The organism is Streptomyces tateyamensis, from assembly GCF_003205575.1.
GTDB classification, from domain to species: domain Bacteria; phylum Actinomycetota; class Actinomycetes; order Streptomycetales; family Streptomycetaceae; genus Kitasatospora; species Kitasatospora tateyamensis.
On record NZ_PYBW01000032.1, the window covers coordinates 1 to 55,071 of the forward strand.

Below are 55,071 nucleotides of genomic sequence, written 5' to 3' on the forward strand. Positions count from 1 at the left end.
ACCAGCAACACACCGACACAGGGTGGGTTCCCCCGGTTCTTCCGGGTGGGGGACCCACCCTGCGGCCGTTAGAGTGCGGGCGTGGACTTGTTGACGGCACTTCAGGGCGGCTTCGGCGACGCCCCCGACGCTCTGGTGATCGACGGTCGGCAGCTCAGCCGGGAGCAACTGCTGGGCGCGGCCGGTGCGGTGGCGGCCAGAATCGGCGGGGCGCAGGCGCTGGCGGTCCTGGCCCGGCCGACCGCCGAGACGGTGGTCGCCGTGGTCGGCGGCCTGCTCGCGGGCGTGCCCGTGGTGCCGGTGCCGCCGGATGCCGGGCCGGTGGAGCGCGGCCACATCCTGCGCGACAGCGGCGCGCAGCTGCTGGCCTGCGCCGACGGGCCGGTGGCGGGCGGTGCGGGTGCCAGGGCCGGGGCCGGGGTCGGTGGGGTCGGCGGTACAGGTCATGACGCGCTGCCGGCGGTCGAGGCGCTGCCGGTGGACCTGGCCGAGCGGTACGACGCCCGGCTGCCGGAACCGGCGCCGGAGCGGCCCGCGTTCGTGCTCTACACCTCCGGGACCACCGGGCCCCCCAAGGGCGCCGTGCTGTCCCGGCGCGCGGTGGCGGCCGACCTGGACGCCTTGGCCGCCGCCTGGGCCTGGACCGCCGAGGACACCCTGGTGCACGGCCTGCCGCTGTTCCACGTGCACGGGCTGGTGCTCGGAGTGCTGGGCGCGCTGCGGACCGGGAGCCGGCTGGTGCACACCGGTCGGCCGACCCCCGAGGCCTACGCCAAGGCGCAGGGCTCGCTCTACTTCGGCGTGCCGACCGTCTGGTCCCGGGTGGCCGCCGACGAGTCGGCCGCGCAGGCGCTGGCCGGGGCCCGGCTGCTGGTCTCGGGGAGCGCGCCGCTGCCGGTGCCGGTCTTCGAGCGGCTGGCGGAGCTGACCGGGCACCAGCCGATCGAGCGGTACGGCATGACCGAGACCCTGATCACCGTGAGCACCCGGGCGGACGGCGAGCGTCGGCCCGGCAGCGTCGGCCTGCCGCTGGCGGGGATCGCCACCCGGCTGGTCGGTGAGGACGGCGAGCCGGTGCCCAGCGACGGGGAGTCGGTGGGCGAGCTCCAGGTGAGCGGGGCGACCCTGTTCGACGGCTACCTCAACCGCCCGGCCGCCGACGCCGAGGTGCGTACGGCGGACGGCTGGTTCCGCACCGGGGACGTGGCCACCATCGGCCCCGACGGCTTCCACCGGATCGTCGGCCGTGCCTCGGTGGACCTGATCAAGAGCGGTGGCTTCAAGATCGGCGCCGGCGAGGTCGAGGCCGCGCTCCGGGACCACCCCGCCGTGGCCGACGCCGCGGTGGTGGGCGCACCGGACGCGGACCTGGGGCAGCGGGTGGTGGCGTTCGTGGTGGCGGACGGAGAGGTGACGGGGGACCAGCTCAGCAGCTTCGTTGCCGACCGCCTGTCCGTCCACAAGCGGCCCCGGGAGGTCGTGCTGGTGGCGGAGCTGCCCCGGAACGCGATGGGGAAGGTGCTGAAGAAGCGCTTGCTGGAGGGCTAGGGGGCGGCGCGACCGCGTTCGGGCAGCGGGTTGGCCACGCCGGGGGCCGGCGGAGCCAACGGAGCTGACCCCCCGTCAGCCCGCCGCGAGGCGGAAGGCGAGGTTGCCGAAGGTGACCCGGTCGCCGGGGCGGACCGGGACGGCGCCGGTGACGCGGTGGCCGTTGACGTGGGTGCCGTTGGTGGAGCCGAGGTCGCGCAGGGTCCAGCCGTGCGGGTAGCGGCGCAGTTCGGCGTGGTTGCGGGAGACCGAGGCGTCGCTCAGCCGCAGGTCGCTGCCCGGGGCGCGGCCGATCCGCAGGGCGGGCGGGCCCAGCTGGGGCAGGGTCAGCCCGGGTAGCCGCTCGGTGTGCCAGGCGTCGCGCAGCCGGACGGTGAACGCGGACAGCCGCCCCACGGTGCGCAGCGCGAGCCGGGCCAGCAGGCCGTCGGCGGGCAGGTCGGCCAGTACGGAGTCCAACTCGCCGCGGCTGCGCGCGGTGAGCACCAGCTCCATCCGGCGCATGAAGGTGTCGTGCGAGAGCCGGCCGTCGCCCGCGCCCTGCCGCAGCATCCCGAGCGCCCGCTCCCGGTCGGCCTCCGAGGGGCGGTCGAGCAGTCCGGAGACGGCCGCGTCGGTCCGGAACTCAGGGGCACTCATGCACCAGATTGTCGGTCCGGCCGGCCGCCCCTGTCCAGGAGCTTCGCAGTACCGGGGGCGACGATCGGTGCAGGTGGTGCCCGCGGAGCTGACGATGTGTCGAGCGGGTAGGGTCTGCGGCGGGTTCGGACCGTGCGGGGCCGGACCGGGACGAGAGCGGGGCGTGTTTCGATGCTGGGTGGGCAGTCGGTGGACGGTCAGGCCCTGGTGCTGGCGGTCGACATCGGTGGGACGAAGATCGCCGGTGCGCTGGTGGGTGCCGAGGACGGGGTGCTGCACTGCCGCACCGAGCGGCCGACCCGGGCCGCCGAGGGCGGTCAGGCGGTGCTCGACTCGCTGGCCGAGGTGGTCGGCCGGCTGCGCGGGCTGCCCGAGTGGCCCCGGGTGCGGCTGGTCGGCGTGGGCAGCGCGGGGCCGGTGGACACGCTGCGCGGCACGGTCAGCCCGGTGAACATCCCCGGCTGGCGCGACTTCCCGCTGCTGCGCGAGCTGGACCGGCTGACCGACGGGCTGCCCGGCGTGCTGACCGGCGACGGGGTGGCGATGGCGGCCGCCGAGCACTGGCGCGGTGCGGCCCGCGGCTTCGACAACGCGCTGTGCATGGTGGTCTCCACCGGGGTCGGCGGCGGCCTGGTGCTGGGCGGTGCGCTGTACCCCGGGCCGACCGGGAACGCCGGGCACATCGGCCACATCACCGTGGACCTGGAGGGCGAGCCGTGCCCGTGCGGCAGCCGCGGCTGCCTGGAGCTGCTGGCCAGCGGTACCGCGATCGCCCGGCACGCGGTGGCGGCGGGGTGGCGGCCGCGCTCCGGTGCGGCCGGTGCCGCGGCCGTCGCTGAGTCGGCCCGGGACGGCGACCCCCGGGCGCTGGCCGCCTTCGCAAGGGCCGGCCAGGCGCTGGCGGCCGGGATCGCGGCCACCGCGACCCTGGTCGAACTGGACGTGGTGGTGATCGGCGGCGGCGTGGCGCAGTCCGGCGACCTGCTGCTGGGCCCGCTGCGGGCCCGGCTGGCGGAGTACGCGACGCTGCCCTACGTGCGCGGCCTGCGGATCGAGTCGGCGGCGCTGGCCACCGATGCCGGCCTGGTGGGAGCCGCGGCCGCGGCGCTGTGGGCCGTCGAGAAGTGACCGGCGTACGGAGCGCACGCCCGGCGCGCAGCCGCGTGCGCACTACGGCGGGAGGTGCGCCCGACCAGCGGGTGCGCCGGGCGGCGGTCCGTCGGGTGACGGTGCGTCAGACAACCAGGAGTGCGGGGTCGGGGCCGACGGGTACCACCCGAGAGGAAGCCGCGGCGCGCGGGACCCACCGCGCCCAGGCCGCCCGAGGTCAGGGGGACGCGTGATCGTCTGGGTCAACGGGACGTTCGGGGCGGGCAAGACCAGTGCCTGCCGGGAGCTGGTCGAGCTGCTGCCGGACAGCACGCTCTACGATCCGGAGGTGGTCGGCGCCACGCTGCGCCGGCTGCTGCCGGCCCGGCGGCTGGCCGGGGTCACCGATGTCCAGGACCTGCCGGCCTGGCGGAAACTGGTCCCGCAGGTGGCGGCCGCCCTGCTGGCCGAGGTGCCGGGCACCCTGGTGGTGCCGATGACGGTGCTGCGCGAGGAGTACCGGGACGAGATCTTCGGCGCGCTTGCGGCCCGCGGGCTGACCGTGCACCATTTCGTGCTGCACGCTGAGGAAACGATCCTGCGGGACCGGATCGCGAGCAGCGGAGAGGTCCCGGGCGACCCGGCGGCCGGCGAGCGGGTGCGGCAGTGGCGGTACGAGCAGTTGTCGCGGTACCAGGCGGCCCGGGAGTGGCTGCACCGGGACGCACACGTGCTGGACACCGGGGCGCTGACCCCGCGCCAGGTGGCGCAGACGCTGGCCGCGCTGGTCAAGGAGGGCAGCGCGCGCTGTCCGATCGTGCGCAGCGCCGATTCGACGGGCGACACCACGGCCTCCGCGGTGCTCTTCTTCGACGAGCGGGACCGGGTGCTGCTGGTCGACCCGGTGTACAAGCCCGGCTGGGAGTTCCCCGGCGGGGTGGTGGAGCGCGGCGAGGCCCCCACCCAGGCGGCGGTGCGCGAGGCGGCCGAGGAGCTGGGCGTCACGCTGGCCCCCGAGCGGCTGCGGCTGCTCGCGGTCGACTGGGAGCCCAGGCGCGGCGAGCACCGGGGCGGGATGCGGCTGGTCTACGACGGCGGGCAGCTGAGCGCGGGTCAGCAGGAAGGCCTGCGGCTGCCGCCGGACGAGCTGCGCGCCTGGCGGTTCGTCACCCTGCCGGAGGCGGCCGAGCTGCTCTCGCCCGGGCGGCTGGCCCGGCTGCGGGGTGCGCTGGCGGCGCGGCGGGCGGGCCGGCCCAGCTACCTCGAGGCCGGCCGGCCGACGGGGTAGCGGTGACCGGTGGGGTGGCGGTGGCCGGCGTGACGGGGCGGGGTGCACGGGGCAGGATGGGCGCATGCCGTTCACCTTCAGTCACCCGGCCGCCGTGCTCCCCCTGTTGCGCGGGCTGCGGGGGCGCGGGCCGCTGGTCGCCGCCGGGCTGGTGGCCGGGTCGATGGCACCCGATCTGCCGTTCTTCGCGGCCTCCTGCCGGGGCGGCCTGTACCGGCACGGGGCGCTGACCCACCGGTGGTGGGCGGTGCCGACGGTGGACGTGGCGCTGGCCGGGGCACTGGTCGCCGGCTGGGAGTCGGTGCTGCGCCGGCCGCTGCTCGGGCTGCTGCCGCCGCGGTGGGCCGGGCCCGCGCTGGCGGCCACCGCACCGGGGCCGCGGCCCGCCACGGCGGCCGGGTTCGCGCTCTCCGCCGCGATCGGGGCCGCCACCCACGTGGGATGGGACGCGTTCACCCATCCCGGGCGGGCCGGGACCAGGCTGCTGCCGGTGCTGCAGCGCGAGGCGGCCGGGGTGCCGCTGGCCACGGTCGCGCAGTACGCGAGCTCGGCGGTGGCGCTGGGCGTGCTGGCCCGTCACCTCGGACGCGAGCTGGGCGGCCCGGAGCCGGCGGCGCACCCGGCGCCCGACCCGCACCCGGCGCCGGAGGCGGCCGTGCCGCCGCCCGGCCGGGCGGCGCGGCGGGCCGTCGTGCTGCTGGCCACCGCCGCGGGGGCGGCGCACCGGGTGGCCCGGGCCCGCCAGGTCCGGGGCGGGCGGCCGAGCCTGATCGCCGACCTCTGTTTCGGCGGCGGGGCCGGCGCGGTGGCGGGCACCGCGCTGCTCGCGCTCGCCGACCGGGCGGCGCAGCGGCGGTACCGGCCGGCGGAGTTCGGGTAGCGGGCGCCGGTGCACCCGTCCGCGGGTGTTGCCAGAGCTCCGGCCCAGGGGCCCGCCGGTCGCCGGGTCAGTTGCCCCAGGTCGCGGCGTACTCGCGCAGGAAGAGGGCCTCGGTGAGCGCCATCCGCTGCAGCTCGGCCGGGTCCACGCTCTCGTCCAGGGCGTGGATCTGGCAGCCCGGCTCCTCGACCCCGATCAGCACGATCTCCGCGCTCGGGTACAGGGTGCGCAGCGTGTTGCAGAGCGGGATCGAGCCGCCCTCGCCGGCCACCACCATCTCCTGCCCGAACGCCTCCCGCATCGCGGTCCGCAGCGCCTCGTAGGCCGGCCCGGAGGTCTCGGCCAGGAACGGCGAGCCGCCCGGCAGCGGGGTCAGCCGCAGCGACACGTGCCAGGGCGCCACCGACTCCAGGTGCGCGATCAGCTTGGCCTGCGCCCCGTCCACGTCCATGCCCGGCGGCACCCGCAGGCTCACCTTGGCCCGGGCGCCGGCCTGCACCGAGGAGGTGGAGTGCAGCACCGAGGGCACGTCGATGCCCAGCACGGTGACCGCCGGGCGGGCCCAGAGCCGGTCGGCGATCTCGCCGCCGCCGATCAGCCCGACCCCCTCCAGTACCCGGGCGTCGGCCCGGAACCGGTCCTCGGGGTAGCTGACGCCGGGCCAGGTCTGGTCGGCCGGCAGGTCCTTGATGGTGGTGGCGCCCTGCTCGTCGTAGAGGGTGCCGAGCATCTTGATCAGCGCGGCCAGCGCGTCCGGGGCCGCACCGCCGAACTGGCCCGAGTGCAGGTTGCCCGCCAGTGTGCGGACCTCGACCTCGACCTCGGTGATGCCGCGCAGCGAGGCGGTCGCGGTGGGCAGCCCGTTGGCGAAGTTGCCCACGTCGCCGATCACGATGGCGTCCGCCAGCAGCAGCTCCGGCGCGCCGAGGGCGTACTTCTCCATGCCGCCGGTGCCCTGCTCCTCGGAGCCCTCGACGATCACCTTCAGGTTGACCGGGAGCGTCCCGTCGACCTGGCGCAGCGCCCGCAGGGCCGTCAGGTGCATCAGGATGTTGCCCTTGCAGTCGGCGGCGCCGCGCCCGTACCAGCGGCCGTCCCGCTCGGTGAGCTCGAACGGCGGGGAGGTCCAGCCGCCGGCGTCCAGCTCGGGCTGCACGTCGTAGTGGGCGTAGAGCAGCACGGTCGGCGCGTCGTCACGGGTGATCAGCTCGCCGTAGACGGACTGGGTGCCGTCCGGCGTGTCGAGCAGCCGGACCTCCGTCAGGCCCTCGGCGCGCAGGGCGTCGGCGACCCACTGGGCGGCGGCGCGGCACTCCTGCTCCAGGCCGAGCTCGGGGTCGGCGACGGACGGGAAGGCGACCAGCTCGGCCAGTTCGTGGCGGGCACGGGGCATCAGGTCGCGGACTGCGGTGGCGAGATCGGGTGCGATCATGAGGGCCTCCGGGGAGTGGGTGATCACCTGGCCCGTCGAGCATAGGCGCCGCCGCCAGGGGTGTTGTCGGGACGTACCGCAGCTCGACCGTGTCGCGGCGCATAGGATGACTCGCCGTGAGAGACTCCGGTAACGCCCCTGACGCCAGCCTGCCCTTCGACGCCCTCGAGGCCGTCGATGACCTGGATGACCCGGTGGCGGACGATCCGCTGGAGGACGTCCCGCCGGCGGACGAGCTGCCGGCGGAGGCCGGCGAGGACGGCAGCAGCGAGCAGCTCGACGGGATCTGGGACGTCGTGGTGGTCGGCGCCGGCCCGGCCGGTTCCTCGGCCGCGTACGCGGCCGCGGTGCAGGGCCGCCGGGTGCTGCTGCTGGACAAGGCCGAGCACCCCCGCTACAAGACCTGCGGCGGCGGCATCATCGGGCCGTCCCGGGACAGCCTGCCGCCGGACTTCAAGATCCCGTTCCAGGACCGGGTCAGCGCCGTCACCTTCGCGCTGAACGGCCGCTTCACCCGGACCCGGCGCTCCAAGCGGATGCTGTTCGGGCTGGTCAACCGGAACGAGTTCGACCTGCGCCTGGTCGAGGCCGCGCAGCAGGCGGGCGCCGTGCTGGTCACCGGGGTGACCGCGACCGGCGTCGAGCAGGGCGGCGCGGACCGGCGCACGGTCGCGGTGACGCTGGCCGACGGACGCTCGGTGCGGGCCCGCGCGGTGGTCGGGGCGGACGGCAGCGCGAGCCGGATCGGCCGGCACGTCGGGGTCACCTTCGACCAGATCGACCTGGGCCTGGAGGCCGAGATCCCGGTGCCCGAGCGGGTGGCCCGGGACTGGGCCGGCCGGATCCACCTGGACTGGGGTCCGCTGCCCGGCAGTTACGGCTGGGTCTTCCCCAAGACCGACTCGGGCACGCTGACCGTCGGAGTCATCTCGGCGCGCGGCGACGGCGAGCGGACCAAGGCGTACCTGGCGGACTACATCCGCCGGCTCGGGCTGTCCGGGTTCACCCCTGCCGTGGAGTCCGGGCACCTGACCCGCTGCCGGGCCGAGGACTCGCCGCTCTCCCGCGGCCGGGTGCTGGTGGCCGGCGACGCGGCCGGGCTGCTCGAGCCGTGGACCCGGGAGGGGATCTCCTACGCGCTGCGCTCCGGGCGGCTGGCGGGGGAGTGGGCGGCGCAGGTCGCCGAGGCGGAGGCGCCCGGTGACGTGCGGCGGCAGGCGCTGAACTACGCGTTCGCGGTCAAGGCCGGGCTGGGAGTGGAGATGCGGGCGGGCAAGGTGATGCTGGAGGCCTTCGAGCGGCGGCCGCACCTGTTCCACCTGGCGGTCTGCCTGATCGGCCCGGCCTGGCGCGCCTTCGCCCGGACCACCCAGGGGCACATCACCTTCGCCCAGATCCTGCGCCAGTACGGGGCGGCCCGCCGGCTCGCGGCCCTGGCCTCGCGGTAGTCCTCGGCGGGCGGGTACTCCCGGTGGAGTACGCGCGATCACCCCGGTCGGGCGATGACCGGGCCGGGCGGGTTCGCCTAGCCTGCCGTCATGAGCAGTGAAGCCGCCGGCCGCCCGCTGCCGCCGTGGCGCCGGTCCCGGTGGCCGGTGGTCTCGGCGGTGCTGGTCGCCGTGGTGCAGCTGGGCGGCAGCGTCGGTGCGGCGCACCGTCAGGTGCCGCCCCGGCACGCGCTGGACGCCCTCGGCTACCTGCTCCTGCTGGCCGGCCCCGCCCTGCTGGTGCTGCGCCGGCGGTGGCCGGCCGCGGTGGTGGCCGCGACCGGTGCCGTCACCCTGCTCTACCTGGCGGCCGGCTACCCCTACGGCCCGGTCGTGGTCAGCTTCGCCCTCGCCTACGCCGGTGCGGTCGTCCGCGGCCACCGGCGCGCCGCCGGTGCCACCCTGGGGGCGGTCTCCCTCGGCCACCTGCTGCTCACCTTCGTGCTGCCCGCCTCCTGGCGGCGGGTGCACCCGCCGCAGCACGGCGGCTGGTGGCAGGAGTTGGGCCTGGTAGCGCTGGCGCTGCTACTGGCCGCCGGCGCCGAGCTGACCCGGTTCCGGCACGAGCGGATCGCGGCCCGCCGGGCGGCTGCCCGGGCCGAGGCGCAGCGCCGGGCCGACGAGGAGCGGCTGCGGATGGCCCGCGAGCTGCACGACATCCTGGCGCACAGCATCTCGCTGATCCACCTGCAGGCCGGGGTGGGGCTGGAGCTGATCGACGATCAGCCCGAGCAGGCCCGGGCCGCGCTGCTGACCATCAAGGCGGCCAGCAAGGAGGCGCTCGGCGAGGTCCGCCAGGTGCTGGGCACGCTGCGCGGGCCCGGTGCTTCCGCACCCCGGCGCCCGGTCGCGGGCCTGGACCGGTTGCCGGAGCTGACCGAGCAGGCCGCGCACGCCGGGCTGGCCGTCACCGTCCGCGCGGACGGCGCGGCGCGGACCGTGCCCGCCGGGGTGGGCCTGGCCGCGTTCCGGATCGTCCAGGAGGCGCTGACCAACGTGATCCGGCACTCCACCGCCCGCCGCGCCGAACTGCTGCTGGACTGGACGGACCCGGCGGCGCTGACGGTCCGGCTGACCGACCCGGGCCCCGCTGGCGCCCCCGAGGCCGGCGAGCCGGCCGGGGGCGGCAACGGGCTGGCCGGGATGCGCGAGCGGGCCGCCGCGCTGGGCGGCACCCTGGTGGCGGAGCCGTACCAGGGCGGGTTCCGGGTGGCGGCGCGGCTGCCGACGAGCGGGGAGGACCGATGATCAGGGTGCTGCTGGCCGACGACCAGGTGCTGGTGCGGGCCGGCTTCCGGGCCCTGCTGGACGCCCAGCCGGACCTGGAGGTGGTCGGTGAGGCGGGCGACGGCGAGCAGGCGGTGCGGCTGACGGGCGAGCTGCGACCCGACGTGGTGCTGATGGACATTCGGATGCCGGTGCTGGACGGCCTGGCGGCGACCCGCCGGATCACGGCCCGTCAGGAGCTGGCCGAGGTCCGGGTGGTGGTGCTGACCACCTTCGAGCTGGACGAGTACGTCTTCGAGGCGCTGCGCGGCGGCGCGGCCGGGTTCCTGGTCAAGGACACCGAGCCCGCCGACCTGCTGCGCGCGGTGCGGGTGGTGGCGGCCGGCGACGCGCTGCTGTCACCCGGTGCGACCAGGCGGCTGATCGGCGAGTTCGCGGCCCGGTCCAAGGCCCCGGCGGCGGCCGGCGGCGCGGCGCTGGGGGTGCTGACCGAGCGGGAGCGGGAGGTGGTGGCGCTGGTCGGCCTCGGCCTGTCGAACGAGGAGATCGCCCGGCGGCTGGTGGTCAGTCCGCTGACTGCCAAAACCCACGTGAGCCGGGCGATGGTCAAGCTCGGTACCCGCGACCGCGCGCAACTGGTGGTGCTGGCGTACGAGTCGGGGCTGGTGCGGCCGGGGTGGCTGGGGTGACTGCGGCCGCCGGGGCCGCGCGGCCCCGGCGGCGCGGTGTGACGCAGGTCGCGGCCGGTTGGCAGGAATACGCCATGTACATGCTCGGCAACCGAAGGTAGTGTCGGAACCGCCGACTCGGAGCCAACACTCCGTCACCACAGAGGGAGTACTGCCGCCATGGAGCGCAAGAAGGTCCCCAGAGCCGGTCGGCCGCCGTCCCCGGCGTGCTGATCAGACACGGTGCCCCGCCTCTCCCCCGTAGGCGGGGCACCGTGCTGTTCGCGGCCGGGCGGGGTCGGTGGGAGTCCGGTGGGGTGTGGTGTCCGGGGCGGTCCGCGTGCCAGAGTCCTCGGTGACGTCCGACCCACCCTCACCTCGGATCCCGGAAAGCAGGTCCCACCCCGATGACCAGCGCTGCTGAGCCCCTCGTCCGCGTCCGCACGGCCGACCTCGTCACCACCCTGGAACTGGACTCGCCGCACAACCGCAACGCGCTCTCCACCCGGCTGATGGCGGAGCTCGCGCAAGGGCTGGCCGAGGCCGCCAAGGACCCGCAGGTGCGGGCCGTGGTGCTGGGCCACACCGGCAAGGTGTTCTGCGCCGGGGCCGACCTGTCGGAGGCGACCGGGGACGACCCGACGGTGGGGCCGCGCGGGCTGGTGGAGATCCAGCGGGCCGTCGTGGAGTGCCCCAAGCCGGTGATCGCCCACGTCAACGGCCACGTGCGGGCCGGCGGCCTGGGCCTGCTGGGCGCCTGCGACCTGGTGGTGGCCGGCCCCGCCAGCACCTTCGCCTTCACCGAGGTGCGCCTGGGCCTGGCCCCCGCCGTGATCTCGCTGCCGCTGCGCCCCAAGCTGGAGCCGCGCGCCGCCGCGCGCTACTACCTGACCGGCGAGACCTTCGACGCCGCCGAGGCGGCCCGGATCGGCCTGGTGACGGTGGCCGCCGAGCAGAGCGAGCCGGCCCTGGAGGAGTTGCTGGCCGCGCTGCGGCTGGCCTCGCCGCAGGGCCTGGCCGAGTCGAAGCTACTGGTCAACGCCCCGGTGCTGGCCTCCTTCGACGCCGACACCGAGGCCCGGGTCGAGCAGTCCGCCCGCCTGTTCGGCTCGCCCGAGGCCCAGGCCGGGATGCGGGCCTTCCTGGAGCGCCGCCCGGCGCCGTGGGTCGCGGGCTGACCCGTGTGACCTTCGTCCCGCAGGCGGTCGGCGGGTCTGGCCTGCCGATACGGTGAGCGCATGCCTCTCGCCGCCGCCCGCCTGCTCGCCGCTGCCCGCGCCCGGACCCGTCGCGCCACCGGGCGGGCCGTGCACCGGGCCTGGCGCTGGGTGCAGGAACGCGGCGCGGTCAGCAACCAGCAGCCCGGCCCCTACCGGTTCCACACCCTGGGCGACGGCAGCAAGCTCGCCTTCCCGCTCGGCACGGTCTTCAACGAGCAGTCGATAGCGATCGGCCCGTTCTGCATCATCGGCGAGCGGGTCACCATGTCGGCCGGCTTCCTGCCCGGGCTCGACCTGGGTCCGGAGCCGGTGATCCGGATCGGCGGCGGCTGCGTGATCGGGCGCGGCAGCCACCTGGTGGGCCATCAGTCGATCGTGCTCGGCGACGACGTGTGGACCGGGCCGAACGTCTACATCAGCGACCAGGCGCACGAGTACCGCGACACCACGCTGCCGATCGGCAAGCAGTGGCCGCGCAACGAGCCGGTGGAGATCGGTGCGGGCAGCTGGATCGGCACCGGCGCGGTGATCCTGCCCGGCGCCCGGCTGGGCCGCAACGTCGTGGTCGCGGCCGGCTCGGTGGTGCGCGGCGAGGTGCCCGACTTCGCGGTGGTGGCCGGCGCGCCCGCCCGGGTGGTGCGCAGCTACAGCGAACTGGACGGGTGGCAGCCGCCGTTCCGGTACGAGGCGCCGCAGCCGCTGCCGGAGGGCGTGACGGCCGAGCAGCTGCGTGCCCTGGTGGGGTGGGATCTGCGGCCGCCAGGTGCTGAATAGCTATACAGTTCTATTCATGCATATACAGCTGCGGGTCGGTGAGCCCGCCGACGTCGAACCGATCGCCGAACTGCGCGCCGAGGCGATGCGCCCCGATCTGGAGCGCCTGGGCCGCTATGACGAGGACCGGGTGCGCCGGCGGTTCCGGGAGGCCTACCGGCCCGAGCACACCCGGGTGGTCGAGGTGGACGGGCGGCTGGCCGGCTGCGTGGCGGTCCGACCGGCCGAGGACGGGCACTGGCTGGAGCACTTCTACCTGGACCCGGCGCTGCACGGCCGCGGGATCGGCAGCTCGGTGCTGGCCGGCCTGCTGACCGAGGCGGACGCGGCCGGGCACACGCTGCGGCTCAACGTGCTGCAGGGCAGCCCCGCGCGCCGCTTGTACGAGCGGAGCGGGTTCGTGCTGACCGGGGAGGACCCGATGGACGTGTTCATGGTCCGGCCGCCCGGCAGCGGGGCCGGGTCGGCGGCTGCCCGCTGAGGGGGGAGCGGCCCCGGGTCAGAGGGTCACCACGACCTGGCGGCCCGGTGGGAGCGGGGCCGTGTCGGGGGCGCTGACCAGCAGCGCGTCGTAGCCGTCCAGGTCGACCGCCAGCTGCGGGTGCCCGGGGGCCGGCCGAAGCTCGGGCCCCGGGTGCAGCGCCACCTCGGCGCCGGCGTGACGGGTGATCAGGTTCAGCACCGTCACCGGCCCGTCCAGCAGCCGCGCGCCGGTCGCCGCCGCCCCCGGGAAGGCGAACGGCTCGAGTGGCCCGATCCGCACCGGCGCGGCCTGGCCCACCGTCAGCTCGACCCCCGCCCCGGCCACCACCGTGAAGATCCGGTGGCAGTCGGGGAAAACCGAGAACGGTCCGTCGGCCTCGATCTCGGCGAGGCTGACGCGTGAGAAGTCGGTCAGGGCGACTTCCCGGGTGAGGCCACCGCCGTTGCGCCACGGGGTGGCTCGGCGGACGGCGGCGGGGAGGAAGGTCACGGGCATGAGGGGCAGCCTAGGTGTTCCGGCCGCCGGGGGCCCGGCTCACCGGTCCTGGCGCGCGAAGCGGGGCCGGTGCGCCAGCAGCGCCAGCCCCGCGGCTCCCGCGCCGGCGGCGGCCACCGTGGTCAGCGCCACCGGCAGGCTCACCGCGTCCGCCAGGAACCCGATCACCGGCGGGCCGATCAGCATCCCGCCGTACCCGAGGGTGGAGGCCAGTGCGACCCCGTGCGGCCCGCCCGCCTCGCCGGCCCGGGCGATCGCCAGCGGGAACAGGTTGGACAGGCCCAGCCCCACCAGCACGAACCCGCCCAGCACCGCGGGCACCGACGGCGTCAGCGCCGCGACCAGCATCCCGACCCCCGCCAGCAGGCCGCCGGCCGCCATCACCCGGGCCGGCCCGAACCTGATCGAGAGCCAGGTCCCGGCCAGCCGCCCGGCGGTCATTGCGAAGGCGTAGGCCGCGAACCCGAACGCGGCCAGCCCGGCACCGGCGTGCACGTCGTCCGTCAGGTGCAGGGTGGCCCAGTCCGCCAGCGAGCCCTCCCCGTACGCGTCGAACAGCGCGGTCAGCCCGAGCAGCAGGACCAGGACGCGGGCGTGCGGGAGGCCCTTCGCGGTGCGCTCGGTGCGCTCGGTACGTCCGGCGGGCTCGGCGCGCCGCACCGGTGCCACCGGCGGGCTCGGGTGGCTGCGCAGCAGCACCGCGCCGGCCGCGCCGGTCACCAGCACGCCCAGCGCCGCGCTCAGGCCCAGCGCCCAGGTGGCCGTCAGCCGGCCGGCCAGCAGCCCGCCGACCGAGGCGCCGACCAGCCCGCCCAGGCTGTACCCGGCGTGGAAGCTCGGCATCACCGGGCGGCGCAGCTCGGCCACCACCTCCACGGCCGCGCTGTTCATCGCGACGTTGGCCGCGCCGTACGCGGCGCCGAAGAGCAGCAGTACTGCGCCGAGCAGCGGCACCGAGTGGGTGTGCGGCGGCAGCGCCACGGCCGCGCTGAGCAGCACCAGCGAGGCCACCGTGACGCGTCGGGTGCCGAAGCGGACGCAGAGCCGGCCGACCAGCGGCATGGTGGCCACCGCGCCTGCCGAGACGCAGAGCAGGGCCAGCCCGAGCGCCGAGTGCGAGGCGTGCACCTGGGCCCGGATGTCGGGGATGCGGACCACCCAGGCGGCGAACAGGTAGCCGTCGAGGGCGAAGAACGCGGTGATCGCGAGCCGGGCGGCACTCCAGGCACGGGGCTGCGCTGGGCCGGTCGGGTGAGAGTCGGTGGCCACTGGACGGGGAAGGGCGGCTGGCTTTTTGTTTAGGAGCGGCACAAAGTCAGAATAGAGGAGTGTCGAACCCGTCCACAACCCGCCCCGGCCCCGGCCCCGGCCGCCGCCCCGCCCCCGACCGGGGCCGCACGCTGCTGGGCCCCGCCCTGCGCCTGATCCACACCGGGCGCACCCCCACCCGCTCCGCCCTCACCACCGCGCTGGAGGTCACCCGGGCCACCGCCGGTGCGGTGGCCGGCGAACTCGCCGCGCTCGGCCTGGTGACGGTCGACGAACACCCGATCGGCACCGGCCGCGGCCGCCCCTCGCACCGGCTCGGCCTGGCCCCCGACGGACCGGTGGTACTCGCCGCCCAGGTGCACTTCGACATGCTCTCGGTCGCCCTGGCCGGCCTCGGCGGCGAGCTCGGCGAGGCGGTCTACCTCCCGCTGCCCGCCGCCACCGACCCCGAGCCGATACTCGCCACGATCGCCGCCGCCGGGGCCGCGCTGGTCCGGGCCCAGCGCCGCCGCTGCCTGGGCGCGGCCCTCGCGCTGCCCAACCCCGTGCGCGAGCCGGACGGGACGGCGCCGGCCGCGCTGCACTTCGGCTGGCCCGGCGGGACTCCGGTGGTGCAACTGTTCGCGGACGCGATCGCGGCCCAGGACCTGGGCCCCCGGGGGCGAGTCCCGCTGCCCACCGCGGTGGCCAACGACGCCAACCTCGCCGCGCTGGCCGAACACCGCCACGGCGCCGGCCGCGACGCCCGCCACCTGCTGCTGGTCACCTCCGGCCACCGCGGCGTGGGCGGCGCGCTGGTGGTGGACGGCCGGCTGCACACCGGCAGCGCCGGCCTCGCCCTGGAGGTGGGCCACCTGACGGTGGATCCGCTCGGGCGGCCCTGCCCGTGCGGGAACCGGGGCTGCCTGAACGTGGAGACGGACCCGGAGGCGCTGTTCTCCGCCGCCGGGCGCGCGGTGGACCCGTCCCGCCCCCTGCTCGACCAGGCCCGCGAGCTGGCCCGCGACCCCTCGGCCCGCGCGGCCGTGGACACCGTGGTGGACCGCCTCGCACTGGGCCTGGCGGGCCTGGCCAACATCCTCAACCCGGACCGCATCGTGCTCAGCGGCCTCCACCAGGACCTGCTCGCCGCCGCGCCGACCCGGCTGCCCGAGCTGGTGGCCCGGCACAGCCTCTGGGGTCGCTGCGACCAGGTCCCGGTGGTCGCGGCCGAGGTCTGCCACGCGGGCCTGGTGGGCGCGGCGGAGTTCGCCTGGGAGCCGTACCTGAGGGACCCTCAGGCGGTCGCGGGCTGAGGGGCGGGGCCCCTCATGCGGTGGGGCTCCATGGTGGCGGCCCCTCCCTGCCCTGGCTGCGCTCGTGTGTCGATCCAGAAGACCGTCCCCAAAGTCGGCCTGTCCGACTTTGGGGACTTGGAAGCTGCTCTGCGCGTTCCACCTGACTCACCGATCGGTGCGCAACAGATGAACCGGCTGCGCCAGGCTCAGGCGCAGTAGCGGTGATCGGGCGCAGCAAGGGCAGGGGCAGCCGCAGCTTGGCGAGGCGGAACGAGCCTGGCGGCGCTGGGCGTTGGTCGGGTTCACGGCGCGGACGTCAGCAGCCACATCGCGTCGATCTCCCACTCCTGGCCCCCGCCCACCGGGTCTCCACTGATGCCCTCCCTGGAGAGTTTGTCCCGACCACGGCCACTGCGCTGCGCAGTTACCTCGCGGGTGGCCCGAGCGTCTCGTTGGATGCGTGGCCCAGGACGGTGGGCAGTCCCGAGAAGTCGTAGGCTGCGGGGCCCTGGTGGGAGAGGGCCAGAGTGAGGCGGCGTCGGTTGGGGGCGTCCAGAGGTGGGAGGTCGGTCAGGTCGAACCAGCGGACCTCGGTCGACTCCTCGTCGTTGACCCGGGCCTCGCCGGCCACCGCGCGGCAGCGGAAGGTGAGTTCCAGGTACTGGGTCCGGTCGCCGTTGGCGTAGACGACGGTCTCCGAGACCGTCACCGAGGTCAGTGCCTCCGGTCGGGCGACGACGCCGGTCTCCTCGAAGCACTCGCGGACCACGGCATCGGCCGGCTGCTCGCCCGGGTCGATGATGCCGCCGGGCAGGGCCCACTGGCCGCTGTCGGTGCGGCGGCCCAGCAGGACGCGGGTGCCGTCCGGGTCCAGGACCACGGCGACCGCGCAGCTGAGCCAGAGCGGGCGGGTGCCGACCAGTGCGCGCAGTTCGGTGATGAACTCGGGAGTGGGCATACGGGAGAGCGTAGTGGCCGGTCCCGTCGGGGAAGGGAGACGGGGCGAGGTCGACCTGGCCGCCGCGAAGCCGTCAGGGCGCCGCGGAAGAGGAGTCGTTAGTTACCGAGATCACCGGGAACACCGTGCGCAACTGCGACGGCTACGGCGTGGTCTTCTTCGAGAGCTCGGCAGACGCCGGCGCCCACGGCGTGGTCGCCGGCAACCTGAGCTTTTGGCCGGAGCCTGGCGCCCGCCCTCGAACTCACTGCGCCGAGGGCCGGACTCAACCAGGGTCAGACCAGGCTCGCGTGGGCGGCGACGACGCGCCAGCCGTGGTTCGGGGTGTGGATCCAGCTGCGGGTGTAGCGGATGCGGGTGGTGAGGTCCTGGCCGTCGAAGGTGCCGGCGAGGGTGCCGAGGAACCAGGTGAGGCCGGTGGTGCCGATGACGAGCAGGGTCAGGTCCTCCTCCTCGACGCGGGTGAGGCGCTGGCGGCCGCTCCGCTGGAGTTCGAGGTCGTCGGCCTTGCTGTACAGGCGTCCGTCGGGGCCCGTGAAGACCAGGCGGTCGTCGAGCAGATGGTCAAGCGCCTCGGTGTCGGCGGCGAGTTGGGCTGCCTGGAGACGGCGTTCGGCGGTGCGCAGATCCTCGGTCAGCTGATCGGTGGCCATGCGCAGCAGGTTACCGGCGGGGCCCGCGCGCGAGGTCCGGTTTGAAAATCCGAGCACGACTCCTCGCCCTGCCCGAGACTGCAGCCATGGACACCCGCCGACCCTGCCCCTGCTGCGGCCACCTGGTCTTCGACCTGACGGACGGTTGGCCCGGCTCGTTCGCCATCTGTCCGGTCTGCTACTGGGAGGACGACCGGGTCCAGCTCCGCTGGCCGTACCTGGAAGGCGGGGCGAACCGGGTCTCGCTGGTGACGGCGCAGCAGAACTACCGGGAGCACGGGCGCAGCGAGCTGCGGACCCTGCCCGTCCGTGAGCCCCGGGAAGGCGAGGAGCGGGATCCCGCCTGGCGGCCCGTCGACCGTGAGCGGGACCTGTTCGAGGACTGGGGCGGCGAGGTCCGCCCGTGGCCCGAGGAGCCGGAGGCGCTGTGCTGGTGGCTGCCCGCCTTCTGGGGGCGGCCCGAGGAGGCGGAGGTCGAGGTGCCGGCCTCGCAGACGATCGACCTCGCCGGGGTGAGCAGCGAGCGCGACCTGCACGCCCTGCTCAAGCGCGAGCTGGGGCTCCCCGACTTCTACGGGATGAACTGGGCCGCCCTCTGGGACGCGATCACCGGCCTGGTGGAGATCCCCGGCGAGCTGCGGTTCGTCCACTCGTCCGCGCCGGCTCCCGAAGTCGGGGCCGGTCTGCGGCGGGTGCTGGCCCGGTATGCGGAGCTCCGGCCCGGGTTCGTCGCGAGGTACGAGGCGTAGCGCCTCGCCGCTCGCGTACTCCCACCGTGGTAGCCCGACGGCCGCCGCCCGCACGACGCGGTCGGTGGCGCGGGCGCGCGAAGGTGGAGGGGTCGGTGCAGGTGACAGGCGAGGAGTTGGATTCCCATGTATGCGCAGCACTTGGTCCAGAGCGGGTGGCACCCGTGGTTCCTGGTGTTCCCGTTCTTCTGGCTGGTCGTGGTGGTGCTGGTGTTCGCCGTGCTACGGCGGACCGCCTGGCGGCGGGCGGGGGCCTGCGGGTACGGCGGGTACGGCGGTCGGGAAATGGGGCCGCTGGCGGTGCTCGGGGAGCGGTACGCGCGGGGGGAGATCGACGAGGAGGAGTACCGGGCGCGGCGGGCGGTGATCAGCGAGCGGGACAGGTGAGCCACGCGCACCGGGTCGGGCCCCACCCGTCCCGGTGCGCCCCATAAGCGGAAGCTGTACAGGTCAGAATGACTACTTTCCGTTACAATTGACCTCATGGCAGCCACCACCCTCAGCAGCAGTACCGTCGATGTCGACCGCTCCGACGCCGCCTACCGGGCCTGGCTCAAGGACGCGGTGCGCAAGGTGCAGGCGGATGCGAACCGGTCCGCGGACACGCACCTGTTGCGTTTCCCGCTCCCGGCCGACTGGGGGATCGACCTCTACCTGAAGGACGAGTCCACGCATCCGACCGGGAGCCTGAAGCACCGGCTGGCGAGATCGCTCTTCCTGTACGGGCTGTGCAACGGCTGGATCCGCCCGGGCAAGCCGGTGATCGAGGCGTCGAGCGGGTCCACCGCCGTCTCGGAGGCGTACTTCGCGCAGCTGATCGGGGTGCCGTTCATCGCGGTGATGGCCAAGACCACCAGCCGGGCCAAGATCGAGCTGATCGAGTTCCACGGCGGCAGCTGCCACCTGGTGGACAACGCCTGCGAGGTGTACGAGGTCTCCGCCCGCCTGGCGGCCGAGACCGGCGGCCACTACATGGACCAGTTCACCTACGCCGAGCGGGCCACCGACTGGCGCGGCAACAACAACATCGCCGAGTCGATCTTCGCCCAGCTGCGGCTGGAGCCCTACCCCGAGCCGGCCTGGATCGTGGCCACCGCCGGGACCGGCGGCACCTCGGCGACCATCGCCCGGTACGTGCACTACCAGCAGTTCGACACCCGGATCTGCGTGCCCGACCCGGAGAACTCCTGCTTCTTCGAGGGCTGGCTCGGGCACGACCCGGACGCGGGCTGTCCCACCTCCTCGCGGATCGAGGGCATCGGCCGGCCGCGGATGGAGCCCAGCTTCGTGCCCGGCGCGATCGACCGGATGATGAAGGTCCCGGACGCCGCCTCGATCGCCGCCATCCGGGTGCTGGAGCGGGCGCTCGGCAAGAAGGCGGGCGCCTCCACCGGCACGGGACTGTGGAGCGCGCTGCGGATCGTGGCCGAGATGCGCGAGCACGGCGAGCGCGGCAGCGTGGTCACCCTGATCTGCGACCCGGGCGACCGCTACCTGGACAAGTACTACTCGGACGCCTGGCTCGCCGAGCACGGCATCGAGATCGCCCCGCACGAGCGGGCGCTGGAGTCCTTCCTCGCCGGAAATGGGTGGTCCGAGGCACTGCCCGCGTGATATTCCAACGGGCATGGAAGATCTTCTGACGGACCGCCTGATACTGCACCCCTTCACCCTCGAGGAGGCGCAGCGGGTCGCCGAGGGGGTGCCCGGCCCCGGTGACAACTGGGCCGCCGACTACCCGAGCGAGGGCGAGCGGGCCGGCGCCGGCATGTTCGCCCGGCGCCAGGGCGCCGACGAGCAGGACCTGCACCCCTGGGGCGGCTACGAGATCCGCCGCCGCAGCGACGGCGTGGCGATCGGCGGCATCGGTTTCCACGGCACCCCGGGGGAGAGCGGCACCGCCGAGATCGGTTACGGGCTGGCCGTGTCCGAGCGCGGCAAGGGCTATGCCAGCGAGGCGCTGCGCGGGATGCTGGCGGCGGTGCGCGAGTGGGGCGCCAAGCGCCTGATCGCCGACACCAACCTGGACAACATCGCCTCCCAGCGGGTGATGGAGGCGGTCGGGATGGTGCAGACCGGGCAGGACGAGGAGCTGAAGTTCTACGCGATCGAGCTCTGAGGCCTGATCGAACGGTGTGGCGCGGGCGAGCCGTGACGCCCCGTTAGCAGGGGCTCCTCACAGGCCGGTCGGCGCCAGCACCAGCTCGCGCACGTACTCGCGCGCCGCCTCCGCCGCCTCGGCGGGCAGGGCCGCGTCGGTGACCCAGGTGTCCACCTCGCCCAGCTCCGCGAAGGTGGACAGGCCGACCACACCCCACTTGGTGTGGTCGGCCACCGCGACCACCCGGCGGGCCGAGGCGACGAAGTTGCGGTTGGTCTCCGCCTCGGCCAGGTTCGGGGTGGACAGCCCGGCCTCGGGGGAGAGGCCGTGGGTGCCGAGGAAGAGCAGGTCGAAGTGGAGCGAGCGGATCGCCCGGTCGGCCACCGGGCCCACCAACGAGTCCGAGGGGGTGCGCACCCCGCCGGTCAGCACCACCGTGGTCCCGGTGCCCTCGCCCTGGCGCTGGGCCCGCTCGAACACGTCCGCCACCCGCACCGAGTTGGTCACCACGGTCAGCTGACCGACCGTCACCAGGTGCTGGGCGAGCGCGAAGGTGGTGGTGCCGCCGGAGAGCGCGATCGCCGTCCCCGGGCTGACCAGTGCGGCCGCCGCCCGGGCGATCTCCTCCTTGGCGGAGAGCTCCAGCGAGGACTTGGCCTCGAAGCCGGGCTCGTGGGTGCGGGCTTCCTCCACCGGGACGGCGCCGCCGTGCACCTTCTCGATCGCGCCGACCTTGGCGAGCGCGTCCAGGTCCCGGCGGATCGTCATGTCGGAGACGTTCAGCCGCCGGGTCAGCTCGTTGACCCGGACTCCGCCGCGGCGGCGGACCTCGTCCAGGATCAGCGCCCGGCGCTGTTCGGCCAGGAGGTTGCTGCTGTCGGCCACGGACGCGCCCTTCCCTGATAACCCGTTGATGTGCGCCTATCCTGCCACGGCAAGGGCTCAGCCGGGCAGCGGGAGGTCGGCCGGAACCAGCAGTTGGAGCTCCTCGGTCGACGCGTCGGGCAGCTGGGCCACCCGCATCGCGTGGCGCTCGACCATGGTCTCGAACACCTGGCGCGCGGTGCGGCCGTTGCCGAAGGTCGGGCCGCGCTGCAGGGTGGCGAAGTGGGCCAGCAGCGCGGCCGCGGTCGGGTCGGCGAGCTGGTACTCCTGCTCCTGGCACTGGGTGCGGGCGATCTCCAGCAGCTCGGCGTCGGTGTAGTCGGGGAAGGTGATGGTGCGCGAGAAGCGCGAGGACAGGCCCGGGTTGGCGGCCAGGAAGCGCTCCATCTCGGCGGTGTAGCCGGCCACGATGACCACCACCTCGTCCCGGTGGTCCTCCATCAGCTTGACCAGGGTGTCGATCGCCTCCCGGCCGAAGTCGCGGGCGCCGTCCTCCGGAGCCAGGGTGTAGGCCTCGTCGATGAACAGCACCCCGCCCCTGGCCTGGTCGAAGGCGGCCTGGGTGCGGATCGCGGTGGAGCCGATGTGCTCGCCGACCAGGTCCACCCGGGCCACCTCCACCAGGTGTCCGCGCTGCAGGACCCCCAGCGCCGCCAGGATCTCGCCGTAGAGCCGGGCCACCGTGGTCTTGCCGGTGCCGGGGGAGCCGGTGAAGACCAGGTGGCGGCGGAGCGAGGGTGCCTTGAGCCCGGCCTGCCGGCGGCGCCGGCCGACCGAGATCAGGTCGATCAGGGTGCGCACCTCCTGCTTCACGGTGGCCAGTCCGATCAGCGCGTCCAGCTCGGCCAACGTCTCCTCGGCCGGGCGGCAGTCCGGGATCGGTGCGATCTGCGGCGGCGCGACCAGCGGCGCGGTGCCCGCGGTCAGCTGGGCGGTGCGCTGCGGCGGCACCGCCTCGGCGGCCGGGGCCGGCGCGGGGGCCACGTCGTCCGAGGTGCAGGCCTCCACCAGCGGGCCCGGCTCGGCGATCTCGAAGCCGGCCCGGGCGTTCTGCTCGGCCCGGCAGCGGGTCAGCACGGTGCGGCAGCCGTCGATGACGTGGAAGCCGAAGCCCTTGCCCTGCACCGCCCGGCAGTCCTCGAAGCTGCCCCGGCCCTGCGCCGAGACGTAGACCGCCGCCTCCGCGCTGGCCCGCACCACGCAGGAGCGCAGCACCGGGTCGGCGCCCTTGGTGACGATCACTCCGGTGGCCACCTCGGCGATCTCACAGTCGGTCAGCAGTCCGCCGCTGCCGTGGTCTCGGAACCACAGCCCGGTGCCGGCCTGCTGCACCCGGCAGCGCTCCAGCGCGACGGTGGCGCCCGAGCTGACCGAGACCGCCGAGCTGCGGATCCGGCTGAACGAGGTGTCGGTGACGGTGGCCTGGGAGTCGCGGTCCAGCACGAAGAGCGCGTCCGGCAGGTCGTGCAGCGCGCAGTCGGTCAGGGTGATCCGGGCTCCGTCGCTGACCCAGATCGCCGGGTAGTCCCCGGTGGAGTCCTCGATCTCGCAGCCGGTCGCCGTCACCGAGGTCCCCGGGTCCCAGACCGAGAGTGCCCCGCGCCCGAACGCCCGCACGCTGCTGCGCTCCAGCGTGAGCACCGCGCGGCCGCGCAGGTCGGCCGCGTTCTCCGGCAGGTCGTGCAACCGGCAGTCGCGCAGCTCCAGGGCGGCCTCGGTGTCCAGGGTCAGGCCGTTGCCGGTGACCCGGTGCACCTCGCAGTCGGTCAGCCGGCCCACCGCCTTGGCCTCGGCCTGCACCCCGCTGCCGCGGATCTCGTAGATCTCGCAGCCGGTAAGCTCGGCCAGGCTGCCCGGGTCGGTGAGCAGCACCCCGGCGCCGGCCGCGTGGTGCAGCCGGCAGCGGTCCAACTCGGCCCGGGCGCCCTCCAGCACCGCCAGCCCCGCCTGGCCGGCCGCGCTCACCTCGCAGTCGGTGAACCGCGCCTGGGCGTGGCCGCGCAGCCGCAGCCCGAGACCGGAGGGGTTGCTGACGGTGCATCCGGTGAGCACCGGGGCGGCCCGGTCGGCGACCTCGACGCCGACCGCGGCATGGGTGTCCACCCGGCAGCCGGTCAACTGGGCGTCGGCGCCCGGGCCGGTGATCCGCACCGCGGGGGCGGAGCTGTCGTAGCTCTCGATCACCAGGTCGCGCACCGTGGCAGCGGCGGTGACGGTCAGGCCGACCCCGGACGGCGGGTCGATCCGCACCGTGCCCGGGCCCTCGGCGGGCAGCACCGTGACCGCCTTGTCCAGCAGGACGTTCTCCCGGAACACGCCCGGGCGCACGGTGACCGTGTCCCCGGGTTCGGCGGCGGCCAGCGCTTCGGCCAGGGTCTCGTACTCCCCGGCGCGCCGACGCCAGCGCGAGCCGCTGTCCTGCGTGACCCGGACCCTGTGCTCACCCATGACGCTCCGTCGCCCCGCCTTCCCTGCTCGTCCGTGCTCGTCCTGGCCGCGACCCCGACGCCTCACCGTAGCGTGCCCGGGTGAGGGCACCGGGCAGGTGAGGTGCCTGGGGTGCGGGCTGTGCTAGGGGCGGTGGGCCCACGCGGTTTCGGCGGCCGGCTGCCGCGGCTGCGACCGGTCGGCCTAGGCGGCGGGCAGTCGGTCGCCGGTGGCGAGGACCTCGACCGGGTCGCCCAGCCGGAGGGTGCCCAGCGCGTCGCCGGTCACCCCGTCGGGTCGTTCCGGGATCAGGTTGACGCCGAAGACCGCCTTCTTGTCGAAGCGGTGGCGCGCGGCCAGCGTGCGCAGCGGCTCCGGGCCCAGGCGCTCGCCGGTCTCCTGCTCGGTGGTGGTCACCACGCAGCGACCGCAGAGCTTGACCGCGCGGAACACCAGCTCGCCGACCCGGACCCGGCGCCACTGCTCCTCGGCCCACGGCTCGGTGCCCGCGATCACCAGGTTCGGGCGGAACCGGGTCATCGGCAGCGGCTCACCGCCGGCCTCGACGAGCCAGTCGCCGAGCGCGGCCAGCGAGGCGGTGGTGGTGGCCAGCAACGGGAAGCCGTCGGCCATCGAGACCGTCTCGCCGGGCGCGCTGAAGGCCGGCGCGATCCGCCGGGCCAGCGGGTCGGCCAGGTGCAGCAGCCGCAGCTCCGGGTGGTCCACCTGCTCGCGCAGCCAGAGCTGGGCCTTCTCCTCGGCCTCCAGGGCGGCGAACTCGGTGCCGAACACCTCGCCCCGGACGGCGCTCGCGCCGTCCGCCGCGTGCGGCACCGGCACCCGCAGCTGGTCCCCGGCCGGGGAGGTGAGCAGCAGCGCGCCGTCCTCGGCGAGTTCGGTGCGGAACTGGCCGAGCCGGGGCAGGTCGCGCTGGGTCAGGGCCAGGCCGCCGGGCCGGGCCAGCATCCAGCGCCGGTCGCCGTGCAGACCCCAGGGTTCCACCACGGCCTGCTGCGGGCTCTGCCGGTACATGGACTTGACGGGGTACCGGTGCAATCCGGAGAGCTCGGCCATGCCGCCCATCCTGCCAGGTAGCTTTGCTCCGAATGCGGACGGGCCGCCTGGGCCGCCGCGTGCACGACGGCCCAGGCGGCCCGTTGACGACCGTCCCCCTCGGTCAACCGACCGGCACTGCCCCGGTCAGTAGACCTGCCCCGGGTAGGGCTGCTGCTGCTGCTGTCCGAACTGCCCCTGCCCGAACTGCTGCTGCTGGTACTGCTGCTGAGTGCCCTGCTGCGGCTGGTACTGCTGCTGCGGAGCGCCCTGCTGGGGGGCGTGCTGCTGGAAGAACTGCTGCGGGGGCAGCGGGCGGACCGGCGCCATCGGCGCCATCGGCGCGGGGCCGACCGGGTTCGGCCGCATCGGGGCGGCCTGCTGGTCCCACGGCTGGGCGGCGGCCGGCTGCGGGTAACCCGCCACCGGCTGACCGGGCATCCGCGGCGCCGGCACGTACGGCTGGGCGCCGTACCCGGTCATCGGAGGGGCGGACTGGTAGCCGCCGCTGGGGCCCGGGCCGAGTGCGAGCCGGGCGGGCGGCAGCGCGGGCAGCAGGCTGGTGGACTCCATCGCCGCACCGTAGGACGGTGAGGCCATGGGGGCCGGCGGAAGTGCGGCCGGCACGTTGATCGGCGCGATCTGCGGGACTCCGCGCTCTGCGACCAAGCTGTCGTAGATGGGCGTGCCCGACGAGAAGGACGGAGGGTAGTAACCGACTCCGTCGTAGGGGCGGGGCGAGGTCATGGGGCATACCGTAAGCCCAGAATGCGCCCCTGAGGAGACTGGGAAGGCCGATAGTTCGAGTTGTTTACGTAGTCTTCGCTGACGCAAACCACTCGAACGGGGGGAAGATCGGACATTTCCCCGTCGAAATTCGGTCAGCAGCAGTCGAAACCTGACCAGTTGAAACACGCGAGCCCCTCACGCCGGGGGGCTCGCGACGGCGCAGTCGATCAGCCGCGCTGCAGCGCCTGAGCAGGGAATCCGGCCTGCCCCGCCACCTCGCTGGTGCAGTGCGCGCAGCGCACGGCCGCGGCCGGGATCCGGCTGAGGCACTGCGGGCAGTCCACCTTGGCCGGCTCGGCGGCCACCGGCCGGTCGAACTTGGCCTGCAGCTTGCCGACCGGCAGCACCACGGCGAAGTAGATGACCGCACTGACCAGCACGAAGCTGATCAGCGCGTTCAGGAAGCCGCCGTAGGGGAAGGCGGTGCCCGCGACGGTGAAGGCCTCCTTGGTGAAGTCGCCCACCGCGCCCACGGCCACGCCGACCAGCGGGGTCAGGAAGGCGGTCACGAACCCGGTGACCACGGCGGTGAACGCCGCACCGATGACGATACCGACCGCCAGGTCGACGACGTTTCCGCGCAGCAGGAAGCTGCGGAAGCCCTTGAACACGGCAGAGACTCCAGGGAGGGTGAGGGAGCGCGGGGGCTGGCCGCCCTGCCGCCCGGCCATCCTGGCCAAGCCGCCGGGCCCCGGTCCAACTCGCGTCACCCGTTTCGCGTAGTGCCGACGGTGGATCTGACGCCGCGTCGGCCTGTTTCGTACAAGCACCGACGGCCTGGTCCGCGCCCCTGTCCAGCGGCCGGGTTTGGGCGCATACTTTCGGACATGCCTGCCCTGCTCGGGATCCTCGTGGTGCTGCTGGTCCTGTTCCTGTTCACCAGTGTGCGTGTCGTCCAGCAGTACGAGCGCGGCGTCGTGTTCCGGGTCGGCAGGGTGCGCGAGCGCGCCCGCGAGCCCGGACTGACCCTGCTGATCCCCGTCGTGGACCGGATGCGCAAGGTCAACGTCCAGGTGGTCACCATGCCGGTGCCCGCCCAGGAGGGCATCACCAAGGACAACGTCACGGTCCGGGTGGACGCGGTGCTGTACTTCCGGGTGGTCGAGCCGGTCAAGGCCACCGTGGACGTGCAGAACTACCAGTTCGCCATGCTCCAGGTCGCGCAGACCTCGCTGCGCTCGATCATCGGCAAGAGCGAGCTGGACGACCTGCTCTCCGGCCGCGAGCAGCTGCACCGCGGCCTCGCCGAGATGATGGAGGCCCCCGCGAGGGCCTGGGGCGTGCACATCGACCTGGTGGAGATCAAGGACGTCGCGCTGCCCGACTCGATGAAGCGCTCGATGGCCCGTCAGGCCGAGGCCGACCGCGAGCGGCGGGCCCGCATCATCACCGCCGACGGTGAGTTCCAGGCCGCCACCAAGCTGGCCGAGGCCGCCGCGCTGATGGACGGCACGCCCGCCGCGATGCAGCTGCGCCTGCTGCAGACCGTGGTCGAGGTGGCGGCGGAGAAGAACTCCACCCTGGTGCTGCCGTTCCCGGTCGAGCTGCTGCGGTTCTTCGAGTCCCACACGAAGCAGGCCGCCCCTGCCGCGGTCCCGCGGGCGCGGGCGGCGCAGGACGACGCCGTGGCCGAGGTGATCGAGGTCCAGGAGTAACGGGGGTTGCCCCGATCGGGGGACTGCGGGCGCGTCAGCTGGCTCCGCGCCGAGGCCGGCTGACACCGTGGCAGCATGCAGCCCGTCACCCGTGCCGTTCTCCTGGTGGTCTCCGCGGTCTCCGCCCTCAGCAGCACGCTGGCCCCGTTGCCGGCCGCGGCGGACGCCCCGTACAACACACTGCGCCACCCGCAGCAGGTCCGCGACAGCGGAAAGCGCGAGGTGGTGGAGGTGTTCTGGTACGGCTGCCTGCACTCGCAGCTGCTGGAGAAGCCGCTGGAGGAGTGGGCGGCCCGGCAGCCCTCGGACGTGGTGCTGCACCGGATCCCCGCGGTCTGGGCCGGCGCTCCCGAGCAGGACGAGCAGCGTGCGCACGCCCGGCTCTACTTCACGCTGGACAAGCTGGGCCAGGTGGACCGGCTGCAGCAGGCGGTGTTCCGGTCGGTGCGCCAGGACGGCGCGGACCTGACCACCGAGCAGGCGGCGGCCGACTGGGCCGAGCGCCACGAGGTGGACCGGCAGAAGTTCACCGCCGCCTACGAGTCGGACGAGGTCCGCCGCGAGGTCGACCAGGCGCCCGACGACCGGGTCCGCTACGAGGTGAACGAGCTGCCCACCGCGGTGGTGCAGGGCCAGTGGTCGACCACCCCGACCCGGGCGGGCGGGGTGGACCAGATCCCGGCGGTGCTCGACCAGTTGCTCGCCCAGGTCCGGTCCGCCCGGCGCCCCTGAACCCGGACAGGCCGTAGCCCTAGTAGGTGCGCCCCTTCCAGGCGGCGCCGCGGCCGCGGTAGTGCTGGACCGCCGAGTCCACCGTCATCGCCAGGTAGAGCAGGGCGGTGTACGGCAGCAGCAGCGCGGCCGGGGCCGGGCGGTCGTAGTAGCGGACCATCGGGAGATAGGTCAGCGTCATGACCGCCCAGGCGCCGGCCCCGAGGGCGAGCAGCGGCAGGCCCACGGTCACCGCGCCGGCCAGCACCGCCAGCGGCGGGACCAGGTAGACCAGCGCCAGCCCGAGCACCGTGCCCAGCAGCAGCGCGGGGGAGTGGCGCAGTTGGGCGTAGGCGCTGCGGGAGACCATCCGCCACAGCGGACCGAGCCCCTGGTACGGGCGCACGCTGGTGACCGCCAGCTCCGGCGAGCGCTCGGCCAGGCCCAGCCAGGTCCGCCCGCCGGTGCGCTTGACGGCGCGGGCCAGTGACACGTCGTCGATCACCGCGCCCCGGATCGCCTCGACCCCGCCGGCCCGCTCCAGCGCACTGCGGCGCACCAGCGAGCAGCCGCCGGCCGCGGCGGCGGTGCGCGAGGCGGGCCGGTTGCTCCAGCGGAACGGGTAGAGCTGGGCGAAGAAGTAGACGAAGGCCGGCACGATCAGCCGCTCCCAGGCGGACTCGGTGCGCAGCCGGGCCATCTGGGAGACCAGGACCAGCCGGTCCGGCGGGCCGCCCGCCTCCGCGGCGGCGACCAGGGCGGCCAGGGTCTGCGGGCCGTGCGCGATGTCGGCGTCGGTGAGCAGCAGCAGCTCGGCCTGGCCGGCCAGTTCGACCCCGTGCCGGACCGCCCACAGCTTGCCGGTCCAGCCGGCCGGCAGTGGCGGCGGGCTGGTGACGGTCAGCGGCAGTCCGCCCTCGGCCGCGAGGCGGCGGGCCACCTCCGCGGTGCCGTCCGAGCTGTGGTCGTCCACCAGGATCACCCGGGCCCGGCCCGGGTACTTCTGGGCCAGCAGGCCCGGCAGGCTGAGCGGCAGCACCTCGGCCTCGTCCCGCGCCGGGACCACCACCGCCACCTCGGGCCAGCGGGCCGGCTCCGGGCGGTGCGGCGGCAACCGCTGGTCGGTGCGCCAGAAGAACCCCTGCCCGAGCGCCAGCCAGAGCCAGCAGAGCAGCGACAGACCCGTCACCCACAGCAGCACCGTCACGCACGCAGTCTGCCGCACCGCCCGGCCCCCTGCGTGGCGAATCCCCGGCGCGGCGCACCGGCTCCGGGTCGGCCGGCCCGCCCGGCCGGCGGGCGTGGCCAGCCTCGTGGGGCTGGCCGGGCGGATCGGTTAGGGTCGTGCCTTGTGAAGATCGCACTGATGGACTCCGGAATCGGTCTGCTGCCGGCCGCCGCCGCGCTGCGCGAGCTGCGCCCGGATGCCGACCTGGTGATCTCCTGCGATCCCGAGGGCATGCCGTGGGGCCCCCGGACCCCGGCGGACCTGACCGAGCACGCGCTGGCCTGCGCCCGGGCGGCGGCCGAGTACCGGCCGGACGCGCTGGTGGTGGCCTGCAACACCGCGACCGTGCACGCCCTGGACGCGCTGCGGGCCGAGCTGGAGCCGGGCATCCCGGTGATCGGGACGGTGCCCGCGATCAAGCCGGCCGCCCGGGCCGGCGGACGGGTGGCGATCTGGGCCACTCCGGCGACCACCGGCAGCGCCTACCAGCGGGGCCTGATCGCCGAGTTCGGCGGCGGCGCGGAGATCACCGAGGTGCCCTGCCCGGGGCTGGCGGACGCGGTCGAGCACGCGGACGAGGAGGCGCTGGAGCGGGCGATCGCGGCCGCGGCGGCGCTGACCCCGGCGGGCGTCGGGACGGTGGTGCTCGGCTGCACCCACTACGAGCTGGTGGCCGAACGGATCCGGGCGGCGGTGGCCCCGCCGGCCGGCACGGACCTGGTGCTGCTCGGCTCGGCCGACGCGGTGGCGGCCCAGACCCTGCGCCGCGCCGCCCCCGAGGCGCTGGCCCGCACCGGGTCGGGCACCCTGACCGTCCTGCTGACGGGGCGTCCGGGCGAGCTGCCCGCCCCGGCCGCCCGCTACCCGCAGGGCCGCGTGCTGACCGCCGCGCCGGTGGCCTGAGCAAGCTCGCTGCGGCGCCGGCGGGCTGACCCGCGGTCGGCCCACGGGCGGCCCACGGGCGCCGCCCGCCGGGTCAGCGTTTGCGGGGCCGGCCCGCCAGCAGCGCCTCGAACTCCGCCGGGCCCGCAGCGGCATCCGCAGCGAGGCGGCTGATGTGCAGGGCCTCGCGCGGCAGTCGCGGGCTGAGCCGGTGGTCGGTCAGGAACGCGGTTCGGTAGCCCAGTTCGCGCAGCAGCCCGGCCGTCCGCGGGTCGGGGGAGCCGCCGGGGTAGGCGAAGGCCGTCGGCGCCGCCCCCAGCCACCCGGTGAGCTCCCGGTGCGCCCCCTGCACCTCCGCCCGCACCGTCGCCTCGTCGCACCGCGGCAGCTCCGGACCGCCCAGGCACTGGCTGCCCACCGCCACCCGGCCCGCCACCAGCCGGCCCAGCTCGGCCGGCGTCAGCCGCGGGCGGGCCGGCGCGCTCGCCCGGGCGCTGACCCGCAGCTCGTGCAGGCTGCGCCGCCGGTCCGGGTCGGGCAGCGCGGCCAGCTGCGCCAAACGGTCGGCCGCCCCGCCCGCGCAGAGCGCCCGGGCGCAGCCCCCGTGCGCCAGCAGGAACACCGCCTCGTCCCGCCAGGACGGCCGGTCGGTGCCTATCAGCTCGGTCGCCACGAAGGCCACCGCCGGCAGCCCACGGGCCGTCAGCGCGGGCAGCGCGTGCTCCAGCACCGTCCGGTCCGCGTCGTCGAAGGTGATCAGCACGCTGCGCGGCGGCAGCGGCTGCTCCCGGGTCAGTGCCTGCTCCAGGGCCGGCAGCGAGACCGGTACCGCGACCTGGCAGAGCCGGTCCAGCTGGGCGCCGAACGCCCGCTGGTCGGCGACCGGCCCGTAGGCGAGCACGGTCAGCCGCCGCGCCGCGTGTGCGCGCAGGAACGGCAGCGCGCACCCGGTGTGGACCAGCCAGGAGGCCAGCCGGTCCCCGGCCGGCTCGCCGGCCGCCGGCCCCGGCGGAGCAGGCAGCGCGGACGGCACGGACGGCAGGTGGGCGGGCAGGACGGTGGTGGACGTCAGGTCCGGCGTACCGGCGTGAGAAAGCGGCACAGTGCTCCCCAAGCGAGGCCGGGCTGCCCCGGCGTGAACTCCCTCGACGCAGTGCAGACTCCCGCGCCCCGCAGATGGTTGTACGCGATGGGACTGACGGTCGCGCCACTTTCGGGAGCGCCGGCGCCGACCGGCTCAGCGAGCCCTCGACCAGGCGAGGGTGCGCTCCAGGCCGACCCGCAGCGGCACCGGGCGCAGCCCCGGCAGCAGCGCCCGCAGCGGACCCGGATCCGGCAGCGGCCGCGTCCGCTCGGCCTGCGGCTCGGCGTGCACCAGCGGCAGCGGGCGGCCGAGCGCCCGGCCGAGTTCGGCGGCCAGCTCCAGCACCGAGACCCGGGTGCCGCAGGCCAGGTCCACCGGCCCGGGCACGGTCAGGCGGCGCAGCACCGCCGCGCACAGCACCTGCGCCACCGTCCCCACGTAGGTGAAGTCCCGGCGCTGGCGCCCGTCCCCGTGCACCACCAGCGGCTCGCCGGCCAGCGCGGCCGCGACGAAGGCGGGCACCACGGCCGGTCCGCGGGGGCCGGCGGGCTGGAACGGGCCGAAAACGTCGCGCAGCCGAAGGGTCAGCACCCGCAGCCCGTAGCAGTGCTGGTAGGCCGTCAGGTAGCCCTCGGCCGCCAGCGCGCCGACCGCGTACGGGGTGCGCTCGGCGTCCGGGCCCAGCGCCGCGTCGGTCACCGCGGAGGCGGCCACCACCGGCAGGTGGCCGGCCCGACGGGCGGCCTCCAGGACCTGCAGCGTGCCGGTCGCGTTGACCAGGTGGTCGGCCGGCACGTCCGCGGGCCGGTCGGGCCGGACCGCAGCCGCCCCGCCCGTCGGCCCGCGCAGCGCCCGGCGCGGCGGCCGCGCGGCCAGGTGGACCACCGCCTGGGCGCCGTCCAGCGCCTCGTCCAGCAGGGCCGGGTCGAGCACCGAGCCCTCGAAGAGGTTCACCTCCAGCTCGGCCAGGTGCGTCTTGCGGCCGGTGCTGAAGTCGTCCACCACCCGGACCTCGGTGACCTCCGGGCGGCCGAGCAGTGCGGCGACCAGGTGGGCCCCGACGAATCCGGCTCCGCCGGTGACGACCACGCGCATCGCGGCACAGACTCCTTCCGCCACCGGTACCGGGGACCGCGGGCGGAGCCGATGGTAGCCGCCCGGACACGTTCCGTGTAGAGGGCGGGCGGCAGCTTTCCGGATCCGGCTGACGCCCCGTCGGGTCGGGGCCGGGCGGCACCGGTCGGGTCCGCTCGCCGCTCCCCGCGGCGCGGCTCAGAGCTTGCGCTGGCGGTAGGTCTCCTCGGCCGCCTCGACCACCGCCGCCAGGTCGCCGCCCGCCGAGGCGGTGGCCACCGCGGCGACCGCGCCCTCGACCAGCGGGGCGTCGGCGAACCGCACCGGGAACGGCAGCCCGTGCTCGTCGGCCGCCGCCAGCACTGCCAGCACCGTCTGCACGGCTGACGAGAGGTCGGCCAGCACGGCCACCCCGTGGCCCTGGTCCACCCGCCGGGCCGCCGCCGCCAGCAGCAGCGCGCTGCTGCCCAGCCCGTCGCCCGGCTGCCCGCCGGTGGCCGCGACCGGCGCCGGGTCCTCGGTCAGCGCCATCGCCCGGGCCAGGTCGGCCGCCTCCTCGGCCAGTTCGCGGCTGTGCGAGACCAGCACCACCCCGACCCGGCCCAGGACGGCCGAGCGGACCGGCGCCTGGCTGGGTACCCGGACCGCCGACGGCGCCTCCCCGATCGGGATCACATCCGCTCCGCCGCCGCCGCGTGGACTGATCTGTGTCATGTCTGCTCCCCGCTCTCGGCCGGTTCCCGCCCACTGTCGCAAACCCGGCGCGCGCCGTCCCGCGCCCGCGCCGCAGGATCCCGCGATCGACCCGAAAGCGCAGCCCGGGGCAGCTGCCCGGCGATAACCTGGGGCAGTTGACGGATCTTCGGGAGGAGCACCACCAGTGGCAACCGAGACAGGCCCCGACCAGGCTGCCGTGCCGCCGTCCGGCAAGCCCAAGCTGGACACCACCGGGGCCGAGTGGCTCTCGGCCAAGCAGGAGGACGGCTCGCCCGGCGACGTGCAGATCGCCTTCGTGGACGGCTACATCGCGATGCGGGACGGCCGGTTCCCGGACGGCCCGGTGCTGGTCTTCACCCAGGACGAGTGGCAGGCCTTCGTGCTGGGCGCCCAGGACGGCGAGTTCGACCTGGACTGAACTCGGCAGACCCGAAACGGACAGGCGCCGTGCCGACCGCCCCCACGCGGTCGTGCACGGCGCCTGCCGTTTGACCCGGTTCGCGACACCGGGTTGTTCTCCCGTGGTTCCCCGGACCGGCCCGTGCGAGCCGACCGTCGCCGGGAGGCGGCGGCGGGGCCGAAGCCCAGGCCGCCGGTGCCCGGGATCCGAACGCCCCCACGCGTCGGTGTCCCGGGCGTGGTCCACGGGCGCGACAGAGTCGGGGAACCCGTGAACCAGGCTTTGGGTGAAAGGGAAAGGTGGAACCGTGAAGTACCGGAGCTTGCAGCGGCCGAACCACGAAGTGCCACAGGGAGACATGGGCGCACGCAAATGCGCCACAGCAGGCCACCCCCACGTGGACTCGCGTCCACAGCAGCTGCCGTACAGCGCGACCGTAGCCCGGACGGTTGCTCAGCGTCAACATTCGTCTCGGAGCGTGGAGCTCGCGCGTTTGTGAACGCGGCTTGAACACCACCGCCCCGTGCGGGCGTGCGCCGGGTCGGCACGTACGATGGCGGCATGTCTTTTCTCCGCCGACGTTCCGGCACCCCAGCGGGACCGGACTTCGACGTGCTCGCGATGGACCCGGGTGACTGGCCCGGCCTGTTCGGCGCCGCCGTGATGACCGGTCCGGACGGCTCCTGCCAGGGCATCTTCCTGCGGTACGACCTGTTCGGCGGGCGCGGCCCGGCGATGTTCATCGGCAACCTGCCCGAGGGCTCGCCGGCCCGGGACACCCCGGACGGCGTCCCGTTCGAGGTCAGACAGCTGCTCCAGGCCCTGGAGGTCGAGGAGCCGGTGGAGTTCGTCTCCGCCGAGGACTTCCCGGTGATGCTGCGGGACGACCTGCTGATCGTGAAGAAGGTCAAGGTCTCCGAGGGGCGGGTGTTCTGCGCCCAGTTCGACCGCAGTGACCAGGTCCAGGTGACCATCGCGTCCTGGGACCGGCCGATCGCGGACGACCTGTACCAGCTGCTCAAGCCGCTGCCCGGCGAGATGTTCCAGCAGGGCTGAGCAGCCCGGGTCCGCGTCGGGTCAAGACGCTTTCGCGCCGACGTTTTCTTTTCCCGGCGGCACCGCCCGTCGGCCTCCGGAGGCAGCGCCATGACCGACACACTGTCAACTCCCGTACCACCGGCGGCCGTGCTGCCCCGGGTGGTCGACCTGCTGGCTGCCCGGGCCGAGGAGCACGACCGGGACGCGACCTTCCCGTACCAGGGCATCGAGGCGGTGCACGAGGCCGGCCTGCTCACGCTGACCGTCGGCCGGCGCTACGGCGGGCCGGGCGCGCCGCTGCTGGACACCGTCCGGGTGCTGGCCGAACTCGGCCGCGGCGACGCCTCGGTCGCCCTGCTCACCGCCTTCACCCTGCTGAGCCACGCCGAGCAGGACCGCACCGGGAGCTGGCCCGCCGCGCTCTACCGCCGGCTGCTCACCGAGTCCCGGCGCGGGCCGGCCCTGGTCACCACGGTGGGCGGTGAGCCCGGCGCCCCGGTGGTCGCCGCGCGCGACGCGGCCGGCTGGCGGCTGACCGGCCGGGTGACCGGCTGCACCGGCGCCGAGGCGCTGGCCTGGATCGCGGTCCGTGCGGTCACCGACGAGCCGCAGCCCAGGACCGGGGTGTTCGTGCTGCGCGGCGAGTGCGAGGGCATCGAGGTGGACCCGGTCTGGGACCAGCTCGGGCTGCGGGCCAGTGTCGGCCACGACCTGGTGCTGGCCGGCGCCCGGGTCGCCGAGGAGCTGGCGCTCGGACTGCGCCCGGCGGACGCCGAGCCGGAGCCGGCCGAGGCGCTGGACGCCGCCTGGCGGGACCTGGCGCTGGCCGCCGTGCAGCTCGGGGTGGGCCGGGCCGCGCGGGACTGGCTGGTGGCCCGCCCCGGCCCGGTCGACCCGGTCGCGGTCGGCGAACTGGAGTGCGCGCTGGTCGGGGCGGAGGAGTTGCTGCTGGGCCTGGCCGGGCGGATCGACGCGGGCGAGGCGGAGGCGGTGCGGCGCAGCGGCCCGGTGCAGCTGCTGGCCGCCAGAGCGGTGCTGGACGCCGTCCGGGCCGCGGTGGAGCTGGCCGGTGGGGCGGGGCTGAGCCGGCGTCACCCGTTGGAGCGTCAGCTGCGCGACGTGCTCAGCGCCCGCCCGCACGGCCGGCCCGCCCGCGCGGTGCTGGACCGGGCCGGCCGGACCGCACTGGCCCGGGCCCCGAAGCCGCGCGGGCGGTAGCCCCGGCGGCGGTCAGCGGGTGCCGACCGCGGCCCGGACGGCGCGCCGGGCCAGCGCCGCGTCCTCGTACAGCCGACGGATCATCAGCCGGGCCTCCTCGCCCGCGCCCGGCACGTCGTGGATCCGCAGCTCGCGCATCAGCACCAGGACCAGGTTGACCAGGAAGGAGTCCCGGGCCAGCGTGCCGCCGGCCTGGGCCAGCTGGCTGATCTGCCGACGGGCCGCGGTGTCCCCGGAGAGCACGCTCCACAGCACCGCCAGGTCGTACCCGGGCAGGTACCAGCCGGTCTGCTCCCAGTCCAGCAGCACCGGCCCCGAGGGCGCCAGCATCACGTTGGTGAGCAGTGCGTCCCCGTGGTTGAGCTGCCAGTTGGTGTGCCCCAGGCCGTGCATCAGCTGCCGCAGGTCGCTCGCGTCCCGGTCGGTGAGCTGGCCGACCGAGTGGTAGCGGCCGATCTCGAACTGGTAGTCCAGCGGCTGCTGGAACACGTCGGTCGGCGGGCACCACAGGTTCAGGCCGCGCACCGCGCCGAGGATCGCGCGCACCTCGCCGGGGGTCGGGGCGTTGGCCGGGTGGCGCTCGATCGCCGCCGGGCGGCCGGGGATCCGCTCCATCACCAGGACGCAGCGGTCGTGGTCGGCCGCGACCAGGCGGGGCATCCGGACCGGCGGGCGGTGGCGGACGAAGGCCCGGTAGACGGCCACCTCGCGGCGGAACCGGTCCACCAGGAGGCCCCGCCGGTCGGCCTGCACGGCCTGCGGGTTGAGGCACTTGGCGACCACCGCGGTGCGGCCGATCAGGCCGGTGACAAGGATGTGCGCGCCCTCCTGGCGGAGCACCTGGCGCGGCGAGAACGCGGGACATATCCGGGTGATCTGGGCCAGCGCCGCCTTCACGGCCGGGGTGGCCAGCGCGGCGTTGTCCACCTTGCCCCAGTTGCCGGCCACCCCGGCGGGGGAGCTGCCGTAGCCGGTGGCGGGCTGGGGCACGCGGGGTCGCAGCAGGCGCTCACCGGCGCGCGGGACGAACCCGGGTGCCTCGATGCGCCCGGCGGGGCGGGCGGGGACGGCGGGCTTCGCCACGGGCCGGCGGACCGCCACCGGGGCCGGCGGGCGCTGGGCGGTGCCGGTGCGGGGCGCGGTGGGGGAAGTCGCTGAGGAGTACATGAGGAGGAGGGATTCCCTTCCTTGCCGACGGCATATGCGAGCCAAGGCGGCGGCCCTGACTTGATCAGTCCTGTGCGTGCGCCGGGAGCAGCGGGGGCAGGCTCCGGCACACTGGTGCTCCGTTGGTGCCTCGGTTCCGGCGCGGGTCCGCCTGCGGGTGGGGCGGGCGGACCGGCCGGCCCGGGCGGTGCGCCGAGCGCCGGACCCGGCCGTTCGGTCCGTCCGCGCACCCTGGGGAATGCGCTGGTCGATCCGGTCGGCCGGGCTCGGCGCCAGGCGCGCCACCCGTCCGCGCCACCCCCTCCGCAAAGCCGCCGAGGCGGCCGCGGGCAGCCCCCGGATCGCTCCGGGGCCCGCAATCCCGGGCCTTTCGGCCCGGGGTGAGGTGGCGCATCTCTACCTGACACCCGGCTGCCACTGGCTATCGACATGGCGCCCCCTGGCGGACCCTGGCGAATGCTCGCGTGGCACATGACACCCCGTTAGGCTCGAACCCAGCCGATGCACCTGGGGGCTTGACGTGAGCAGGGAACCCAACACCCGACTCGCCGACCTGTTCGGACTGACCGGTTGGTCCAAGGGCGAACTGGCCAGGCTGGTCAACCGGCGCGGTGCCGCGATGGGCCAGCAGCAGCTGGCCACCGACACCTCTCGGGTGCGGCGGTGGATCGAGCAGGGGGAGATCCCGCGCGATCCGGTGCCCCGGGTGCTGGCTGCCGTGTTCACCGAGCGGCTCGGCCGAGTCGTGTCCATCGAGGACCTCGGGCTGGTGCGGCACCGGCAGTTGGGCGCGGCCCCGGCGCACTGCGGCGAGGCCGGTCGGCCGGAGCGGACGGCTCAGATCCTCACCGAGTTCACGGGAATGGATCTCATGCTCAACCGACGCGGACAGACGGGCAGCCAGCACGATCGCGGTTCGGCGCTGCCGGGCCCCGAGGCCGTCCCCGACTCCCTCTACGCCTGGCTCAGCGGCGAGACCGTGGCCCGGGTCGCCGCCCGGGCCCCGCGCAGCATGGTCGGCGGTGCCGCCGGTGCTCCGCTGCTCGACGTCTACGAGCCCGGGCCGGTCGGCGCCCAGGAGGTGGAGTCGCTGGAGCTGGCCTTCGAGGTCTTCCGCTCCTGGGACGCCTCGCGCGGCGGCGGTCTGCAGCGCAAGGCCGTGATCGGCCAACTGAACGAGGTGGGCGGTCTGCTGACTCACCCTCACCCGCCCGAGCTGGCCCGCCGGCTCTGGCTGGTGGCGTCCAACCTGGCCTCCCTGGCCGGGTGGATGTCGCACGACGTGGGCCTGGAGGCCGCCGCCCAGCGCTACTTCGTGATCTCCGCGCAGGCCGCCAAGGAGGCCGGCGACCGGGAGCGGGCCGGCGAGTCGGTTTCGCGCTGCGCCCGCCAGCTGCTGCACCACGGGCGCGGCGGCGAGGCCTTGGACCTGATGAAGCTGGCCCGGGCCGGCGCCGGGCCGGGCATGGCGCCGCGCACCCGCGCCATGCTCAACGCGGTGGAGGCCTGGGCACAGGCCACCCTGGGCAACACCCGCGAGGTGCACCGGCTGCTCGGCGAGGCCGAGGACTGCTACGCCAAGGACCGGGACGAGCCGCAGCCGGCCTGGTCGCGCACCTTCAACGAGGTCGAGCTGAACGGGATGTCCTCGCTGGTCTACCGGACCCTGGCCGAGCACGACCCGGGCGCCGCCGAGCGGGCCGAGCGCCACGTGCTGACCTCGATGCGGCTGCGGGTCGAGCAGGGCAACGAGCGGTCCGGCGCGCTGGACCACGTGACACTCGCCTCGGTGCACTGGATCGCCGGCCAGCCGGAGGCGGCGCAGGCCCAGGTGGAGCTGGTGCTGGAGAAGATCGACGCGATCTCCTCGCTCCGCACCTGGGACCGGCTGGAGAAGATGTACCGGCTCAGCGACCGGTACCAGTCGCTGCCCGCGGTGGGCGAGCTGCGGGAACGAATCAGGGCGGCGGTGCCGTCGGCCCGCCGCCCTGCGCAGTAGGAGCCGTCCGAGGGCTCAGAGGTTGTCGACGTTCGCGGTGTGCACCTGGTCCCAGGCCTCCTGGACGTAGCGCTCGCGCTCGACCAGGGAGAGCGCCGGGAAGTACTCCTTCAGGCGCTCCACCACAACCTGCTCGGGCTCGTGGCACTCGTGCAGCAGGAACGCGGCCTTGTGCAGAATCTGGCTTTCCATCGAACGGTCCTCCGTATGGTGCAGGTCCGCCCTGTGCCGACACTGCGGCACGAAGCATATGTGCGCCGCACGGCAAGCATTCGTGCGGGGCCGGAGAGACACGTGCGCCTGGTGGGGCTCAGCGGACCAGGGTGATCTCCATCCGCAGCGAGACCACCTGTCCGTCCGGCCCGAGCCGCGGCCGGCCGGTGCAGCGCACCGCGGCGGCCGGGGCCGGCCGGTGGTCCAGCCTGACCACGCCGTCCAGCGGGCGGCCGTGCACCAGTGCCGCGGTGACCATCCGGCACAGCAGCGGGCGGTCCCCGGCGAGCAGCTGGGAGGGGAGCTGGTCGAGGGTCAGCGGCCCGAGCCGCGGGTCGCGGGCCAGCACGCGGTACGCCTCGGGCGGCCAGCGCACGGCATCCTCGACCAGGTCCCACTCGACGGTCGCGGTGTCCGGCGCCGCCACGCGGGCCGTGGGGGCCACAAGGGGCGGGAGGCTCATTGACCGACTGTCCCACAACGCACCGGCGCGCGGCAGGGGAACCGCAGATGTCCGTGGAACATTCTTCGGGCATATGCCAGGAAGGCCGTTCAACTGCGGATCCGATGGGTTGCGGAGGCGTTCCAGTCGGACTGTCCGCATTTTGTGTGCTTCTCGACGGTGCAGGCGGTAACCTACGGTGATTCCGGCGCCCGGGCGCCAACCGCACCTTGTCCATCAGCCCCCGGCGACGGAAATCCCGTTGCCACGACGACCGCCGCAACGGATGCTGACCTCATGTTCGAGCCCGTGATAGCCCCCAGTGCCAGCCTCCTCGGCCTTCTGCAAAGAGGACGTGGCGACGGGCAGCTGCATGCGCTCGCTGCGGACCGTGACGAGGCTGTCGCCGCCCTGGAGGAGTGCGTCACCAGCGACCCGCGCTGTGACTGGCAGGTGGAGAACCGCTCCCTCTACTACGCCCGGGTCTACATGGACCTGGAAGCTCCGCTCGGCGGCATCGAGCAGCACCTCGCGCACCCCGACGACCTGCTGGACGACGACGAGCACCGCACCGGCCTGGCCCTGTCCGTGCTCGGCCACCTGGCCGGCTACGGCCGGCGGGACGCGCTGCTGCTGCTGCGCCAGTACGTGGCCACCGGGTCCAACTGGGCCTGGGCGCTGGACGAGCTGGCGCTGCGCGACGAGGACGCCGCGCTGCTCGCGCTGGCCCCCGCCGTGCTGGCCCGGTTCCCCGAGACCCCCGAGGGCGAGGCGAGCCTGCGGGCCGCCCTGCGCGCCGCGTACGAGCCCAAGCCCTGGCGGCTGTGGGCGGCGCACCACCCCAGGGTGGCCGCGGCCGGCGAGCAGTCGCCGTTCGACCTGTGGCAGCGCCAGTTCGACCGTGGCGCCGTGATGCCCGGTTGGAGCGTGGCCGACGTGCTGGCCTGGGCCGACCAGGTGGCGGACGACCCGCTGCAGCCCGGCGCGGTGGACCGCCGGGCGGCCGCCGCGGCGCGCTGTCTCACCTCGGTGGCCCGCCCCGAGGACCGGGAGACCCTGATCACCGCGGCCCGCGAGGGCGGCGAGGGCGCCCGCCGGGCCGCACTGCGCCACCTGGTGGACCTGGACGACCCGGCGCTGCCCGAGCTGATCGAGACCGCCGCCGGCCACGCGGACGCGCGGGTGGTGCGTGCCGCCCTCGAGACCCTGCCCCGGATGCGCGGCCCCCGGGCACTGGCCAGCGCCCGCCGCTGGGCCGACCCCGCCACCGGCGGCGCCGACAGCGCACTCGGCGAGGCGGCGGTGCTGCTGCTGGCCGACATCGGCGAGCCGATCGACGCGCCCGCCGTGGTGGCCGGCCTGCGCCGCTGGGTGCTCGAGCACGGGGTCCGCGGGGCGGGCCTGGCGACCCTGGTCGACGGTGCGGGGCGGCTGGCCGCCGCGGACGCCGTGCCGACCCTGCGCCACGTCTACGGCGAGGCGGCCTCCTCCGACCTGCGCGGCCGCGCCGCCCAGGCGCTGGCCCGGACCGACCGCTACTTCGCCTGCGGCCCCGCGGTGGAGTGCCTGTGGGACTGCGAGGAGGCCACCAGGGAACTGGCGGCCCGCCATGTGGTCACCACCGGCGACGCCCGGGTCCTGGAACGCCTGCGCCGCCTGGCCGCCGACCCCGCCGAAGAGGCCGAGGTCCACGCAGCAGTCCGCGGCCGCCTCACCTCCCGCGAACGCTCCTAGGGCTACCCGCCTCGGCGGGGCCCGCTGGTCCGGTGGACCTCCTGGGACACCAGCGGTGCACTACGGGGGTGTGGGGCGGAAGCCGCGGGCGGTGGCGAGCATGGTGAGGATCACCAGGATGCCGCCGCCGGTGATGGCCCAGCCGGTGCCCCAGGCGGCGCCCGCCAGCCCGTGCAGCAGGCCCGCGAGGCGGGGGCCGCCGGCGGCGATCACGGTGTCCGCGCCCTGCAACCGCCCGCGCATCGCGTCCGGGGCGGCCCGCTGCATCAGGGTCTTGCGGAACAGGCTGAGCCCGGCCAGCGCCAGGCCGCTCAGCGCCAGCCACCCGGCGGCCACCCAGAGCCGGCCCGCCAGCCCGAAGCCGGCCACCGCGAACCCCCAGCCGCACACCGCCACGGTGATCGCCACCCCGTACCGCCGCACCCGCGCGGCCGGCCCCGACAGCAGGTTCCCGGCCACCACCCCGCCCGCCATCGCCGCGCTCAGCACCCCGATCGAGGCCGGCCCGAACCGCTCCTGGGCCAGCTGCGGGAAGAGCGCCGCCGGCATCCCGAAGACCATCGCGACCGCGTCCGCCAGGTAGGCCGTGCGCAGCACCTGATGACCGGTCAGCGTCCGCAGCCCGGCCCCGATCGCGCGCAGCCCGGCCTGGGCGGGCCCGCCGGCCGGAGCCGGGAGCCTGGGCAGGCCGCGCAGCGGGAGCAGCGCGGCGGTCAGCGCGAGCGCGTCCAGCAGGTAGAGCGGGGTCAGCCCGACGGTGGCCGCGAGCACCCCGGCGAGGAGCGGTCCGCCGATCCCGCCGGACCAGCCGGCCAGCGCCATCAGTGCGTTCGCGGCCGGCAGCCGGTCGGCGGCCACCAGGCAGGGGACCACCGCGCCCCGGACCCCGGAGACCATCCCGAACAGCGCCTGCTGCACGGTGACCAGGGCGAGCAGCACGGCGAGCGCGCAGACCCCGGGCCCTGGCGCGGGCGCGGCCTGCGCCGCGAGCAGCGCCGACACCGCAGCCAGCCCGGCGCTGCCGCGCAGCAGCAGCCGGCGCCGGTCCGCGGCGTCCGCCAGCGCGCCGCCCCAGAGCGCGCCCAGGACCATCGGGGCCAGCCCCGCGAGGGCGGCGGCGCCCACCCAGGTGGAGTCGTGGGTCAGCCCGTACAACTGCAGCGGGACGGCGACGGCAGTGAGCTGTCCGGCCAGCGCCGTCACCAGTGAGGTGGCCCAGAACCGCGCGAATCCGCGGTCGGCGCGCAGCGGGGCCGGGTCGAGCAGCCAGCGGCGGTCAGTCCGCACGGACCACGTCCGCCACCGCGCAGGCGATGTTGTCCGCCCCGCCGGCCCCGTTGGCCAGCGCGACCAGCTGGTGCACCGCCTGCTCGGGCGCCGTGACGGTGCTGAGCACAGTGCGCAGCCGGTCCTCGTCGACGGAGTTGGTCAGGCCGTCCGAGCAGAGCAGGTACCGGTCACCGAGTCTGGCTTCATGGAGCGAGAAGTCGGGCCGGTCGACGTCCGGTGCGCCGACCAGGGCCCGGAGCAGCAGCGAGCGCTGCGGGTGCGAGGCGGCCTCGGCGGGGGTGAGGGTGCCCGCGTCGATCATGGACTGGACGAGGGTGTGGTCGTGGGTGATCTGGAACAGCGTCCCGCCGCGCAGCAGGTAGGCGCGGGAGTCGCCGATGTGCACCAGGGCCAACTGGTTTCCGGTGAGCAGCAGCGCGGTCAGGGTGCTGCCGCCGGGCCCGGCCTGCTGCTCGCCGCGGACCGCCCCGGCGAGCAGGTTGAGCAGGTCGGGCGGGCCGGCGGCGGTCGCGTCGAACCGGCGCAGCGCCTCGATCGCCGCGGCGCCGCGCCCGCTGCCGCCGAAGCCGTCGGCCACGGCGAGCAGGGCGGGGTCCGCGTAGGCGAGGTCCTCGTTGCGGCCCCGGACCCGCCCCGGGTCGGTGCGGGCGGCGCAGCGCAGCCTCAGGCAGGCGGTCCCGGCGCCCGGAGCGAGCTGCTCGATCAGGTGCTCGACCAGCTGCTGGCGCTCCGCGGTCTCGGCGAGCACCCGGTCCCAGTAGGCGGCGAGCTGCTCGGCGGCCTGAGCGGGGGTCACCTCGGTGAGCTGACGGATCGTGGCGAGCGGTACCCCGATGCGGCGCAGGTGGGCCACCAGGCGGGCACGGGGCAGTTGGCCGGCCTCGTAGTAGCGGTAGCCGGTGCAGGGGTCCACCCGGGCGGGGCGGAGCAGGCCGAGCTCGTCGTAGTGGCGCAGCGCCTTGGGGGAGAGGCCGGCCGCGTGGGCGAAGGCGCTGATGGTGAGGGTCGGTACGGACACCGGCCCAGGGTGGACGTTGCGGTGGGGGGAAGGTCAAGCGCGCAGGGGGCTGAAGCGCACCGGGGTGCCCGGGCGGGCCTGGGCGGCCGCGGGGAGGTCGGCGGCCGGCACCACCCCGATCACCGGGTAGCCCCCTGTGGTGGGGTGGTCCGCCAGGAAGAGCACTGGCCGCCCGTCCGGCGGCACCTGGACCGCGCCCAGCACCATGCCCTCGCTCTCCAGCTCGCCCGGCACCGCGCGGGTCAGGGCCGGGCCCTCGGTGCGCAGTGCGATCCGGTTGCTCGCGGCGGCCACCCGGTACCGGTGGCGGGGGAGCAGCGCGAAGGTGTCCGGCGCGAACCAGTCCGCCCGCGGGCCCGGGCGCAGCCGCAGGACCAGCTCGGCGGGCGGCGCGGCCAGCGGGGCCAGCTCCGCGGCCGGGGCCCCGTGCTCCGCCCCGACCGGCAGCCGGTCCCCGGCCCGCAGCGGGGCCGGCCCGAGCCCGGCCAGCAGGTCCGCCGAGCGGCTGCCCAGCACCGGCGGCACCGCGATCCCGCCCCGCACCGCGAGGTAGGCCCGTACCCCGGCCTCGGCCGGCCCGACCTCCAGCGCCGAGCCCGCCGGGACCAGTACCGCCCGCCCCCACGCGGCGGGCCGGCCGTCCAGCCGGACGGCGCACGGGGCCCCGGTGACGGCGGCCAGCACCGGGCCGCCCTCGGCCCGCACGGTGATCCCGCCGAGCGTGGTCTCCAGGGTCGCGGCGCCGGCCGCGTTCCCCACCAGCCGGTTGGCGGCCCGGTGCGCGGGCGGGTCCAGCGCCCCGGCCCTGGGCACCCCGAGGTGCGCCACCCCGACCCGCCCCAGGTCCTGAACGGTCGTCAGCGGCCCGGGCCGCACCACCACCAGCGCCGCAGCGGTACTCACGCCACCTCCACGAATCGCACCCTGGTCCCCGGCGCCAGCAGGGCCGCCGGGTCGCGGTCCGCGTCCCACAGCACCGCCGGTGTCCGGCCGAGCAACTGCCAGCCCCCGGGCGAGGAGCGCGGGTACACCCCGGTGTAGGGCCCCGCCACCGCGACCGACCCGGCCGGCACCGCGGGTCGCGGGGTGGCCCGGCGCGGGACGTGCAGTTGCTCCGGAAGGCCCGTCAGGTACCCGAACCCGGGCAGGAAGCCGCAGAACGCCACCCGGTACTCGATCCCGCTGTGCAACTCGACCGCCCGCGCCACCGAGACGCCCCAGTGCCCGGCCACCTCGGCCAGGTCCGCGCCGTCGTACACCACGGGCAGCTCCACCAGCGGCCCGTCGGCGAGCGCCGCCGCGGTCACCGTCCAGGCGGCGACCAGCCGCGCCACCCGCCCCGGGTCCGCCACCCCGTCCAGCAGCACGGTGCGCGCCGCGGGCACGATCTCCGCCACCTCGCCCAGCGCCCCGGTCGCCCGCTCGGCCAGCAGCCGCCGGTACAGCGCCGCCGGGTCCGCCGCCTCCAGCAGCAGCCCGGCCTCCCCCACCCGGCGAACCGTCACCATCAGGTGAACGCCTCCACCCGGATCCCCGCGGAGGCCAGCGCCCCGCGCACCCGCCAGGCCAGCTGCGCCGCCCCCGGAGTGTCCCCGTGCACGCAGAGCGAGCGGGCGTCGATCGCCACCGGTTCGCCGCCGACCGCGGTGACCAGCCCGTCCCGGGCCATCCCCACCGCGCGGGCGATCACCGCCTCGGGGTCGTGCAGCACGGCGTCCGGCTCGCGGCGCGGGACCAGGGTGCCGGCCCGGGTGTAGGCGCGGTCGGCGAAGGCCTCGGTCACCACCGGCAGTCCGACGCCCTCGGCGACCTCCAGCAGCCGGGAGCCGGGCAGGCCGAGCACCGGCAGCGGGCCGTCGCAGACAGCACCGGCCCGCAGCACCCCGGCCACCACCGCCTCCGCCTGCTCGCTGTCGGCCACCACCCGGTTGTACAGCGCCCCGTGCGGCTTGACGTAGCTGACCCGGGAGCCGGCCGCCCGGGCGAACACCTGCAGTGCGCCGATCTGGTAGGCGATCTCGTCGGCGAGTTCGTCCGGCGGCACCTCCATCGCGCGGCGGCCGAAGCCGGCCAGGTCGCGGTAGGAGACCTGGGCGCCGATCCGCACACCGCGCTCGGCGGCCAGCGCGCAGACCCGGCGCATGGTGGAGGGGTCGCCGGCGTGGAATCCGCAGGCCACGTTGGCGCTGGTGACCACGGAGAGCAGGGCTTCGTCGTCGGTCAGGGTCCAGCGTCCGAACCCCTCGCCGAGGTCCGCGTTGAGATCGATCACCGCACCGGTCACGGCCGACTGCCTCCCAGGAGCTGCTGCGGGTGTCGAGGCGATCGTAGGGCTTCGCCCCGGACCCGGTCCGCCGCGGCCACCCCCTTGGCCCACCGACTTCCGGCGCTCCGTCAGGCGGCGGTTTCCAGGCGCCGGATCCCGCGCAGCACCAGCAGCAGCGGCACCGCCCCGACCACCCCGAACGACATGTCGACAAACCGCCAGTACACCGGTATCCCGCGCAGCGGCCCGCAGATCAGCGCCAGCGGCACGATCGCCGCGCACGCCCCGAGCGCCCACCGCACCACGAACACGTTGCGCACCGGATCGCGCAGCGGCCCCCAGAACGCCCCGGCGATCACCAGGTGCGCGAAGGCCAGCCAGTCCGTCCCGTAGGCCAGGAACGGGTACCGGGCGTCCGTCTCGACCAGCCCGGCGTGAACCCGTTCCAGCCAGTCGACCAGGGTGCCCGGCGCCGGCACCCGGTGCACCAGCTCGACCAGCAGTCGGGTCTCGGTCTGCAGCGGGAACGCGGTCAGCCCGCTCAGCGCCAGGCACACCACGAAGATCCAGAGCAGGCGCCGCACCTGGCGCAGTTCGCGCACCGCATCGATTGCTGTCATGGCGGTCACCCTAGTGACAATTTTGAACGTGTTCAACTCTCCTTCGAGGCCCTGGACGAAGCAGGACGAGAGGGAGCGTTTCGGACCTGTCGGCACGGGGCCCTACGCTTTACCCCCGTGACCGTCATCGCCGCCCAGCCCGCCGAGCCCGAGCTCGGGCCCGCCACGCCCCGGCAGGCGGCCGACCCGGCAACCACCGCCAGCGGCCCCGCGCCCGCCGCCGCCCGCCCGGCCCCCGGGCCGGCCGCCGACGAGGGCCTGGCCCGCCGGCTGAAGGCGCTGGCCTGCACCGCCCCGCTGCACGACCTGGACAACCGCAAGGTCAACCTGGCCGGGGAGTACGGCGGCTACGCGATGGCCGAGGTCGGCCTGGCCGCGATCGACCTGGTCACCCTGCACATGGACTTCGACACCGGTGCCGACCGGGAGATAGTGCTGGGCCGCCTGCTGCCGCGGGTCGCCGCCCAGCACCCCGCCCGCCCGGTCGCCGAGCACCAGCGGGTGGCCCGCTGGGTGCTCGAGTCGCTGATCAACGTCGGCAGCGTGGACCGCGGCTTCCGCGCCGTCTACGGCACCTTCGGCCCCGACGGCGCCTACCAGCGCCGCGACTACGACTTCAAGCTGATCGAGGAGGTCCCGGGCCCGGACGGCGGGGTCTACCTGCGCACCACCGACGAGGCGGTCAACGTCCTGGTCGGCGCGCTGGACACCGACGTCACCTCGGCCCAGATCGCCGCCGAGGTCAAGCTGGAGGTGCTGATCAAGCGCGGCCGGCTGGCCGACGCCCAGCTGGCCGCAGAGCAGGCCCGCTACCGCACCGTCCAGTACGCCGAGACCCTGCGCCGCGCCCTGGAGGCGACCAGGCGCAACGTCCGCGCCGTGGACTGGATGCAGGCCGTGCCGGACCTGATCGACGAGGCGCTGGAGCACATCGCCGACCGCTACCGGCACGAGAACGCGATCCTCACCAACATCCGCAAGATCCGCGACGAGGCCGAGGGCGCCGACCACAAGCGCCAGGCCGCCGAGCTGGTGGACATTGTCAAGGACTGCATCCGCCGGCACACCCAGCTGCAGACCCGGCTGCTGGAGGCGGGCCCGCTGTTCCGCGCCGAGCAGGACCGCCAGGCCTTCGCCGCACCTGCCGCCCGGGCCGGCCTCGACCTGTACGGGCAGCTGCTGGCCCCCGTGCTGCGGCTGCCGGTGGAGCAGGCGGTCCGCCCGACCGACGCCTTCTTCGCCCGCGGCGCCGGCCTGCGCACCCCCACCGCGGTGCGGATCACCGACCTGGTCGAGCTGCTGCTCACCCCGCCGGTGGAGCGCGAGCACCTGGGCGCCGAGCTGCCCGACCCGGACCTGGTCGCCACCCCGGACGACAGCCGGTTCTCCGAGGCCCAGCTGGAGGCGGCGCTGCAGCTGCTCGACCTGCCGCCGGACGCGCCGCGCCGGCTCTCCGGCCTGCTCGCCGAGGCCCGCCGGCAGGACCCGGAGCTGCCCTACCTGGTCGCCCTGCTCTCCGTGCACGCGGCCAGCCCGCCGGTCGGCACCGCCTACCGCCAGGGCGAGCAGCGGCTGCTGTTCGCGGTGGACGACGGCACCCAGCTGACCGACCCGGAGTTCGGCGGCGCCGACCTGATCGTCGGCAGCGCCCTGCTGGACGCGGCGGGCATGGCGGCCGACCGGCAGGACGCGCAGTAGTGACGAACCACCAGCTAGGAGCAGCACCGATGACCAGCCCCCAGGACGGCGCCCCCGCCGCCGCGCTGACGCCCAGTGACGTGGCCGACGCCTCCCGTCTGGTCTCCTTCGGCCTGCAGGCCAGACTGCTGCCGGCCCGCGACAGCGAGTACACCGAGCTGGTCCGCCGCTACCGCGAGGACCCGCCGTTCGCCCGCCTGGCCGACGCGGTCGCCACCGGCCTGGGCCTGGTGGTGCTGGAGGTCTCGCCGCGGGCCGGCCTGGCGCTGGCCGCCGGGGAGGACTCGGTCTTCGCCGTGCGGATGGGCGACTACTCGCGCCGGGCCGCCTCCGAGACCACCGACCGGTTCCTGCACGGCCTGGCCCACCTGGCGGTGGCCGCGCTCGCCTTCCCGCGCCCCGAGGACCTGGCCGACGACGGCTACCTGGGCCGGATCACCGTCAACGGGGTGGACGCCTTCGTCCGCCAGGCCTGCCGCCGGCTGGAGGAGCAGGCCGAGCAGGCCGGCGAGAACACCGACCCGGCCAGCGACGCACCCGGGCTGGAGGCCGCCTGGCGGGTCTGGGCCCGCCGCTCCACCACCGGCGCGACCAAGGACGCCCGCCGGCTGGCCGGCTCCACCATCGGCATCACCGGCAAGGCGGTCGCCTTCCTGGTCGAGTCCGGCTTCCTGCAGAAGACCGCGGACGACGCCGGCGGCACCTACCGCACCACCGCCCGCTACCAGCTGCAGGTCCGCGACCTGGCCGGCGGCGCGGCGATGGCCGAGCTGCTGGAGCTCGGCGTGGTGCCGGTCACCGACGGCTCCGCCACGCTGCTGCCCGCCGACCACAGCGAGGAACTGGTGGCCGACGCCGGCCTGCCGTTCCACGCCCTCTGACGACCCCCCAGCGGACATTCCTTTTCCTACGATTGGCCGATATGTACGAGCTCAACCGGGTCCGCCTCTACTCCATCGGCCCGGCCGGCGCCCGCTACGCCGACACCGTGCTGGACCTGCGCGGAGTCGGCGAGCCGGTGGCCAACCCGGCGCCGCGCCAGCTGGGCATGTTCGGGGACGAGCCGCAGGGCCCGCAGCGCCGCCCGGCGCCGGCCGGCGTGCTCTTCCTGGAGAACGGCGGCGGCAAGTCGGTGCTGCTCAAGCTGATCTTCTCGGTGATGCTGCCCGGCCACCGCAACACCCTGGGCGGTGCCAGCTCCGGCGTGCTGCGCAAGTTCCTGCTGGCCGACGACTGCGGCCACGTGGCGCTGGAGTGGCAGCACACCGTCACCGGCGAGCTGATCGTGGTCGGCAAGGTCAGCGAGTGGCGCGGCCGCCAGGTCTCCTCCGACCCGCGCAAGTTCGCCGAGACCTGGTACTCCTTCCGGCCCGGCCCCGGCCTGACCCTGGACTCGCTGCCGGTCGCCGAGCGGGCCGCCCTCGGCGACCCGGGCGCCCGCCCGCGCGGCCGCCGGCGCACCATGAAGGGGTTCCGGGACGCGCTGACCGAGGCCGCCAAGGCCTACCCCTACCTCGACCTCACCTTCGAGGACGGCCACGACCGGTGGACCGAGCACCTGGGCGAGCTCGGGCTGGACCCGGAGCTCTTCCGCTACCAGCGCGAGATGAACGCCGACGAGGGCGAGGCGGCCGGGCTCTTCGCGGTCAAGCACGACGCCGACTTCACCGACCTGCTGCTGCGCGCGGTCACCGACACCCGGGACACCGACGGCCTGGCCGACCTGGTGCACGGCTTCGCCGCCAAGCTCGGCCGGCGCGCCGAGCTGGTCGCCGAGCGGGACTTCACGGCCGGCTCGGTGGAGCTGCTGGAGCGGATCGTGGCGGCGACCGCGGCGCGCGAGGCGGTCCGCGAGGCGCACCGCACCGCCGAGCGCCGCACCCGCCGGCTCGCCCAGGCGCTGACCGCCCGGGCCCGCGCCGAGCGCGAGCGCGCCCAGGACCTGGCGATCGAGGTGGCCGCCGCGGCCGGCGCGGTGACCGCCGCCGAGGCCGACCGGACCCGCCACTCGCTGATCACCGCCGAGCTGACCCACCGTCACGCCACCCTCTCGCTCGCCGCGGCCACCGCCGAGGCGGCCGGCCTGCGCCGTGAACTGCTGGACGCCCGCACCCTCTACGCCGCCTGGCAGGCCGCCGAGGCGGCGCTGCGCCACCGGGCCGCCGCCGACCGGGCGGCCCGGGTCGCCGCCGCGATCCGCGAGGCCGAGCTGGACGCCGCGCCCGCGCTGGCGGCGCGGGCCCAGGCGGCCGGCGCCCTGGCCCACGCGCTGGAGGCCGCCGCCGCCACCGCCGAGGAGCGGGCCGAGACCGAGGAGGCCCGGGCCGCCGAGATCCAGGCCGACGGCGCCCGCGCCCAGGCCGACGGGCTGGCCGCCGCCACTGCCGGGCAGAAGGCCCGCTCCGACGCCGACCACCTGCGCCAGCGCCTGGCCGAGGTCGAGCAGGAGCTGCAGGCCGCGGTCACGGCAGGCTGGATCGACCCGGCGGAGGACGTGGACCCGGCCCGGGCCGCGCTGCACGCCGCCGACCACGAGCAGAGCGCCACCGCCGGCCTGGAGCAGGCCCGCACCGCCGCCGAGCAGGCCACCGCCCGTACCCGGGAGGCCGCCGCCGCCGAGGGCCGGGCCGAGCTGGCCGCCGCCCGCGCCGCCGACGCCCGCGGCGCCGCCCAGCGCGCGCTGGCCGCCGAGCGGCGCACCGCGGTGCAGCTGGCCGGTGAGCCGCGGCTGGCCGAGCTGCTGGGCCTGGCCCCGTTCCACGAGGACGACCAGGCCGGCGACCGGCTCACCCCCGACGTGCTGGACCGGGCCGCCGAGGACTTGGCCGAACTGCTCGACACCGCGGTCGGCACCGCCGAGCGCACCCTGTTCGGGCTGCGCACCGCGGCCGCCGACGACTCCCGGATCCTGGCCGCGCTCGGCGACGGCGGCCTGCTGCCGCCCGGCCCGGACGTGCTGGCCACCGTGGAGTTCCTCGGCGAGCACGGGGTGCCCGCACTGCCGGGCTGGCGCTATCTGGCCCAGTCGGTGGACCCGCTGGACCACGAGCGGATCCTGGCCGCCCGCCCCGAACTGGTGGACGGCGTGGTGGTCACCGACCCGTCCTCGCTGGCCCGGGCCGAGGAGGCGCTGCGCGGCGCCGCCCTGCTGCCGCGCTCCACCGTCGCGGTCGGCACCGCGGCCGCGCTGGTGGCTCCGATCACCGAGGAGCCGGCCTTCTTCCTGGTGCCGCCGAACCCGGCCATGCACGACGAGAGCGCCGCCGACCAGGAGCGCCGCGAGCTGCGCGAGCGGGCCGGCGCCCGCGAGGAGCACATTCGCGAGCTGGCCGCCCGGCTCGGCGGCGACCGGGCGCTGGCCGCCCGGCTGGCCTCCTGGCAGGCCAGCTGCCCGCCCGGCACGCTGGCCGAACTGGCCGAGGCCGGGGCGGCCGCCGCCGAGCAGGCCGAACTGGCGGTCGCCCAGCTGGCCACCGCCCGCGCCGAGCACGCCGAGGCCGAGGCCGAGCGGGTCGCCGCCACCGCCCTGTACGAGGAGCGCCGCGAGGCCGCCCAGCAGAGCCGCCGGCGGGCCGACGCGCTGGCCGGGCTCGCCTTCCGGCTGCGCGAGCGGGCCGGCTGGCACCGCTCGGTACGCGAGCTGACCGAGGACGCGGCCGAGTGCGAGCGCCGCCAGAGCGCCTGCGCCGAGCGCGCCCAGGCCTGCGACGAGGACCGCCGGGCCGCCCAGCGCGCCGCCGACGACGCCCGCCGCACCGCCCGCACGCTGCGCGCCGAACGCGCCGAGCTGTCCGGCACGGTGACCCTCGCCGAGGAGCTGCCCACCGCTTCGCTGCCCGCGCTGCGCGAGGCCTACCGGGCCGCCGCCCAGCTGTACGAGAAGGTCGGCGTCGGCGCCGACCTGCGCGCCGAGCAGGCCCGCGCGGAGAGCGACGAGGCCGCCGCCCGGGCCGAGCTGGACCGGCTCACCAACAAGGTGCGCACCCGCGCCGAGGAACTGCTGAACAGCCCCGACGGCGCCGACGGGCCGGCCCGCCAGGCCGCCGCCGCGCGGGCCGAGGAGCTGGTGGCCACCATCGAGGCGCGCTCGGCCGCGGCCAGCGAGCAGCTGGGCCGGCTGCGCGCCGAGGTCGAGCGCTCGGCGCCGGCCGCCGGCGAGGCGCACACCGAGCTGCCCGAGGAGCTCGTGCCGGCCGACCCCGAGCACGCCCAGCAACTGCTGCGCGGCGCCACCGCCGAACTGGCCGAGCGCCGCGACCTGCTGGAGCAGGCCAGGACCGAGCACACCGAGCTGCTGCGCACCCTGCAGTCCGCCCAGTCGGCGGCCGCCGACTTCGAGGAGGCCGCCGCCGGGTTGCGGGACGGGCTGCGCGAGCCGACCGCGGAGGACGGCGAGGGCGGCGCCGACCCGTACCTGGAGCCCCTGGTGGAGGCGCGCACCGCCGCCACCGAGAGCCGCCGGGCGCTGCGGGCCGCCTCCACCGAGCTGTCCGCCGCCGATCTGGCGGTGCGCGACGCGGCCGACGCACTGGTCCGGCACGCCAACGCGGCCCGGTACGAGATGGTCCGCACCCCGGCCCGCCAGCAGATCCGCGAGCTGCCCGCGGCCGCGCTGCCCGAGCACGCGGCCGCCTGGGCCGAGGCCTTCGCACCCCGGCTGCGGGTGCTCACCGACGAGCTCGGCCAGCTGGAGCGCAACCGCGGCTCGATCGTGGACCGGCTGCGCGGGCTGGTGGAGTCGGCGCTGGCCACCCTGCGGGCCGCGCAGCGGCTCTCCCGGCTGCCCGAGGGGCTGGGGGAGTGGTCCGGGCAGGAGTTCCTGCGGATCCGGTTCGAGGACCCGGACCAGACGGTGCTGGCCGAGCGGCTCGGCGAGGTGATCGACGAGGCGACCCGGGCGGCGGTGAAGAAGAACTCCGACCTGCGCCGGGACGGCATGTCGCTGCTGCTGCGCGCGGTGGCGGCGGCGATCGGTCCCAAGGGCGTCTCGGTGGAGATCCTCAAGCCCGATGCGGTGCTGCGGGCCGAGCGGGTGAGCGTGGGTCAGATGTCGGACGTGTTCTCCGGCGGCCAGCTGCTCACCGCGGCCATCGCGCTCTACTGCACGATGGCCGCGTTGCGGGCCAACGACCGGGGCCAGTCCCAGCTGCGGCACGCCGGCACGCTCTTCCTGGACAATCCGATCGGGCGGGCCAACGCCACCTACCTGCTGGAGCTCCAGCGCGCGGTGGCCGATGCCCTGGGCGTGCAGCTCATCTACACCACCGGCCTGTTCGACACCACCGCGCTGGCGGAGTTCCCGCTGGTGATCCGCCTGCGCAACGACGCCGACCTGCGGGCCGGGCTGAAGTACATCTCGGTGGAGGAGCACCTGCGCCCGGGCCTGCCGGCGGCCCCGGACCCCGGGGAGCCCGCCGTGCACGGCGAGATCACCGCGACCCGGATGTTCAAGCGCCCGGCCGAGGTGCCCGCGGCGGACTGACCCGGCGGTGCACCGACCGGGGGCGTTCTCCTACAGCTCAATTGCGGGAGCGCCCCCGGGATCCGCCGTGGCACCGGGTTCTGACGGCGCATCATGGGCCCCATGACGACTGTCGAGTACATCCGCTACCAGATTCCCGAGGCCGATCGCGAGGCCTTCCTGACCGCCTACCGGCAGGCCGCCGTACCGCTGGCCGCCTCGCCCTACTGCGTGGACTACGAGCTGACCGAGAGCGTCGACGAGCCCGGCGCCTACGTCCTGCGGATCCGCTGGACCTCGGTCCGCGACCACCTGGAGGGCTTCCGCGGCTCCGAGCAGTTCGCCGAGTTCCTCACCTCGGTCAAGCCCTACGTCGGGGCGATCCAGGAGATGCGGCACTACCAGGACACCGGCGTCACCGGGCGCGGGCCGCAGCCCCCGGAGCCGCCCACGCTCTACGAGTACCTGGGCGGGGCCGCCGCGCTGGAGCGGCTGACCTCGGTGTTCTACGCGCACGTCGCCGAGGACGAGGTGCTGGCCCCGGTCTTCGCCGGGATGGACGCGGAGCACCCCAAGCACGTGGCGCTCTTCCTGGGCGAGGTCTTCGGCGGGCCGCCGGCCTACTCGGCCGAGCGCGGCGGCCACCCGCACATGGTCTCCCGCCACCTGGGGCGGCACCTGACGGAGCAGCAGCGCCGGCGCTGGGTCGCGCTGCTCCAGGACACCGCCGACGAGGTGGGCCTGCCCGACGACCCGGAGTTCCGCGCGGCCTTCACCGGCTACCTGGAGTGGGGCACCCGGATGGCCAAGATGTTCTCGGCCCCCGGCGCCACCCGGGTGGTGCACACCCCGATGCCGCGCTGGGGCTGGGGGCTCACCCCGCCGTACCGGGGCTGACGGGGGCGGTGAAGTCGATCCGGTGGTCGAACTGCCAGGCGAACTTCGCAGGCTTGGCGGACTTCATCAGCACCGGGAGGAGCAGGTCGCGCAGCACCCGGCCGACCGGGCCGGCCGCCTTCTCGCTGTTGGTCCGCTCGGCGTTCCTGATGATCCGTTCGACCCGCGGGCGGCGCAGCCCCTCGTAGGCGGCCAGCGCCTGCGGCAGCGGCAGGTCGCGCACGCAGCGGGCGAGTTCGACCGCGCTCTCCAGGGCGAGTGAGGCGCCCTGGCCGGAGCTGGAGGAGGGCGCGTGTGCCGAGTCCCCGACCAGTACCAGCCGGCCGCGGTGCCAGTGCGGGACCCGGGGCATGCTCTCCACGGCGCCGGTGGTCAGGAACTGCTCGGGTGCGGTGCGCCCGAGCAGTTCCAGCGCCGGGCTGCGGTCCTCGGCCACCGCCTCGCGCAGCACCGGCAGCCAGTGCTCGGGCCCGAGCCGCGCGCACTCGGCGGTGGTCAGCGGCGTACGGTGCGGCAGGTTGACGAACCAGACGGCGCTGGAGTCCGCGAAGACCTGCAGGCCGAAGAAGCACCGCTTGCCGAAGGCCATGTGCATCCGGCCGCCGGTGGACGCCAGCCCGGAGTCCGGCAGCAGGGCGCCGAAGCCGAGCAGGCCCGCGTACTGGGGGTCGGGTGCGGCCGGGTCGATCAGGCGGCGCACCGTGGACCGCAGCCCGTCGGCGCCGACCAGCAGGTCGGCGGTGGCGGTGCCGCCGTCGGCGAACCGGGCGGTGACGCCGTCGGAGGTCTCGGTGGCGTCGACCAGCCGCTTGCCGTGCACGATCTCGACGCCGCGGCGCTCGGCCTCCCGGTAGAGGCCGCGGTAGA

General features: G+C 75.5%; 52 protein-coding genes (1 of these 52 only partly in view). 27 read left to right on the forward strand and 25 right to left on the reverse strand.

From position 1 onward, the window contains the following. Positions 1–81 precede the first annotated feature (81 nt). Positions 82–1,548, forward strand: coding sequence for an AMP-binding protein (locus tag C7C46_RS10515; RefSeq protein ID WP_110668184.1), 1,467 nt, complete (start codon positions 82–84; stop codon positions 1,546–1,548). Positions 1,549–1,623: 75 nt separating this feature from the next. Here C7C46_RS10515 and C7C46_RS10520 read toward each other — a convergent pair whose 3' ends face one another. Beyond that, positions 1,624–2,187, reverse strand: coding sequence for an FHA domain-containing protein (locus tag C7C46_RS10520; protein ID WP_110668186.1), 564 nt, complete (start codon positions 2,185–2,187; stop codon positions 1,624–1,626). A gap of 171 nt (positions 2,188–2,358) precedes the next feature. Here C7C46_RS10520 and C7C46_RS10525 point away from each other — a divergent pair, with 171 nt between their 5' ends. The 3 genes from C7C46_RS10525 to C7C46_RS10535 all read left to right on the forward strand — a co-directional run bounded on the left by C7C46_RS10525 (position 2,359) and on the right by C7C46_RS10535 (position 5,444). Beyond that, positions 2,359–3,315, forward strand: coding sequence for an ROK family protein (locus C7C46_RS10525; RefSeq protein ID WP_110668188.1), 957 nt, complete (start codon positions 2,359–2,361; stop codon positions 3,313–3,315). Positions 3,316–3,526: 211 nt separating this feature from the next. Continuing rightward, positions 3,527–4,564, forward strand: a complete 1,038-nt coding sequence (locus tag C7C46_RS10530) for an NUDIX hydrolase (protein ID WP_110668190.1) — start codon at positions 3,527–3,529, stop codon at positions 4,562–4,564. Between the two features lie 64 nt (positions 4,565–4,628). Continuing rightward, entirely contained in the window at positions 4,629–5,444 is an 816-nt protein-coding gene (locus C7C46_RS10535; protein ID WP_110668192.1) for a DUF4184 family protein, read from the forward strand. A gap of 67 nt (positions 5,445–5,511) precedes the next feature. Here the strand turns inward: C7C46_RS10535 and C7C46_RS10540 are convergent, their stop codons facing one another. Further along, positions 5,512–6,876, reverse strand: coding sequence for a dipeptidase (locus C7C46_RS10540; RefSeq protein WP_110668194.1), 1,365 nt, complete (start codon positions 6,874–6,876; stop codon positions 5,512–5,514). Positions 6,877–7,112: 236 nt separating this feature from the next. Between C7C46_RS10540 and C7C46_RS10545 the strand changes: the two genes are divergently transcribed. The 6 genes from C7C46_RS10545 (at position 7,113) to C7C46_RS10570 (ending at position 12,733) form a co-directional block, all read left to right on the forward strand. After that, positions 7,113–8,324 carry a geranylgeranyl reductase family protein gene (locus tag C7C46_RS10545; RefSeq protein ID WP_110668293.1) on the forward strand — a complete coding sequence of 404 codons (1,212 nt, stop codon included), beginning with the start codon at positions 7,113–7,115 and terminating at the stop codon, positions 8,322–8,324. Between the two features lie 90 nt (positions 8,325–8,414). Then, the gene (locus C7C46_RS10550) at positions 8,415–9,611 is read left to right on the forward strand and encodes a sensor histidine kinase (RefSeq protein ID WP_110668196.1); all 1,197 of its coding nucleotides are present in this window, start codon (positions 8,415–8,417) and stop codon (positions 9,609–9,611) included. After that, positions 9,608–10,279 carry a response regulator transcription factor gene (locus tag C7C46_RS10555; RefSeq protein ID WP_110668199.1) on the forward strand — a complete coding sequence of 224 codons (672 nt, stop codon included), beginning with the start codon at positions 9,608–9,610 and terminating at the stop codon, positions 10,277–10,279. Before C7C46_RS10550 ends, C7C46_RS10555 begins: the two co-directional genes overlap by 4 nt. Positions 10,280–10,665: 386 nt before the next feature. Then, positions 10,666–11,436 carry an enoyl-CoA hydratase family protein gene (locus C7C46_RS10560; protein WP_110668202.1) on the forward strand — a complete coding sequence of 257 codons (771 nt, stop codon included), beginning with the start codon at positions 10,666–10,668 and terminating at the stop codon, positions 11,434–11,436. Positions 11,437–11,496: 60 nt separating this feature from the next. Continuing rightward, on the forward strand, positions 11,497–12,252 hold the full coding sequence (locus C7C46_RS10565; RefSeq protein ID WP_110668204.1) for an acyltransferase: 756 nt from the start codon (positions 11,497–11,499) through the stop codon (positions 12,250–12,252). A 16-nt stretch (positions 12,253–12,268) separates the two neighbouring features. Then, positions 12,269–12,733 carry a GNAT family N-acetyltransferase gene (locus C7C46_RS10570; protein WP_110668206.1) on the forward strand — a complete coding sequence of 155 codons (465 nt, stop codon included), beginning with the start codon at positions 12,269–12,271 and terminating at the stop codon, positions 12,731–12,733. An 18-nt stretch (positions 12,734–12,751) separates the two neighbouring features. Here the strand turns inward: C7C46_RS10570 and C7C46_RS10575 are convergent, their stop codons facing one another. Beyond that, complete coding sequence (locus C7C46_RS10575) at positions 12,752–13,231, reverse strand: HutD/Ves family protein (RefSeq protein ID WP_110668208.1); 480 nt, start codon at positions 13,229–13,231, stop codon at positions 12,752–12,754. 39 nt (positions 13,232–13,270) lie between these two features. Then, positions 13,271–14,542: an MFS transporter gene (locus C7C46_RS10580; protein ID WP_110668210.1), complete on the reverse strand. Its 1,272-nt coding sequence runs from the start codon at positions 14,540–14,542 to the stop codon at positions 13,271–13,273. Positions 14,543–14,559: 17 nt separating this feature from the next. On the opposite strand from C7C46_RS10580, the gene C7C46_RS10585 reads away from it, so the two are divergent. Then, the gene (locus tag C7C46_RS10585; RefSeq protein ID WP_110668212.1) at positions 14,560–15,795 is read left to right on the forward strand and encodes an ROK family protein; all 1,236 of its coding nucleotides are present in this window, start codon (positions 14,560–14,562) and stop codon (positions 15,793–15,795) included. Between the two features lie 406 nt (positions 15,796–16,201). On the opposite strand, the gene C7C46_RS10595 is transcribed toward C7C46_RS10585, so the two are convergent. Continuing rightward, positions 16,202–16,735, reverse strand: coding sequence for an NUDIX hydrolase (locus C7C46_RS10595; protein ID WP_110668217.1), 534 nt, complete (start codon positions 16,733–16,735; stop codon positions 16,202–16,204). Between the two features lie 275 nt (positions 16,736–17,010). After that, positions 17,011–17,388 carry a nuclear transport factor 2 family protein gene (locus C7C46_RS10600; RefSeq protein ID WP_110668219.1) on the reverse strand — a complete coding sequence of 126 codons (378 nt, stop codon included), beginning with the start codon at positions 17,386–17,388 and terminating at the stop codon, positions 17,011–17,013. Between the two features lie 86 nt (positions 17,389–17,474). Here C7C46_RS10600 and C7C46_RS36385 point away from each other — a divergent pair, with 86 nt between their 5' ends. From C7C46_RS36385 to C7C46_RS10625, 4 genes are all read left to right on the forward strand, one after another. After that, positions 17,475–18,137 (forward strand): CPCC family cysteine-rich protein, encoded by a 663-nt coding sequence (locus C7C46_RS36385; protein WP_245984339.1) that lies wholly within the window; start codon positions 17,475–17,477, stop codon positions 18,135–18,137. 126 nt (positions 18,138–18,263) lie between these two features. Continuing rightward, positions 18,264–18,524 carry an SHOCT domain-containing protein gene (locus C7C46_RS10615; protein ID WP_110668221.1) on the forward strand — a complete coding sequence of 87 codons (261 nt, stop codon included), beginning with the start codon at positions 18,264–18,266 and terminating at the stop codon, positions 18,522–18,524. A 96-nt stretch (positions 18,525–18,620) separates the two neighbouring features. Beyond that, positions 18,621–19,751 carry a PLP-dependent cysteine synthase family protein gene (locus C7C46_RS10620; protein WP_110668223.1) on the forward strand — a complete coding sequence of 377 codons (1,131 nt, stop codon included), beginning with the start codon at positions 18,621–18,623 and terminating at the stop codon, positions 19,749–19,751. Between the two features lie 13 nt (positions 19,752–19,764). After that, positions 19,765–20,256, forward strand: a complete 492-nt coding sequence (locus C7C46_RS10625; RefSeq protein WP_110668225.1) for a GNAT family N-acetyltransferase — start codon at positions 19,765–19,767, stop codon at positions 20,254–20,256. 57 nt (positions 20,257–20,313) lie between these two features. Here C7C46_RS10625 and C7C46_RS10630 read toward each other — a convergent pair whose 3' ends face one another. The 5 genes from C7C46_RS10630 to mscL form a co-directional block, all read right to left on the reverse strand. Beyond that, a complete protein-coding gene (locus tag C7C46_RS10630; RefSeq protein WP_110668228.1) occupies positions 20,314–21,123 on the reverse strand; it encodes a DeoR/GlpR family DNA-binding transcription regulator in 810 nt (269 codons plus the stop codon). Positions 21,124–21,180: 57 nt separating this feature from the next. Beyond that, positions 21,181–23,571, reverse strand: a complete 2,391-nt coding sequence (locus C7C46_RS10635; RefSeq protein ID WP_110668230.1) for a right-handed parallel beta-helix repeat-containing protein — start codon at positions 23,569–23,571, stop codon at positions 21,181–21,183. A 183-nt stretch (positions 23,572–23,754) separates the two neighbouring features. After that, the gene (locus C7C46_RS10640) at positions 23,755–24,624 is read right to left on the reverse strand and encodes an MOSC domain-containing protein (protein WP_110668232.1); all 870 of its coding nucleotides are present in this window, start codon (positions 24,622–24,624) and stop codon (positions 23,755–23,757) included. 126 nt (positions 24,625–24,750) lie between these two features. Continuing rightward, the gene (locus C7C46_RS10645; RefSeq protein ID WP_110668234.1) at positions 24,751–25,350 is read right to left on the reverse strand and encodes a DUF6643 family protein; all 600 of its coding nucleotides are present in this window, start codon (positions 25,348–25,350) and stop codon (positions 24,751–24,753) included. Between the two features lie 209 nt (positions 25,351–25,559). Beyond that, positions 25,560–26,003 (reverse strand): large conductance mechanosensitive channel protein MscL, encoded by a 444-nt coding sequence (gene mscL / locus C7C46_RS10650; protein ID WP_110668236.1) that lies wholly within the window; start codon positions 26,001–26,003, stop codon positions 25,560–25,562. A 216-nt stretch (positions 26,004–26,219) separates the two neighbouring features. Here mscL and C7C46_RS10655 point away from each other — a divergent pair, with 216 nt between their 5' ends. After that, positions 26,220–27,047: a slipin family protein gene (locus C7C46_RS10655; protein WP_110668238.1), complete on the forward strand. Its 828-nt coding sequence runs from the start codon at positions 26,220–26,222 to the stop codon at positions 27,045–27,047. Between the two features lie 75 nt (positions 27,048–27,122). Then, positions 27,123–27,779 (forward strand): thiol:disulfide interchange protein DsbA/DsbL, encoded by a 657-nt coding sequence (locus C7C46_RS10660; protein WP_110668240.1) that lies wholly within the window; start codon positions 27,123–27,125, stop codon positions 27,777–27,779. 19 nt (positions 27,780–27,798) lie between these two features. On the opposite strand, the gene C7C46_RS10665 is transcribed toward C7C46_RS10660, so the two are convergent. Next, the gene (locus C7C46_RS10665; protein WP_110668242.1) at positions 27,799–28,965 is read right to left on the reverse strand and encodes a glycosyltransferase; all 1,167 of its coding nucleotides are present in this window, start codon (positions 28,963–28,965) and stop codon (positions 27,799–27,801) included. Positions 28,966–29,109: 144 nt separating this feature from the next. On the opposite strand from C7C46_RS10665, the gene C7C46_RS10670 reads away from it, so the two are divergent. Beyond that, positions 29,110–29,889: a glutamate racemase gene (locus C7C46_RS10670; protein ID WP_110668244.1), complete on the forward strand. Its 780-nt coding sequence runs from the start codon at positions 29,110–29,112 to the stop codon at positions 29,887–29,889. Positions 29,890–29,962: 73 nt separating this feature from the next. Here C7C46_RS10670 and C7C46_RS10675 read toward each other — a convergent pair whose 3' ends face one another. The 3 genes from C7C46_RS10675 to C7C46_RS10685 all read right to left on the reverse strand — a co-directional run bounded on the left by C7C46_RS10675 (position 29,963) and on the right by C7C46_RS10685 (position 32,740). Next, the gene (locus C7C46_RS10675; protein WP_245984340.1) at positions 29,963–30,970 is read right to left on the reverse strand and encodes a polysaccharide deacetylase family protein; all 1,008 of its coding nucleotides are present in this window, start codon (positions 30,968–30,970) and stop codon (positions 29,963–29,965) included. 135 nt (positions 30,971–31,105) lie between these two features. Beyond that, entirely contained in the window at positions 31,106–32,047 is a 942-nt protein-coding gene (locus tag C7C46_RS10680) for an NAD-dependent epimerase/dehydratase family protein (protein WP_110668246.1), read from the reverse strand. Positions 32,048–32,224: 177 nt separating this feature from the next. Next, positions 32,225–32,740, reverse strand: coding sequence for a PTS-dependent dihydroxyacetone kinase phosphotransferase subunit DhaM (locus C7C46_RS10685; protein WP_110668248.1), 516 nt, complete (start codon positions 32,738–32,740; stop codon positions 32,225–32,227). Between the two features lie 166 nt (positions 32,741–32,906). Between C7C46_RS10685 and C7C46_RS10690 the strand changes: the two genes are divergently transcribed. From C7C46_RS10690 to C7C46_RS10700, 3 genes are all read left to right on the forward strand, one after another. Next, positions 32,907–33,161 (forward strand): DUF397 domain-containing protein, encoded by a 255-nt coding sequence (locus C7C46_RS10690; protein ID WP_181442289.1) that lies wholly within the window; start codon positions 32,907–32,909, stop codon positions 33,159–33,161. 543 nt (positions 33,162–33,704) lie between these two features. Further along, positions 33,705–34,199 (forward strand): hypothetical protein, encoded by a 495-nt coding sequence (locus tag C7C46_RS10695; protein ID WP_110668250.1) that lies wholly within the window; start codon positions 33,705–33,707, stop codon positions 34,197–34,199. Between the two features lie 90 nt (positions 34,200–34,289). After that, positions 34,290–35,399, forward strand: a complete 1,110-nt coding sequence (locus C7C46_RS10700; RefSeq protein WP_110668252.1) for an acyl-CoA dehydrogenase family protein — start codon at positions 34,290–34,292, stop codon at positions 35,397–35,399. Positions 35,400–35,411: 12 nt separating this feature from the next. On the opposite strand, the gene C7C46_RS10705 is transcribed toward C7C46_RS10700, so the two are convergent. After that, the gene (locus C7C46_RS10705; RefSeq protein ID WP_110668254.1) at positions 35,412–36,566 is read right to left on the reverse strand and encodes an aminoglycoside phosphotransferase family protein; all 1,155 of its coding nucleotides are present in this window, start codon (positions 36,564–36,566) and stop codon (positions 35,412–35,414) included. A gap of 520 nt (positions 36,567–37,086) precedes the next feature. Between C7C46_RS10705 and C7C46_RS10710 the strand changes: the two genes are divergently transcribed. Continuing rightward, complete coding sequence (locus tag C7C46_RS10710; protein WP_110668256.1) at positions 37,087–38,565, forward strand: DNA-binding protein NsdB; 1,479 nt, start codon at positions 37,087–37,089, stop codon at positions 38,563–38,565. Between the two features lie 15 nt (positions 38,566–38,580). Here C7C46_RS10710 and C7C46_RS34930 read toward each other — a convergent pair whose 3' ends face one another. Then, positions 38,581–38,757: a hypothetical protein gene (locus tag C7C46_RS34930; RefSeq protein WP_181442290.1), complete on the reverse strand. Its 177-nt coding sequence runs from the start codon at positions 38,755–38,757 to the stop codon at positions 38,581–38,583. 118 nt (positions 38,758–38,875) lie between these two features. After that, entirely contained in the window at positions 38,876–39,241 is a 366-nt protein-coding gene (locus C7C46_RS10715) for a hypothetical protein (RefSeq protein WP_146259049.1), read from the reverse strand. A 276-nt stretch (positions 39,242–39,517) separates the two neighbouring features. Here C7C46_RS10715 and C7C46_RS10720 point away from each other — a divergent pair, with 276 nt between their 5' ends. Continuing rightward, positions 39,518–40,954, forward strand: a complete 1,437-nt coding sequence (locus tag C7C46_RS10720; protein WP_110668261.1) for a HEAT repeat domain-containing protein — start codon at positions 39,518–39,520, stop codon at positions 40,952–40,954. A 60-nt stretch (positions 40,955–41,014) separates the two neighbouring features. On the opposite strand, the gene C7C46_RS10725 is transcribed toward C7C46_RS10720, so the two are convergent. The 6 genes from C7C46_RS10725 to C7C46_RS10750 form a co-directional block, all read right to left on the reverse strand. Continuing rightward, positions 41,015–42,241, reverse strand: a complete 1,227-nt coding sequence (locus C7C46_RS10725; protein WP_110668263.1) for an MFS transporter — start codon at positions 42,239–42,241, stop codon at positions 41,015–41,017. Further along, positions 42,231–43,262, reverse strand: coding sequence for a MerR family transcriptional regulator (locus C7C46_RS10730; RefSeq protein WP_110668265.1), 1,032 nt, complete (start codon positions 43,260–43,262; stop codon positions 42,231–42,233). The genes C7C46_RS10725 and C7C46_RS10730 overlap by 11 nt, the downstream gene beginning before the upstream one ends. Before the next feature lie 33 nt (positions 43,263–43,295). After that, entirely contained in the window at positions 43,296–44,165 is an 870-nt protein-coding gene (locus C7C46_RS10735) for a 5-oxoprolinase subunit C family protein (RefSeq protein WP_110668267.1), read from the reverse strand. Next, complete coding sequence (pxpB, locus tag C7C46_RS10740; protein ID WP_181442291.1) at positions 44,162–44,770, reverse strand: 5-oxoprolinase subunit PxpB; 609 nt, start codon at positions 44,768–44,770, stop codon at positions 44,162–44,164. The genes C7C46_RS10735 and pxpB overlap by 4 nt, the downstream gene beginning before the upstream one ends. Next, complete coding sequence (locus C7C46_RS10745) at positions 44,770–45,546, reverse strand: LamB/YcsF family protein (RefSeq protein WP_245984341.1); 777 nt, start codon at positions 45,544–45,546, stop codon at positions 44,770–44,772. Before C7C46_RS10745 ends, pxpB begins: the two co-directional genes overlap by 1 nt. Before the next feature lie 110 nt (positions 45,547–45,656). Continuing rightward, positions 45,657–46,148, reverse strand: a complete 492-nt coding sequence (locus C7C46_RS10750) for a hypothetical protein (RefSeq protein ID WP_110668299.1) — start codon at positions 46,146–46,148, stop codon at positions 45,657–45,659. Between the two features lie 258 nt (positions 46,149–46,406). Between C7C46_RS10750 and C7C46_RS10755 the strand changes: the two genes are divergently transcribed. From C7C46_RS10755 to C7C46_RS10770, 4 genes are all read left to right on the forward strand, one after another. Beyond that, the gene (locus tag C7C46_RS10755) at positions 46,407–47,846 is read left to right on the forward strand and encodes a hypothetical protein (protein WP_245984345.1); all 1,440 of its coding nucleotides are present in this window, start codon (positions 46,407–46,409) and stop codon (positions 47,844–47,846) included. Between the two features lie 29 nt (positions 47,847–47,875). Further along, the gene (locus C7C46_RS10760) at positions 47,876–48,727 is read left to right on the forward strand and encodes a hypothetical protein (protein WP_110668269.1); all 852 of its coding nucleotides are present in this window, start codon (positions 47,876–47,878) and stop codon (positions 48,725–48,727) included. 41 nt (positions 48,728–48,768) lie between these two features. Next, a complete protein-coding gene (locus C7C46_RS10765) occupies positions 48,769–53,328 on the forward strand; it encodes a hypothetical protein (RefSeq protein ID WP_110668271.1) in 4,560 nt (1,519 codons plus the stop codon). A gap of 102 nt (positions 53,329–53,430) precedes the next feature. Beyond that, the gene (locus C7C46_RS10770; protein ID WP_110668301.1) at positions 53,431–54,204 is read left to right on the forward strand and encodes a group II truncated hemoglobin; all 774 of its coding nucleotides are present in this window, start codon (positions 53,431–53,433) and stop codon (positions 54,202–54,204) included. On the opposite strand, the gene C7C46_RS10775 is transcribed toward C7C46_RS10770, so the two are convergent. After that, on the reverse strand, positions 54,182–55,071 hold the 3' portion of the coding sequence (locus tag C7C46_RS10775) for an FAD-dependent oxidoreductase (protein ID WP_110668272.1). The gene runs 319 nt beyond the window's last position; 890 of the gene's 1,209 nt are visible here — the last part of the coding sequence; the start codon falls outside the window, past its right edge — the gene reads right to left on this strand; the stop codon is at positions 54,182–54,184. The genes C7C46_RS10770 and C7C46_RS10775 overlap by 23 nt on opposite strands.

What these genes read in the sequence shown, in the direction of transcription:
- C7C46_RS10520 (WP_110668186.1), bottom strand. Translation starts at nt 2,187, where the DNA reads ATGAGTGCCCCTGAGTTCCGGACCGACGCGGCCGTCTCCGGACTGCTC.
- C7C46_RS10525 (WP_110668188.1), top strand. Translation starts at nt 2,359, where the DNA reads ATGCTGGGTGGGCAGTCGGTGGACGGTCAGGCCCTGGTGCTGGCGGTC.
- C7C46_RS10535 (WP_110668192.1), top strand. Translation starts at nt 4,629, where the DNA reads ATGCCGTTCACCTTCAGTCACCCGGCCGCCGTGCTCCCCCTGTTGCGC.
- C7C46_RS10540 (WP_110668194.1), bottom strand. Translation starts at nt 6,876, where the DNA reads ATGATCGCACCCGATCTCGCCACCGCAGTCCGCGACCTGATGCCCCGT.
- C7C46_RS10550 (WP_110668196.1), top strand. Translation starts at nt 8,415, where the DNA reads ATGAGCAGTGAAGCCGCCGGCCGCCCGCTGCCGCCGTGGCGCCGGTCC.
- C7C46_RS10555 (WP_110668199.1), top strand. Translation starts at nt 9,608, where the DNA reads ATGATCAGGGTGCTGCTGGCCGACGACCAGGTGCTGGTGCGGGCCGGC.
- C7C46_RS10560 (WP_110668202.1), top strand. Translation starts at nt 10,666, where the DNA reads ATGACCAGCGCTGCTGAGCCCCTCGTCCGCGTCCGCACGGCCGACCTC.
- C7C46_RS10565 (WP_110668204.1), top strand. Translation starts at nt 11,497, where the DNA reads ATGCCTCTCGCCGCCGCCCGCCTGCTCGCCGCTGCCCGCGCCCGGACC.
- C7C46_RS10570 (WP_110668206.1), top strand. Translation starts at nt 12,269, where the DNA reads ATGCATATACAGCTGCGGGTCGGTGAGCCCGCCGACGTCGAACCGATC.
- C7C46_RS10575 (WP_110668208.1), bottom strand. Translation starts at nt 13,231, where the DNA reads ATGCCCGTGACCTTCCTCCCCGCCGCCGTCCGCCGAGCCACCCCGTGG.
- C7C46_RS10595 (WP_110668217.1), bottom strand. Translation starts at nt 16,735, where the DNA reads ATGCCCACTCCCGAGTTCATCACCGAACTGCGCGCACTGGTCGGCACC.
- C7C46_RS10600 (WP_110668219.1), bottom strand. Translation starts at nt 17,388, where the DNA reads ATGGCCACCGATCAGCTGACCGAGGATCTGCGCACCGCCGAACGCCGT.
- C7C46_RS36385 (WP_245984339.1), top strand. Translation starts at nt 17,475, where the DNA reads ATGGACACCCGCCGACCCTGCCCCTGCTGCGGCCACCTGGTCTTCGAC.
- C7C46_RS10615 (WP_110668221.1), top strand. Translation starts at nt 18,264, where the DNA reads ATGTATGCGCAGCACTTGGTCCAGAGCGGGTGGCACCCGTGGTTCCTG.
- C7C46_RS10620 (WP_110668223.1), top strand. Translation starts at nt 18,621, where the DNA reads ATGGCAGCCACCACCCTCAGCAGCAGTACCGTCGATGTCGACCGCTCC.
- C7C46_RS10625 (WP_110668225.1), top strand. Translation starts at nt 19,765, where the DNA reads ATGGAAGATCTTCTGACGGACCGCCTGATACTGCACCCCTTCACCCTC.
- C7C46_RS10635 (WP_110668230.1), bottom strand. Translation starts at nt 23,571, where the DNA reads ATGGGTGAGCACAGGGTCCGGGTCACGCAGGACAGCGGCTCGCGCTGG.
- C7C46_RS10640 (WP_110668232.1), bottom strand. Translation starts at nt 24,624, where the DNA reads ATGGCCGAGCTCTCCGGATTGCACCGGTACCCCGTCAAGTCCATGTAC.
- C7C46_RS10645 (WP_110668234.1), bottom strand. Translation starts at nt 25,350, where the DNA reads ATGACCTCGCCCCGCCCCTACGACGGAGTCGGTTACTACCCTCCGTCC.
- C7C46_RS10655 (WP_110668238.1), top strand. Translation starts at nt 26,220, where the DNA reads ATGCCTGCCCTGCTCGGGATCCTCGTGGTGCTGCTGGTCCTGTTCCTG.
- C7C46_RS10660 (WP_110668240.1), top strand. Translation starts at nt 27,123, where the DNA reads ATGCAGCCCGTCACCCGTGCCGTTCTCCTGGTGGTCTCCGCGGTCTCC.
- C7C46_RS10680 (WP_110668246.1), bottom strand. Translation starts at nt 32,047, where the DNA reads ATGCGCGTGGTCGTCACCGGCGGAGCCGGATTCGTCGGGGCCCACCTG.
- C7C46_RS10685 (WP_110668248.1), bottom strand. Translation starts at nt 32,740, where the DNA reads ATGACACAGATCAGTCCACGCGGCGGCGGCGGAGCGGATGTGATCCCG.
- C7C46_RS10695 (WP_110668250.1), top strand. Translation starts at nt 33,705, where the DNA reads ATGTCTTTTCTCCGCCGACGTTCCGGCACCCCAGCGGGACCGGACTTC.
- C7C46_RS10700 (WP_110668252.1), top strand. Translation starts at nt 34,290, where the DNA reads ATGACCGACACACTGTCAACTCCCGTACCACCGGCGGCCGTGCTGCCC.
- C7C46_RS10705 (WP_110668254.1), bottom strand. Translation starts at nt 36,566, where the DNA reads ATGTACTCCTCAGCGACTTCCCCCACCGCGCCCCGCACCGGCACCGCC.
- C7C46_RS34930 (WP_181442290.1), bottom strand. Translation starts at nt 38,757, where the DNA reads ATGGAAAGCCAGATTCTGCACAAGGCCGCGTTCCTGCTGCACGAGTGC.
- C7C46_RS10715 (WP_146259049.1), bottom strand. Translation starts at nt 39,241, where the DNA reads ATGAGCCTCCCGCCCCTTGTGGCCCCCACGGCCCGCGTGGCGGCGCCG.
- C7C46_RS10720 (WP_110668261.1), top strand. Translation starts at nt 39,518, where the DNA reads ATGTTCGAGCCCGTGATAGCCCCCAGTGCCAGCCTCCTCGGCCTTCTG.
- pxpB (WP_181442291.1), bottom strand. Translation starts at nt 44,770, where the DNA reads ATGGTGACGGTTCGCCGGGTGGGGGAGGCCGGGCTGCTGCTGGAGGCG.
- C7C46_RS10750 (WP_110668299.1), bottom strand. Translation starts at nt 46,148, where the DNA reads ATGACAGCAATCGATGCGGTGCGCGAACTGCGCCAGGTGCGGCGCCTG.
- C7C46_RS10760 (WP_110668269.1), top strand. Translation starts at nt 47,876, where the DNA reads ATGACCAGCCCCCAGGACGGCGCCCCCGCCGCCGCGCTGACGCCCAGT.
- C7C46_RS10765 (WP_110668271.1), top strand. Translation starts at nt 48,769, where the DNA reads ATGTACGAGCTCAACCGGGTCCGCCTCTACTCCATCGGCCCGGCCGGC.
- C7C46_RS10770 (WP_110668301.1), top strand. Translation starts at nt 53,431, where the DNA reads ATGACGACTGTCGAGTACATCCGCTACCAGATTCCCGAGGCCGATCGC.